The 57671-nt window shown below is 36.2% G+C and carries 47 protein-coding genes (1 of these 47 only partly in view); 14 read left to right on the forward strand and 33 right to left on the reverse strand.

Annotation, left to right across the window (positions count from 1 at the left end; all coding sequences use genetic code 11):
- Positions 1–610: 610 nt before the first annotated feature.
- Positions 611–1159, forward strand: a complete 549-nt coding sequence (locus AZF04_RS12955) for a DUF2529 family protein (protein WP_061949076.1) — start codon at positions 611–613, stop codon at positions 1157–1159.
- A 502-nt stretch (positions 1160–1661) separates the two neighbouring features.
- On the opposite strand, the gene AZF04_RS12965 is transcribed toward AZF04_RS12955, so the two are convergent.
- The 4 genes from AZF04_RS12965 to AZF04_RS12980 form a co-directional block, all read right to left on the reverse strand.
- A complete protein-coding gene (locus AZF04_RS12965) occupies positions 1662–3266 on the reverse strand; it encodes a CTP synthase (RefSeq protein ID WP_061949078.1) in 1605 nt (534 codons plus the stop codon).
- A 254-nt stretch (positions 3267–3520) separates the two neighbouring features.
- Positions 3521–4042, reverse strand: a complete 522-nt coding sequence (rpoE, locus tag AZF04_RS12970) for a DNA-directed RNA polymerase subunit delta (RefSeq protein WP_061949079.1) — start codon at positions 4040–4042, stop codon at positions 3521–3523.
- Positions 4043–4435: 393 nt separating this feature from the next.
- Positions 4436–5065 carry a TetR/AcrR family transcriptional regulator gene (locus tag AZF04_RS12975; protein ID WP_061949080.1) on the reverse strand — a complete coding sequence of 210 codons (630 nt, stop codon included), beginning with the start codon at positions 5063–5065 and terminating at the stop codon, positions 4436–4438.
- An 82-nt stretch (positions 5066–5147) separates the two neighbouring features.
- The gene (locus AZF04_RS12980) at positions 5148–7190 is read right to left on the reverse strand and encodes a (Fe-S)-binding protein (protein ID WP_061949081.1); all 2043 of its coding nucleotides are present in this window, start codon (positions 7188–7190) and stop codon (positions 5148–5150) included.
- 122 nt (positions 7191–7312) lie between these two features.
- Between AZF04_RS12980 and cls the strand changes: the two genes are divergently transcribed.
- On the forward strand, positions 7313–8521 hold the full coding sequence (cls, locus tag AZF04_RS12985; RefSeq protein WP_061949082.1) for a cardiolipin synthase: 1209 nt from the start codon (positions 7313–7315) through the stop codon (positions 8519–8521).
- Here cls and AZF04_RS20725 read toward each other — a convergent pair.
- The 5 genes from AZF04_RS20725 to speB all read right to left on the reverse strand — a co-directional run bounded on the left by AZF04_RS20725 (position 8518) and on the right by speB (position 12472).
- Positions 8518–8673 (reverse strand): XapX domain-containing protein, encoded by a 156-nt coding sequence (locus AZF04_RS20725; RefSeq protein ID WP_081766583.1) that lies wholly within the window; start codon positions 8671–8673, stop codon positions 8518–8520. The two genes, cls and AZF04_RS20725, sit on opposite strands and share 4 nt — an antisense overlap.
- 68 nt (positions 8674–8741) lie before the next feature.
- On the reverse strand, positions 8742–9224 hold the full coding sequence (locus tag AZF04_RS12990) for a DUF456 domain-containing protein (RefSeq protein ID WP_061949083.1): 483 nt from the start codon (positions 9222–9224) through the stop codon (positions 8742–8744).
- Between the two features lie 79 nt (positions 9225–9303).
- Positions 9304–10974: an arginine--tRNA ligase gene (argS, locus tag AZF04_RS12995; RefSeq protein WP_061949084.1), complete on the reverse strand. Its 1671-nt coding sequence runs from the start codon at positions 10972–10974 to the stop codon at positions 9304–9306.
- Complete coding sequence (locus tag AZF04_RS13000) at positions 10974–11414, reverse strand: YwiB family protein (RefSeq protein ID WP_061949085.1); 441 nt, start codon at positions 11412–11414, stop codon at positions 10974–10976. Before AZF04_RS13000 ends, argS begins: the two co-directional genes overlap by 1 nt.
- 185 nt (positions 11415–11599) lie before the next feature.
- Positions 11600–12472, reverse strand: a complete 873-nt coding sequence (speB, locus tag AZF04_RS13005) for an agmatinase (protein ID WP_061949086.1) — start codon at positions 12470–12472, stop codon at positions 11600–11602.
- 574 nt (positions 12473–13046) lie between these two features.
- Here speB and AZF04_RS13010 point away from each other — a divergent pair.
- A complete protein-coding gene (locus AZF04_RS13010; protein WP_061949087.1) occupies positions 13047–15107 on the forward strand; it encodes a transglycosylase domain-containing protein in 2061 nt (686 codons plus the stop codon).
- A gap of 190 nt (positions 15108–15297) precedes the next feature.
- Here the strand turns inward: AZF04_RS13010 and AZF04_RS13015 are convergent, their stop codons facing one another.
- Positions 15298–15822: a YwhD family protein gene (locus AZF04_RS13015; RefSeq protein WP_061949088.1), complete on the reverse strand. Its 525-nt coding sequence runs from the start codon at positions 15820–15822 to the stop codon at positions 15298–15300.
- A 280-nt stretch (positions 15823–16102) separates the two neighbouring features.
- On the opposite strand from AZF04_RS13015, the gene AZF04_RS13020 reads away from it, so the two are divergent.
- Both AZF04_RS13020 and AZF04_RS13025 read left to right on the forward strand, forming a co-directional pair.
- Positions 16103–17776, forward strand: a complete 1674-nt coding sequence (locus AZF04_RS13020; protein ID WP_061949089.1) for a processed acidic surface protein — start codon at positions 16103–16105, stop codon at positions 17774–17776.
- A gap of 65 nt (positions 17777–17841) precedes the next feature.
- On the forward strand, positions 17842–18027 hold the full coding sequence (locus AZF04_RS13025; RefSeq protein ID WP_045481281.1) for a 2-hydroxymuconate tautomerase: 186 nt from the start codon (positions 17842–17844) through the stop codon (positions 18025–18027).
- Positions 18028–18086: 59 nt separating this feature from the next.
- On the opposite strand, the gene AZF04_RS13030 is transcribed toward AZF04_RS13025, so the two are convergent.
- From AZF04_RS13030 to AZF04_RS13055, 6 genes are all read right to left on the reverse strand, one after another.
- Positions 18087–18593: a YwgA family protein gene (locus AZF04_RS13030; protein ID WP_061949090.1), complete on the reverse strand. Its 507-nt coding sequence runs from the start codon at positions 18591–18593 to the stop codon at positions 18087–18089.
- A 15-nt stretch (positions 18594–18608) separates the two neighbouring features.
- Positions 18609–19907: an HD domain-containing protein gene (locus AZF04_RS13035; RefSeq protein WP_061949091.1), complete on the reverse strand. Its 1299-nt coding sequence runs from the start codon at positions 19905–19907 to the stop codon at positions 18609–18611.
- Positions 19908–19975: 68 nt separating this feature from the next.
- On the reverse strand, positions 19976–21220 hold the full coding sequence (locus AZF04_RS13040) for an MFS transporter (RefSeq protein WP_061949092.1): 1245 nt from the start codon (positions 21218–21220) through the stop codon (positions 19976–19978).
- 168 nt (positions 21221–21388) lie between these two features.
- Entirely contained in the window at positions 21389–23308 is a 1920-nt protein-coding gene (asnB, locus tag AZF04_RS13045) for an asparagine synthase (glutamine-hydrolyzing) (RefSeq protein WP_061949093.1), read from the reverse strand.
- 391 nt (positions 23309–23699) lie between these two features.
- Positions 23700–24947 carry a dicarboxylate/amino acid:cation symporter gene (locus AZF04_RS13050; RefSeq protein ID WP_061949094.1) on the reverse strand — a complete coding sequence of 416 codons (1248 nt, stop codon included), beginning with the start codon at positions 24945–24947 and terminating at the stop codon, positions 23700–23702.
- A gap of 210 nt (positions 24948–25157) precedes the next feature.
- Positions 25158–25397 carry a YuzB family protein gene (locus tag AZF04_RS13055; protein ID WP_061949095.1) on the reverse strand — a complete coding sequence of 80 codons (240 nt, stop codon included), beginning with the start codon at positions 25395–25397 and terminating at the stop codon, positions 25158–25160.
- A 192-nt stretch (positions 25398–25589) separates the two neighbouring features.
- Here AZF04_RS13055 and AZF04_RS13060 point away from each other — a divergent pair, with 192 nt between their 5' ends.
- The gene (locus AZF04_RS13060; RefSeq protein ID WP_061949459.1) at positions 25590–26420 is read left to right on the forward strand and encodes a lipoate--protein ligase family protein; all 831 of its coding nucleotides are present in this window, start codon (positions 25590–25592) and stop codon (positions 26418–26420) included.
- A 518-nt stretch (positions 26421–26938) separates the two neighbouring features.
- Here the strand turns inward: AZF04_RS13060 and pta are convergent.
- Positions 26939–27928, reverse strand: coding sequence for a phosphate acetyltransferase (pta, locus tag AZF04_RS13065; protein ID WP_061949096.1), 990 nt, complete (start codon positions 27926–27928; stop codon positions 26939–26941).
- Positions 27929–28389: 461 nt separating this feature from the next.
- Here pta and hemQ point away from each other — a divergent pair, with 461 nt between their 5' ends.
- The 4 genes from hemQ to gerQ all read left to right on the forward strand — a co-directional run bounded on the left by hemQ (position 28390) and on the right by gerQ (position 31032).
- Entirely contained in the window at positions 28390–29139 is a 750-nt protein-coding gene (hemQ, locus tag AZF04_RS13070) for a hydrogen peroxide-dependent heme synthase (RefSeq protein ID WP_061949097.1), read from the forward strand.
- A 127-nt stretch (positions 29140–29266) separates the two neighbouring features.
- Positions 29267–29899 carry a hypothetical protein gene (locus tag AZF04_RS13075; protein WP_064504139.1) on the forward strand — a complete coding sequence of 211 codons (633 nt, stop codon included), beginning with the start codon at positions 29267–29269 and terminating at the stop codon, positions 29897–29899.
- Positions 29900–30081: 182 nt separating this feature from the next.
- Positions 30082–30513, forward strand: a complete 432-nt coding sequence (locus AZF04_RS13080) for a cell wall hydrolase (RefSeq protein ID WP_061949099.1) — start codon at positions 30082–30084, stop codon at positions 30511–30513.
- A gap of 39 nt (positions 30514–30552) precedes the next feature.
- Positions 30553–31032: a spore coat protein GerQ gene (gene gerQ, locus AZF04_RS13085; protein WP_045481308.1), complete on the forward strand. Its 480-nt coding sequence runs from the start codon at positions 30553–30555 to the stop codon at positions 31030–31032.
- A gap of 211 nt (positions 31033–31243) precedes the next feature.
- Here gerQ and AZF04_RS13090 read toward each other — a convergent pair whose 3' ends face one another.
- Both AZF04_RS13090 and AZF04_RS13095 read right to left on the reverse strand, forming a co-directional pair.
- Complete coding sequence (locus AZF04_RS13090) at positions 31244–33586, reverse strand: beta-galactosidase (RefSeq protein ID WP_061949100.1); 2343 nt, start codon at positions 33584–33586, stop codon at positions 31244–31246.
- 13 nt (positions 33587–33599) lie between these two features.
- On the reverse strand, positions 33600–36953 hold the full coding sequence (locus AZF04_RS13095; RefSeq protein ID WP_235599987.1) for a tetratricopeptide repeat protein: 3354 nt from the start codon (positions 36951–36953) through the stop codon (positions 33600–33602).
- A gap of 147 nt (positions 36954–37100) precedes the next feature.
- Between AZF04_RS13095 and AZF04_RS13100 the strand changes: the two genes are divergently transcribed.
- On the forward strand, positions 37101–37994 hold the full coding sequence (locus AZF04_RS13100) for an AraC family transcriptional regulator (RefSeq protein WP_061949102.1): 894 nt from the start codon (positions 37101–37103) through the stop codon (positions 37992–37994).
- A gap of 198 nt (positions 37995–38192) precedes the next feature.
- Here the strand turns inward: AZF04_RS13100 and AZF04_RS13105 are convergent, their stop codons facing one another.
- Positions 38193–40991, reverse strand: a complete 2799-nt coding sequence (locus tag AZF04_RS13105; RefSeq protein WP_061949103.1) for a glycoside hydrolase family 2 protein — start codon at positions 40989–40991, stop codon at positions 38193–38195.
- A 559-nt stretch (positions 40992–41550) separates the two neighbouring features.
- The gene (locus AZF04_RS13110; protein WP_061949104.1) at positions 41551–41925 is read right to left on the reverse strand and encodes a DUF423 domain-containing protein; all 375 of its coding nucleotides are present in this window, start codon (positions 41923–41925) and stop codon (positions 41551–41553) included.
- A 574-nt stretch (positions 41926–42499) separates the two neighbouring features.
- Here AZF04_RS13110 and AZF04_RS13115 point away from each other — a divergent pair.
- Positions 42500–43129: a GNAT family N-acetyltransferase gene (locus AZF04_RS13115; RefSeq protein ID WP_061949105.1), complete on the forward strand. Its 630-nt coding sequence runs from the start codon at positions 42500–42502 to the stop codon at positions 43127–43129.
- Between the two features lie 108 nt (positions 43130–43237).
- On the opposite strand, the gene AZF04_RS13120 is transcribed toward AZF04_RS13115, so the two are convergent.
- From AZF04_RS13120 to pgmB, 9 genes are all read right to left on the reverse strand, one after another.
- A complete protein-coding gene (locus AZF04_RS13120) occupies positions 43238–43540 on the reverse strand; it encodes a DUF5327 family protein (protein WP_045481327.1) in 303 nt (100 codons plus the stop codon).
- A 379-nt stretch (positions 43541–43919) separates the two neighbouring features.
- A complete protein-coding gene (locus tag AZF04_RS13125) occupies positions 43920–44186 on the reverse strand; it encodes a MerR family transcriptional regulator (RefSeq protein ID WP_061949106.1) in 267 nt (88 codons plus the stop codon).
- A 60-nt stretch (positions 44187–44246) separates the two neighbouring features.
- Positions 44247–44975 carry an exonuclease domain-containing protein gene (locus tag AZF04_RS13130; RefSeq protein ID WP_045481330.1) on the reverse strand — a complete coding sequence of 243 codons (729 nt, stop codon included), beginning with the start codon at positions 44973–44975 and terminating at the stop codon, positions 44247–44249.
- A gap of 6 nt (positions 44976–44981) precedes the next feature.
- Positions 44982–45995 carry a DUF294 nucleotidyltransferase-like domain-containing protein gene (locus tag AZF04_RS13135; protein ID WP_061949107.1) on the reverse strand — a complete coding sequence of 338 codons (1014 nt, stop codon included), beginning with the start codon at positions 45993–45995 and terminating at the stop codon, positions 44982–44984.
- Entirely contained in the window at positions 45995–47260 is a 1266-nt protein-coding gene (locus tag AZF04_RS13140) for an ammonium transporter (RefSeq protein ID WP_045481336.1), read from the reverse strand. Before AZF04_RS13140 ends, AZF04_RS13135 begins: the two co-directional genes overlap by 1 nt.
- Before the next feature lie 567 nt (positions 47261–47827).
- On the reverse strand, positions 47828–48565 hold the full coding sequence (locus AZF04_RS13145; protein ID WP_235599988.1) for a uracil-DNA glycosylase: 738 nt from the start codon (positions 48563–48565) through the stop codon (positions 47828–47830).
- A 96-nt stretch (positions 48566–48661) separates the two neighbouring features.
- Positions 48662–50023 carry a YjiH family protein gene (locus tag AZF04_RS13150; protein ID WP_061949109.1) on the reverse strand — a complete coding sequence of 454 codons (1362 nt, stop codon included), beginning with the start codon at positions 50021–50023 and terminating at the stop codon, positions 48662–48664.
- 260 nt (positions 50024–50283) lie between these two features.
- Positions 50284–51972 (reverse strand): methyl-accepting chemotaxis protein, encoded by a 1689-nt coding sequence (locus AZF04_RS13155; RefSeq protein WP_061949110.1) that lies wholly within the window; start codon positions 51970–51972, stop codon positions 50284–50286.
- A 117-nt stretch (positions 51973–52089) separates the two neighbouring features.
- Positions 52090–52743: a beta-phosphoglucomutase gene (gene pgmB / locus AZF04_RS13160; RefSeq protein WP_061949111.1), complete on the reverse strand. Its 654-nt coding sequence runs from the start codon at positions 52741–52743 to the stop codon at positions 52090–52092.
- Between the two features lie 188 nt (positions 52744–52931).
- Here pgmB and pdxK point away from each other — a divergent pair, with 188 nt between their 5' ends.
- Both pdxK and rarD read left to right on the forward strand, forming a co-directional pair.
- A complete protein-coding gene (pdxK, locus tag AZF04_RS13165) occupies positions 52932–53744 on the forward strand; it encodes a pyridoxine/pyridoxal/pyridoxamine kinase (protein ID WP_061949112.1) in 813 nt (270 codons plus the stop codon).
- A 71-nt stretch (positions 53745–53815) separates the two neighbouring features.
- A complete protein-coding gene (gene rarD, locus AZF04_RS13170; RefSeq protein ID WP_061949113.1) occupies positions 53816–54721 on the forward strand; it encodes an EamA family transporter RarD in 906 nt (301 codons plus the stop codon).
- A gap of 178 nt (positions 54722–54899) precedes the next feature.
- Here the strand turns inward: rarD and AZF04_RS13175 are convergent, their stop codons facing one another.
- The 3 genes in view from AZF04_RS13175 to AZF04_RS13185 are tightly spaced (at most 34 nt apart) and all read right to left on the reverse strand, a layout consistent with a single transcriptional unit that may run on beyond the window.
- Positions 54900–56510, reverse strand: coding sequence for a glycoside hydrolase family 43 protein (locus AZF04_RS13175; RefSeq protein WP_061949114.1), 1611 nt, complete (start codon positions 56508–56510; stop codon positions 54900–54902).
- Between the two features lie 34 nt (positions 56511–56544).
- Positions 56545–57462: a dihydrodipicolinate synthase family protein gene (locus tag AZF04_RS13180; RefSeq protein ID WP_235599989.1), complete on the reverse strand. Its 918-nt coding sequence runs from the start codon at positions 57460–57462 to the stop codon at positions 56545–56547.
- Between the two features lie 2 nt (positions 57463–57464).
- Positions 57465–57671: the 3' end of a YjhG/YagF family D-xylonate dehydratase gene (locus AZF04_RS13185; RefSeq protein ID WP_061949116.1), read on the reverse strand. It continues 1788 nt past the right edge of the window; only the last 207 of its 1995 coding nucleotides appear in the window; its start codon lies off the right edge, out of view — the gene reads right to left on this strand; the stop codon is at positions 57465–57467.

Below are 57671 nucleotides of genomic sequence, written 5' to 3' on the forward strand. Positions count from 1 at the left end.
AAACTCGTTTTATTAATAATTCGATTTGGCTTCAGATAATTCCTCCCTCATCTTACTTAAAATCAAGTAAAATTAAAATAATACTGATTTTTTACAATGTGACTTTTTCCTTTTATACTTATATAGTTGAATTAATTTCATCCTTTCTACCTTTTAATGAAACAAAGGGGAAGGTTTTGATTTTCACTTTAGGTAGATGCTTTCCCAAGGGCTTGTCTTCAGCTAACTCTGACTACGCAGTGCTTCGTCAGAGTGGATCTTCACACTGCGCTGATCCTTTGGGAGTCACTACCTACCGTTTCAATCAACAAGTTTATTCACAAACATTTGTCTTTTATAAAAACCAAGCGGGTTAGGTTATTGATTTTCACTTTAGGTAGATGCTTTCCCAAGAGCTTGTCTTCAGCTAACTCTGATTAGGCAGAGCGTATCAGAGTGGATTTTCAAACGGCACTCATCCTTTGAGAGCCACTACCTATCGTTACAATCAACAGTGAATTCGCAAAGATTCAAGACATTTTGATCGTAGATGTTCGGTTTCGTTCACTTATAAAGCAATGATGAAATGAACTCAGTTAGAAAAATATTGCATATTGGAGCGTTGTTATATATGTTACAAATTTTTACGACTCAACTACAAGGTTTACTTAAAAAATTAAAAGATAGCCAAGAAGAAGCTATTGAAGATGGTGCTAGGTTACTAGCTCAAGCTACAATAAATTCTGCTCATATTTATATTTATGGTGAAAAAGAAATGAAAGCTGTTGTGACAGAGGCACTTTTTGGAGAGGACTCTTTTACAAATACAAAGCCCCTTCATTTCACGGAGCAACATAGAGAAAACGCTCTTGAAGAAATAAGAAGCTTCGACAGAGTAGTCGTTGTCACTCGTTCTTCCAAGGATACCGTAGCAAATGATTTAGCCCAGCAATTAGCAGAAAAACAAATTCCTTATATTGCTATTTGCACAATTAAAGATCAGGATGATGTTCTCGTTAACAACGCCGATGTCACAATCAATTTACAAGTTCATAAAGCTTTAGTTCCGATGGACGATGGCTCAAGAATCGGATACCCTACTTCTCTAATTGCTCTTTACACCTACTTCTGCCTATCCCTGACTTTAAATGAAATCATGTCAGAATTAGAAGAGCAATAACCCTTGTGTAGGGTTAACCTTTTGTTAAAACAGCTATTATTTTCTTCAAATTCCCCTTATTGCTCTAGCGTTATTTATTAAAGGAATTCCACAAAGAAAATCCTATTAAGAAATTTGATATGATTTGTGATGGATACAAAAATAACGATAGAACCCTCCTTTTTTGAAAAAAGGAGGGTTCTTTTGAATGGGAAAATCCCCTATGAAACTCGTAAGGCTAGCGGACACAAGACACGAAGACTCCAGTGGGAGGAAGTGGCCATGACGAAATCCACTTTTAAAAAAAGTTCATTCGGCAGCTCCCAACCAAACGCGAAGTGTCTTGAGGGAGCAGACAGCCCGAGACATAACATGTGTAGAATTATTCATTCATTGAGGTATTGTCCCGGCCATTTGTTTTGTAAATATGGCTTCATGAGCTCGCTTTTGTCCCAACTATGATAAAGTTCTTGCATCTCTATACAATCCGAACATTTTACTCTTACCTTCATTTACCTTTTAATTAAGACTGTTGGCTCAAGGATGCGCCGATAAATTCACGGAATAACGGCTGTGGACGAGTCGGTCTTGAAACAAATTCTGGATGAAATTGTGAAGCAATAAAATAAGGATGATTCTTTAGCTCAACAATTTCAACTAAACGTCCATCTGGACTTGTTCCAGAGAAAATAAATCCAGCCTCAGCCATTTGCTCACGGTACTCATTATTGAATTCATAGCGGTGACGATGTCTTTCATAAACTACTTCTTCCTGATAAGCATCCTTCGCTAATGTTCCTTCTTCAAGTTTACAAGGGTATAAGCCTAAACGTAAGGTCCCCCCTAAATCCTCTACATCCTTTTGCTCTGGAAGTAAATCAATAATTGGATATTTTGTAGTTGGATTTAATTCAGCTGAATTAGCTCCCTCATAGCCTAAAACATTACGTGCAAACTCTACTGAAGCTAGCTGCATCCCTAAACAAATCCCAAGGAATGGCACATTATTCTCACGGGCATATCGAATCGCTGATATTTTACCTTCTATTCCGCGGTCACCGAAACCACCTGGAACAAGAATTCCATCAGCCTCTTTTAAAAGCTCTTCTACATTTTGATCAGACACATTCTCTGCATTGACCCAGTCAATTTCAATATCAGCATCAAAAGCATAACCTGCATGGCGAAGTGCTTCTGCTACGGAAAGATAAGCATCTTGTAAAGCCACATATTTCCCCACTAAAGCAATTCGGATCGTCTTAGATAGGTTTTGAACTTTTTCTACTAAGCCAATCCACTCTGTCATATCAGCTTCTTTGCAATCTAACTTTAAATGCTTACAAACGATATCATCTAAATGCTGCGCTTGTAAGTCTAAAGGTACTTGGTATAACGTATCCGCATCTCTCGCCTCAATAACAGCATCTTTGTTTATATCACAGAAAAGAGCAATTTTTTCCTTCATATCCTGTGGAACAGGCATTTCCGTTCTAACCACAATAACGTTTGGCTGAATTCCTAAGCTTCTTAATTCTTTTACACTATGTTGAGTCGGTTTTGATTTCATCTCTCCCGCTGCTTTTAGATAAGGTATTAACGTACAATGAATGTACATGACATTATCTGACCCAATATCACTTTTGATTTGGCGGATAGCTTCTAAAAAAGGCAAGCTCTCAATATCGCCTACAGTTCCACCAATCTCAGTGATCACAACATCAGCGTTCGTTTCACGGCCAGCACGGTAAACGCGCTCCTTAATTTCATTTGTTACATGAGGAATGACCTGGACCGTTCCACCTAAATAATCTCCACGACGCTCTTTTTTCAAAACGGTAGAGTATATTCTTCCCGTTGTTACATTGCTGTTTTGACTAACATTGATATCAATAAAACGCTCATAATGTCCAAGGTCTAAATCGGTTTCCGCACCATCATCGGTAACAAATACTTCACCATGCTGATAAGGACTCATCGTACCTGGATCAACGTTAATATAAGGATCAAATTTTTGAATCATTACCTTGACACCGCGGTTTTTTAATAATCTCCCTAGTGAGGCAGCTGTAATTCCTTTTCCCAATGAAGAAACGACTCCACCCGTTACAAAAATATACTTCGTTGTCATAAAATCGGCTCCTTTTACTGTAATCCATGATCTATTATTTCTCAATTTTACTTCGTGCTACATATCAATGAGGTAAAACAAATGACTTTAATGCGGTAACTGCTTTATTTCCTTACATAAAAACAAAAAACAAAAGTGACACTACTCCCATTTAACTGGGGGCGCACACTTTTGTTATAAATAATTTCATTTGATTACTATTTCTAAAGCCCAAAAATGATTCTACCTAGAACCGAAACATAAGTCAAGTAAATCTATTTAGAAAATTCTTCTTCTTCTTCTTCGAAATCCTCTTCCTCATCATTATCATCAAATTCCTCTAATTCTTCTTCGGAATCATCAAATAAATCCTCTTCTTCATCTTCATCTTCATCTTCTTCTTGGTTGAGCTCATCTAATTCATCTTCTAAATCCTCAAACTCGTCTTCTTCGTATTCATCAAGAAGCTCGTCATCCTCTAACAAGGCTTTTGATTTCTTTTTAGGTTTCGCAACAGAAGATGTAATTTCTTCTTCTACTTGCTCTAAAGGATACCAGCTTCTCAAGCCCCAATTATTATCACCTAAAGCCAAAAAGCGTCCATCAATATTTAAATCCGTATAAAGGAAGCTTATACGTGTTTTCACTTCTTCATTTGTCATTCCTTTTAATTCTGCTACTTGATCCATTAGTTGGTAGTATTCAAACGGCTTGTTTTTCTCCTTCATTAATAGAAAAGCAATCTCTACCATAGCAAATTCACTTAATTCTTCTTTTTTCATATCAGCTAATTTCAATATGAACCCTTCCTTTCCATTCGTTCAATCTATCTTCTTCCACACTAGTCAAAATCATACTTCCCATTATAAACATATTTCAAGCATTTATGTAACCTTTTCTCTTAAAATATAAACCATTAAAAATATAGGTACGGCTACAGATTTTAATGTATAACTATTCCCCTCAAAAATCAACTTTTAAATGAAAATGAATTGCTTTATGGTCGTTCACATACCTTAAACTAAATGACGATTTCAAAAAGAACAATAGCTTCATACAGTATTGCCCATCTCCTATTATAAATAAACTTCTTTTTATGCTGATTTAATGAAAGAGAGGCTATGCACCATTGCCCTAGCCTCTACCTAATATTTTCAATGCTTTCTATACAAGCCATCAAATTCTATCGGCTATATAGTTGATGTGTGATTGTACAATAATTGTTTAATTTGGATCGATATATATTCATCAAGTGTAAACAATTTTCGAATGGACCACCTTCTAAAGGTCCACATTTGTCCTTGAACGAGAATATTATGAGCTAATAGCTTACTTTCCTGCTCATTCATTGTTAATTCTCCCGATTGAATACATTGCTGTATTAAGTTTTGCATCATCTCAACCATCTCTTTTTCTTTTTCTAATACATATTTTAATGCATCCTTCTGAAGAGATTTGGTTTCTTGATACATGACCAACACTTCATCAGACATATCATCAATAATATGGAAATAAGATGTTATCGCCTGTTTTAAACGCTCTAAGTGCGTCCCATTTTCACTTAATTGTTTCTTTAATCGTTTCGAAACTTCCATGTAAATATCATCACAAACTAAATAGAGAATGTCCTCTTTTGAACCGATGTATTCATATAATGTACCTATGCTAAATCCGGCTTCCTTAGCAATTTCCCTTGTCGTTGTTCGATGGAACCCTTTTTCAATAAACAATTTTACAGCTCCCTTAATCATTTGAGCACGACGTACTTTGATTAATTGTTGGTCTTTTACCATTGAAGGAACTTTTTTATTATTTAACATTCTATGATTCACACCCTATCCTATATTTCTTTGTAATCATCATACTAGAAATGAATATATTTTTAAATTAAAATTAGAAGGATTATGGAAGGGATTTTTCCAAAATTTCAACAATATCATAGGTTTCGACCTGTTGCTCTACATCCAATGATTTTGTTCCATCTGAAATCATCGACATACAATAAGGACAAGCTGTCGATATAACGGTAGGAGAAACAGCCAACGCCTGTTCAGTGCGTTCTACCTGGACACGCTTGCCTACTCGTTCTTCCATCCACATTAAGCCACCACCTGCTCCACAGCACATTGAACGTTCTCGACTTTTATCCATCTCTACTAAAATGACTCCTGGAATCGCTTTGAGGATCTCTCTCGGTGGCTCATAAACTTCATTATACCTTCCCAGGTAACAAGAATCATGGTAAACAATCGTTTCATTTACTTCTTTTATTGGTCTTATTTTTTTATCTTGAATGAGCTTTGCTAGTAATTCTGTATGATGGTACACTTGAACATCTTTTAAGCCAAATTCCGGATATTCATTTTTAAAAGTATTAAAGGCATGTGGATCAATAGTGACTATTTTCTTTACATCCTGCTTTTTGAACTGCTCTATATTTGCCAGTACTAATTGCTGATAAAGAAATTCATTTCCTAATCTTCTTGCAATATCTCCTGAATTACCCTCTTTATTTCCTAATATTGCGACCTTTAGACCTGCTGACTGTAAGACTCTTATGAGTGAGCGAGCAATTTTTTGACTTCTTTTTTCATAAGCTGCCATAGAACCTACAAAAAACAAATAATCATATTCTTCCTGTTCCTTCTTGTAATCTTTAGCTGTTCGGACTTGTAAATCATCCACCCATAATGAACGGTCCTTTTGCTTAAAGCCCCATGGATTTCCATATCTCTCTATTTGAGTAAGTGCTCGTTTAGCCTCTGCTTCCATTTTCCCTTCTGTCATGACTAAATACCTTCTCATATCAATAATCTTATCTACATGTTCATTCATTACAGGACATTCTTCCTCACAATTTCTACAGGTTGTACAAGCCCATATTTCCTCTTCACTAATCACATCTCCTATTAATGAAGCGGAGTGCTCCTTTGAAGAATATTCAGTTGTTTGGGCTAGTAGTGCTTCCTTAGGGAACCAAGCAGTTCTAGAGGTTATAGCTTGCCCTTTTTCCGTTAAATGATCTCTCATCTTAGTGATTAAATCCATGGGAGATAGCTTTTTTCCAGTATAGGAGGCAGGACATACAGCCGTGCATCTTCCACACTCTACACATGCATATAAGTCGAGCAGTTGCTTTTGGTTAAAATCTGTTATTTCATTGTTTCCGAATTTCTCTATGGTTTCATCTTCAAAAGAAATCGTCGATAATTTACCAACTGGCTCTGTTCTTCCTAAAAAAACATTGATTGGTCCAGCGATTAAATGTGCATGCTTTGATTGTGGGATGTACAGTAAAAAACATAATAAGCACAATAAATGAATCCACCAAAATACGTAAAATGCAACGATTGCTATGGTTGTTGGTAAAAATGAAAAGAGATAAGCGATTGAGGATGCGATTGGCTCATAAACTAAAAAGGCCTCTTGATACCAAATTAAATGCATCGCTTTTGCCAATAGCTTTGAAACCATCAGTACCGAAATAAACAATAAAACAAGACCTGCCTTAAACCCCTTTTTCAGTCGAGGAAGCTTTTCGATATAACGTCTATAAAAAGCAGCTGCAACTGCTATTAAAATCATCACAACAATGATTTCTTGTAAAAATACAAAACTAGGATAAAACGGACCAAGAGGTAGATGAGAATGAGGAGATAAGCCTTTCCAGATTAAATCAATTGCACCAAACTGTACGAGTAAAAAACCATAAAACAAAAGAAGATGTATCATGCCGCTTTTTTTATCCTTTAGTAATTTCTTCTGCGCAAATACTTGAAGCCACACCTGAAAAAGCCTTTCTTTTAATGAATGGTTAAAGCTCGGCTTCGATCCAAGTTTTATATACTCTATTCTTGCGTGTACTAGGCGTAAAAATATAAACAAAGCATATCCAGTTATTAATAAAAAAGCAGTCCATTGAATAATCGGTAGTAGCGCATTCATCCTACTTCCTCCTTTTTCTTTTTTTCATATTTCTTTCATGAAAAATGGCTTATAGGACATACTATGCTTACTATATTCAGGACATGTTTATAAATCGTTCTGTTCGATTGGAGTAGGTATAAATGATATGGTTACTCATCGTATTGTTACTTGTTTTATTTGCTGTAATTTTTTTTATTTTTCTTGATTTACACCTAGGTAAAAAAGCCAATTTACATAAAGCATTACCACTAGAAAAAAAGGATAGAGAGAGTCAAGTTACCTTCTTCCCTACCGGAGACACTTTTTTTAATAACCTTATTCAGGATTTAAAAGCAGCAAATGACCACATCCATGTCCTTTTTTATATTTTTAGACAGGATTTTATCGGTAGTAAGCTCTTAGATTTATTAGAATTAAAAGCAAAAGAAGGAGTTACCGTACGGCTTATGGTCGATCAATTTGGATGTAGTATATCTCTTAGGAATAAGCACCGATTAAGGAAGGCTGGTGTCCATTTCACTACTACTCCCCCTCTTGGTTTTCCTTATTTTTTCTTTAAATTGAATCAACGAAATCACCGTAAAATTGTAGTATGCGATGGAAGAGTTGGTTATATAGGGGGCTACAATATTGGTGATGAATATTTGGGTCGTAACCCTCACTTTGGTAGATGGCGTGATTTTCACCTTCGTTTAGTAGGAGATGGTGTGCAGGATTTACAGAGCAGCTTTTTGCAGGATTGGCATCAAAAAAAGAAACAAGTTCCAATCTCTACTAAAAACCAAAGGTATTTTCCAGCACTACAAAAAGGGACGCAATCGATTACTCTCTTTCGGACGAACGGAGCATTTCTCGAAGATGAGTACTATCAAAAAATGGAGCAAGCTAATAAGTCACTAATTATAGCGACTGCCTATTTCATTCCAGGAGAAAAACTTATCAAAGCAATTATAAAAGCAGCTAAACGGGGGGTTGATATAAAAATTATAGTCCCTAAAAAAAGTGACCACTTATTTGTTCGAGAAGCCGCTTTTCCTTATTATCAACGATTATTAATAAATGGGGTTAGAATATATCAATACTACCGAGGGTTTTTCCATACAAAAGCACTTCTTATTGATGACAAAGTCGCTTATATAGGTACAGCCAACTTTGATCAAAGAAGTATGTTTATTAACTTTGAACAGCATGTTTTTGTTCACGATCAAACCATTATTACTGAAGTGAAGAATATTCTTGAACATGATATTTCTATCTCCTCACCTTTAACATGGAAGGAGTATAAAGAGCGTTCCTTCTTTTTTAAACTGAAAGAAAAAGTCGGACAGCTCATTTCAGGATATCTTTAAAATATCCAATGAAAGATTTGATATCCAATAAAAATACCGATAATCCCCATAATCCCTGCTAAGGTTGGTGGAGCAGGGATCGGTAATTTAATCCAAGCAAATACAATTCCAACTATCAATCCTGCTAATAAGGCCAAAAATACTTCAGTCATAAAGAGCTTCCTCCTTCTTTAATTGCTCTTCATACCTTTTGTATTCTTTCTTAATTTATTCTGATGTTTTAAATTACTTCAATAATAAACCAAATAATCATGATAATTTGAATAATTCCCTTTGCGACCGTTCCACTAAGAAAGGCAAAAAGAGAAGCTATTGCCACCTTTAATGCTTGAGAAGTATCGCGGTCGTTAAACAGCTCTGTTATAAAAACGAGGATAAAAGGTATAACAACAATACCAAATGGAGGAATAATAAAAGAACCAACAATGACCCCTATAGCTGCCATCCTTTCTCCCCATTTAGAGCCTCCATATTTTTTAACAAAATATAAACTAGCTATGAGATCGGCCAAAAACAATAATACAGTGAACAAGACCATGGCACTCCAAAACCAAACTGATAAATCACCGGCTGTGCCTACTCCCCAAATATAAATGACAAAACCTAGCCAGATCACTAATACAGATGGGATAATTGGGAATAAAAGTCCGATAAAGCTCGTAATAAATAATGCAATGATGATTATCCACCAAATAACATCCATCACTATCCTACCTCCTTTTAAGAATAATAGTTGCCAAAAAAGCTCCCTCTTATTTTCCTTGGGAGCTTTTCTGTTCTATTTACATTTTTTCTGGCGCATGGACACCAACTAGTGCTAAAGCATTTTTAATCGTTATTTGTGTGGCTCTCATAAGCGCTAATCTTGCTTTTGTCTGCTCTTCGTTCTGCTCATCGATGACTCGCTCAGCATTATAAAAGCTGTGCAATGTGGCTGCTAATTCATGTACATAATTAGTAATACGATGAGGATTTTGTTTTTTAGCTGCTTCTGTAACGGCCTCTGGAAAATCACCAATCACTTTTAATAATTCAAATTCCTTGTCTGTTTTGATAGGAGATAAGTCCGTCTCTTCATTAAAGGTTAATCCCTTTTCATTCCCTTGGCGAAGCATAGCACAAACTCTTGCATGAGCGTATTGAACGTAATATACAGGATTTTCGTTCGAGTTTGAAACAGCTAAGTCCATATCAAAGTCAAGGTGAGTATCTGCACTACGCATTGCAAAGAAATAGCGAGTTGCATCAATTCCTACTTCTTCCATTAAATCTCGTAATGTAACAGCCTTTCCTGTTCTTTTACTCATTTTCACTTTTTCGCCAGCTTGAAATAAACTCACCATTTGAATAATTTCAACATCTAATTGATCCGCTTTATAACCAAGCGCCTGTATAGCTGCTCTCATTCTAGGAATATAGCCATGATGATCAGCGCCCCAAACATTAATTAATTTCTGAAAACCTCGATTCATTTTATCTTGATGATAAGCAATATCTGGTGTTAAATACGTGTAGCTTCCATCATTCTTTATCAATACTCGATCTTTATCGTCTCCATAAGTGGTCGAACGAAACCATGTAGCTCCATCCTGTTCGTAGGTTTCGCCTTTATTCTTTAATATTTCTAAGGTTTCTTCGACTTTATTAGATTCGTATAAAGAGGTTTCAGAAAACCAATGGTCAAACTCTACACGGAATTCTTTTAAATCTATCTTTATTTTATCTAATTCTTTTTCTAATCCATATTTACGGAAAAACTGTAATCTTTCTTCCTCAGGGAGATTTAATAGCTGATCCCCTTTTTCATCTGCTAGATGTTGAGCTATTTCAATAATATCCTGACCTTGATACCCATCCTCTGGAACCGTTTTTTCCATTCCTAACGCTTGATAATAACGAGCTTCCAAAGAAAGTGCGAGGTTATTAATTTGATTTCCGGCATCATTAATATAATATTCTCTTTCAACCTTATAACCCGCTTTGTCTAGAATATTACAAAGTGAATCTCCTACAGCTGCACCCCTAGCATGGCCTAAATGTAGGGTTCCTGTTGGATTAGCTGATACAAATTCGACTTGAACAGGTGTATGCTGTCCAAAATCCGAGGACCCATAGTCATCTTTTGCTGCTAAAACAGTAGTTACTACTTTTCTTAAATAACCATTATCCATGAAAAAATTAATAAACCCAGGTCCAGCAATTTCTACTCGGTCGATAGCAGCCTCTTGTTTATTTAAATGCTCCACTAATTCTTCGGCTATTTTTCTCGGTGCCATTTTAGCCACGCGCGCTAATTGCATCGCCATATTGGTAGCAAAATCACCATGAGTTTTATCTTTTGGCGTTTCTAATAAAACCTCTGGCATCGTCTCTACTGTTGCTAATTCAGCTTTTAAAACAGCCTCTGTAATTTGTTCCTTAAGTTTTTGTTTCATTTGTTCCACACTGTTCATTATTCATTTTCCTCCTCTAGCATCAATCGTACTTCATGTGTACCAGTATCCTGCCCTTGCATTCTAAATCGGTATCGAAGAAAGATTCTTCCTTTACGATTAAGACTTGGCCATTGCACTAACACTTTTTCAGTTTCAGCGGTCGTTTCCCAAGTAACTTCAGAGGTAACATACCTTCCAATAGTGGTTTTGCCACTTTCAAATACTTGTCTCATTAATAAAGAGCCTTGGCGAATGAGTGTAAGCTCTTCACCATTCCACTTCATTGTCGTTTTCACCTTTTGGTTATGACCAAAGGACTCTTCAAAATGTAAATATTGCTGCTGCCCTTTTATATATAAAAATCCCTTTGTTGTAAATTCATAAGAGTCGCGATGATCACCGTTATGAATGAGTGTTTGGAATTTTAACTTAATAGGGCGTTTCACCGTTCTATCCATTATTCGCACATCCTTCTCACTAAACAGTTTAGCGAGTTTATAAAAGTGATGCAAGAGTTCTAGCCATTCCTTCTGCCTACAGAATCTTTGCATATCTTCTTCATGACCATCTATTACTAAAATCTCAACATGAAAAAAAGAGGTGGCATATGACTGCCACTCATTTCTCTCTTTTTAAATGCTCATTATTTTACCCAGCCTAATAACATCTCACGAATCAGCTTACTTGCTGTAATTTGCGTTTGTTCTGACGGGTCATAATTAGGTGCTACCTCCACTAAATCAGAACCTACTACTTTCAAATTAGATTGAGCAATTAACGTTATCGCTTCTAATAACTCTTTTGAAGTAACGCCCCCTGCTTCTGCCGTTCCTGTTCCAGGAGCATGTGCAGGGTCTAAAACATCAATATCGATCGTTACATAGATCGGACGACCCTCTAAGGTTGGTAATACCTTTTTCAATGGCTCGACTATATTAAATTTAAACATATTCATACCAGATTTTTTCGCAAATTCGAATTCTTCACGCATGCCTGAACGAATTCCAAAGGAGTAAATATTTTGGGCCCCCAATAATGAGCAGGCTTTGCGAATAGGAGTAGAATGCGATAGCACCTCTCCCTCATATTCCTCACGTAAATCTGCATGAGCATCAAAGTGAAGAATCGCAACATCCGGGTATTTTTTATGAATCGCTTTAAAGATTGGCCATGATAATAGATGCTCTCCACCAAGACCTAAAGGATATTTCCCATCTTCAAGTAGCTTGTCGACAAAATCCTCAACCATATCTAGGCTTCTTTGGGCATTGCCAAATGGCAATGGAATGTCTCCTGCATCAAAATAGTCGATCTCTTCTAAATGTTTATCCATATAAGGACTGTATTCTTCCAATCCTAAAGAAGCCTCGCGAATTTTCGCTGGACCAAATCGCGAACCCGGTCGAAACGATACCGTCCAATCCATTGGCATTCCGTAAATAACTGCTTTACTTTCTTCATAGGTTGCTCGACTCATAATAAAAACTTTCCCAGAATATGACTCATCAAAGCGCATTAGTTTTTCTCCCTTTTCTCTAACATTCTATTTTCTTATTACTATTTATTTATATAAACGAATTTCATCATTTCTATCTTTTAATGAAAACCTAGCAATTAAGTTTTTGATTTCCACTTTAGGTAGATGCTTTCCCAAGGGCTTGTCTTCAGCTAACTCTGACTACGAAGAGTGGCTTTTCAAACGGCGCTCATCCTTTGGGAGTCATTACCTATCATTACAATCAACGTGTGAACTGGCAAACAGTTAAGACATTTTTATAATGAATGGTCGGTTTCGTTCACTTATAAAGCAATGATGAAATGAACTCATATAAGTGAGGTTAATCAATAGCGAATAGCATTCTCTCTTATCTTAACCTTCTTTTTTTAATCCTATAGCATATCAAAAGAAAGTATATAACAAATAAAACAAAAAGCAAATAAATTTCCGTTCACTTTCAATGGATAGCATGTTTAAAATAATCGGCTTCTACCCATCCTATTAATAGAGAAGTTAAATGCAATATCTTCGTTTTCTAGCAATCATAGCTTCTCATTATATTTGAACAATTTATATTCAGAGGTGACACAAAATGCAAGTTGTATTAAACCGCAAACGAAGACGGCAACGAAATAAATGGCGATTAGCTTTTCGTTTATTACTTGTTTTTCTTCTGCTTGCATCTGGAAGTGCTGTCGCTTTACTATCTTATACAAGAATGCTAGGTCCACCCCCTATTCAGGTTTCACAAACAACGGTTATCTATGGAGATAACAATGAAATCATTGGCGAGACCCATCATGGAGAGAATAGATATTGGGTTTCTTTAAGTGACATATCACAAGATGTGATAGATGCGACCATTTCAGTGGAAGACCGTAAGTTTTTTCAGCACTTAGGGTTTGATCCGAAAAGAATTGCTGGAGCTATCCTAGCAAATATTCGTTCTGGTGAAAAATCTCAGGGCGCAAGTACAATTACTCAGCAATATGCTAGAAATTTATATTTAAATCATGAAAAGACTTGGACTAGAAAATGGAATGAACTTCTATATGCACTCAGATTAGAAATGAATTATGAGAAAGAGGAAATATTGGAAGGTTATTTGAACACGGTCTATTATGGTCATGGTGCCTATGGTATCGAAGCAGCATCTGCTCATTTTTTCGATAAAGATTCTCGTGATTTAACTCTCGCAGAAGCAAGTATGTTGGCGGGAATACCAAAAGGGCCGAGTTATTATTCTCCATTAACCAATGAGGAATTGGCCAAAAAAAGGCAAAAGGTCGTTTTATTCTCCATGGTAGAAAATGAAATGATTACACAACAAGAAGCGGATGCTGCTTTTGAAGAGGAGCTTATATATATAGAAAGGCCTCATCAAACATTAGATAAAGTAGGACCGTATTTCCATGATGTCGTTCATTATCAATTAGTTCATCAATTAGGTATTGAACCCGACTTAATTGAAGCAGGTGGATTACAAGTTTATACGACACTTGATGCAGAAATGCAAAAAAAAGCGGAAAAGATTATTGAGCAGGAAATGCCTACTAATGAATTAGAAATTGGCTTTGTGGCTATGGATCCCAAAACCGGTTATGTAAAAGCTTTGGTAGGTGGAAAACAACATGTGCAGGGCGGCTTTAACCGTGCAGTTCAAGCTCAAAGACAGCCGGGGTCAACAATGAAACCATTTTTATATTATGGAGCACTGGAAAATGGATTTACAGCTACAACCACATTAAAAAGTGAAAAAACCGATTTTCCAATCGATGGCCAATCTGAGCCTTATTCACCTGATAATTTTAATAGTAATTTTGCAGAGGATTATATAACGATGATCCAAGCTTTAGCTTTTTCCGATAATATTTATGCCGTTAAAACCCACTATTTTATAGGTCTTGATACATTAGGTGAGATAACGAGAAGAGTAGGGTTAAAGAGCACGATACAGCCACACCCTTCCTCAGCACTTGGAAGTAGCTCAGTTAATGTGTTAGAAATGGTTAACGGCTATAGTGCTTTTGCAAATGGTGGGTTTAAAACGGAACCTTTATTTATTAAAAAAGTAGAAAATATCAAAGGTGAAATTCTTTTTGAAAATAAGCCCACTTATGAACAAGTGCTAGACCCAGAGCTTACCTTTATCATGACCGACTTGATGACAGCAATGTTTGACCGCCAATTAAATGATTATACTTCAGTAACCGGTGGCTCTGTAGCTCCTTTTATTAAACGACCAGTAGCAGGAAAATCTGGTTCCACCTCCACTGACAGCTGGATGATTGGATTTACACCTCAGCTAGTTACAGGTGTTTGGGTTGGCTATGATGATAGTAGAAGATTACAAACCAAAGGTGATAGTCAAGTATCCAAGCAGGTTTGGGCAAAATTTACAGAGGAAGCTTTAGCGAATGAATTAAAACTTCCTTTTCAGCCTCCACGTAATCTTACTGCTTTAGAGGTCGATCCAAAAACAGGCTTGTTAGCTAATGAAAATTGTACGGGTAGACTTACTTATTTCGTTAAAGGAACAGAGCCTACAGAATCCTGTCCTTCTAGCGAAAAAGAAATGGAAGAAACCGTTCAAGAGGAATCTGAGGAAGAACATAGTATTTTCAAAAGGTTTTTACGTTGGATGAATGAATAATCGAATAACTAAAGTAAAAAAACTAGAGGCAGCTGCCTCTAGTTTTTTTTGTCCTAGTATAATTCTGACATTATACGCTTTCAAGTTTACCTTGATCTACTTAAAACCACAAGGATTGTCATTTATTGTTCAAAAAGGATTCATATTTTTTTATCCTATTTCTTCAACAAGAAACCTAAATACGTTTTCTTTATTTTCCTAATTGCTCCTTAAGCTCTTGGGTGGAATGCTCCCACATGTCATGATTGTAATTTTTTAAAAACTGCCCTAGTAAATGACGAGATTTTTCGTCCATTTGCTTGACGAGAATATGACCCTTTAACGATTTATCCATATGATTAACATGCTCAGGTAAGCTTTTATAGCCCCGTCTAATAGATATATCCACAGTCATTTCACAGCCTGCTACTCCTCCGTAATAAGGCTTTTGTTCCTTAAATAAAATCGTTACCCAAACTAACCAGTAAAGCTTACCATTCGGAACTTGATCTTTTTCCTTAAGAAATTTTATTCTCTTTTCAACTGCTGAACGGGCATGAAGAGCACCCATATCAATAAATACCTCTTCTTCAGTTGGGTCGACAAAAATAGGTGTTACATTATCTAAATTAAGAGTTCCTGCGCCATAACCTCCATGGCCATCTAAAGAATCATTACTTAATATATTAAAGGTCGCTTTTTTCTTTTTAAGATTATCGTTATTTAATAAATCCATTTCTCAGCCCTTCTTTCTTCATACATATTCTTATAACACAGTTTAGCACAGACTTAATTTTGTTACACGTTTAGTCTAACCTTTACCTAAACCTCTTCATTAAATACGAAGTATATACGAGTATTCATTAGTATATCAACCTATTTAGTAGTATATATGAGATATTCAATTTTAATAATCTATTTTCATTAAAAACAAAAAAATATATGGATATTTAGAAATTTATACTATATAATAAATCCAGAATTTTCTATTTTAAAAAAAATACAGGGGGAACACAATGAAATATTTAAAAACATTAATGGTCGCCATAATCATCACTCTATTAATAGGGCCGATTCATACTTATGCCGACTGGAAACCAGCTGAGCTTCAATCTTATTTAACATCTATTAATTGGACTGAGAAGCAGCTAGAAAATTATTTAGCGAATGAATGGGAACTAGAATTTCGTGATTTCGATTCAGTTGATGAGATGATTGATTTCTTAGGTCCAATTATGGACGAGGAGATGCTCGAAGTTATTCTGGATGATTATTTCATTTCAAAGGAACAGCTTATACATTCATTGAATCAACATCAAAAAAAATGGCAAGATTTTAAGTTTTATGATGATTTATTTATGTACTTAGACGAAATTCTCAGCATAAGCGCTCAAGAATTAACTCAATATTTAAACACTATTGGTTTAACAGAGAAGCAATTAAAGGATTACTTAGAGGAGGAATATTCTTTTAATCTATCTTTCTTCTCTACTATTGGTCAATTATCAAACTTCTTAGGTGATGTACTTACAGATGATTCTTTAAATGAATTATTGAATGATTTTGGAATGACCTTTGAAGACCTAAATTCGCTTTTAGAAAAACATCAACGTTCTTTAGACGAGTTTTTATTTTATGACCAGATTTTTGATTTTCTATACTATTCTCAAACGATTGATGAAGCAGAATTAGAGGCGTTTCTAGAGTCAGTTGGATGGACTAGGTCCAAGCTAGATGAGTTTCTCTATAACGTATGGTATTTGGAATTATTCGAAATCCCTACACTCGAAGAATTAATGTTTTATTTAGGCCCACCTATTGATCAAGATGTCATTTCTGAATTATTAGAAGAGTACGAGATTACTCTTGATGAACTACATCAACTCCTAAAAGAAGCCAACCTAAGCTTAGATGATTTTACGTTTTATTATGAGCTAGATGATTTCATTTACTCTTCTCTTTACTACGATGATGAAGATATTGAAATAGATGAAGAGCTAAAAAAACTCTTCGATGAAATTGGTTTAACCGAAGAGGAGTTTGAGAGAATTATTATGCACATTCTTGCTCAAATTGAGGAAGACCCAAGTTTAATAGATGCTTTATTTGAACTTGAGGAGTTCTTATATCTCTTTGAAGACATGGAAGATGGAGAGAAGTTTGATAAAGAGGAGCTCATCGAGCTTGCTTTAATCTCTAAGGAATATATGGATTTATTTAAAATAAAGGCTGAATTCCTTTTAGTAAAAGATGGCGTAGAAACTCCTTTATCATTCTTTAACCTTCTTAATTTAACATCATTAGGTGAGCACGATTTGCTTATTAAGCTTTACGATTTTGATGGTCAATTATTGGCTGATTTTATCTTTACTACTGAATTACTGAATAGATGGTTCTTTGGTGAGGTTATTGATCACATTACTCCTCCAGTAGTAAAAGATCCAAGACCTGTTCCACCACCTAAAGGTGGAACCAACATAGAGACTCCAAAGCCTAAACCGGCTGTGGAAAAACCAAGCTTGGATAAAGAAAAAATGGCATCAGATAAGCAAGAATCTACTCAGGGGCAAGTAAAACAAAAATTACCTAATACAGCTACTGAATCTTATAACCTGTTAGTTATTGGTTTCGTTTTACTATTTGCCGCAGGTGGTCTTTTCCTACTTCAAAAAAGACGCTTGAATTCGTAAAATAACATGTGCAGTTTTTTGTTTCTTGATATACTAAGGATACTTACAATCAAGGAGGAAATGAGATGCCGATTATAACTGTACAAATGCTAGAGGGTCGTAGCGACGAACAAAAGAAAGAGCTAGTAGAAAAAGTAACAAAGGCTGTATCTGAATCAGTCGACGCTCCCCCTGAAAAAATATCTATTATTATAGAAGAAATGAAAAAAACGAACTATGCTGTCGCTGGAAAAAGAGCAAGCGATCAATAAAGCTAAGAAAAAAGGGTTGTCTCATTTAATCAATGATGACAACCCTTTTTATGTGAAAATTATAATGATACGTTTTTTCTTAGCTGTTTAATAAATTGGTGTGCTTTTTCAATATCTTCCTCACTATAGTTTTGCTTTCTTTTTAATGTGAATACCTTTTCCTTTACTTCCTCCTTGGATAGCTCAGAAAAATAGAGCAAGGTCGAAACTAGCTCTAAAAATTTAGCAGACTGGTCATTTAATGAATGAAAGAGCTCTCTTTGGTCCGGCCATTGTTGCGGATTCAACTCTAAAAAATGCAATCCTTGCTCTGATAAAGAATAACGATATTGTTGATAATTACCTTTATCCTCCATCCTTTCCATAACAAATCCTAAATTACACAGCTCTTCCATTCGTAACGATAATTCTTCCGAATAGGGACCAAACATATGAAATTTGAATCGTTCCGAAAAAGGGATGTCCATTTTTTTAGAAATATAGATCATCTTTTGTAGCTTTTTTCTTCCAACAACTTCCCCCGCTTGTAAAAGAAACAGCATTACTTTAGCATGGTCCTTCAGCAACCTAGTAACCTCCCTTTAAGAATGTAATATATGTAAAATCTCTTTTTTTGCTTCCTGATGCTCTGAATCATCTTCAAGTAAATCTAATGGGTAATATAATTTGTGATCGGTCCGCTTTTTACCAGATATCGCTTCTACTACATCAGACTCTCTTGAAAGTTCTTTCATCTTTCCGTTAGGTAGCAATAAATGAATAGGGAGTCTTTCTTCTTCTTCACCAGGTCGATAAAAATCATATGGTAAATCAGAAGATGAATCGACAATTAAATAATAGTCCGGATCGAGACCAATCTCACGAAATCTTCTTTCTAGCGTTGCCCAATCCTTCATCCATTGATTGGGGTGGAACTCGACATATTTAAAGAGCTTCCTATTTAAGAATCTTACACAAAGATCTCTTAAAATGCGATCATCTTCTTCTTGCCATACTTGGAAATAATAGAGGGTTATCGACTCATCTAAGCGTAAATAATCCTCTAAGCTCACTTTTTCATCAAAAAACGAAAAAAAGTGTCGAGGCTCTTGTTTAAAGGCATAGCCCTGTTTAAATAATGCTTTCACCCTTTTAAGAATTTGATTAATAATGACTTCAGCACTTCTTGAGACTGGGTGAAAATAGACCTGCCAATACATTTGGTATCGGCTCATAATATAATCCTCAACCGCATGCATACCACTTTGCTTAATTACAACCTGCTCCTCCATAGGTCGCATCACTCTTAAAATTCTTTCAATATCGAACTGTCCGTAACTGACGCCTGTATAATAAGCATCTCTTAATAAGTAATCCATTCGATCAGCATCTATTTGACTTGAAATAATACTAGTAATTAATTTATTCGGGTGAGTTTTCTCTATCACTTCACTGACCTCTTGAGGAAAGGCAGGATGGACCCTTTTTAAGATGCTGTTTACTTCTGTATCACCTAAAATAATTTTCCTTGTCCATTCCTCATGGTCCGTTCCATAAATTTTTTCAAATGCATGTGAAAATGGTCCGTGACCAATGTCATGTAATAAAGCGGCTGCTAATGTTAACAGACGGTCCTGATCATCCCATTGAGGTCTGCCCTTGAACACATCCAAAATCCTTCTTGTTATTTCATAAACTCCAAGAGAATGATTGAAACGAGAATGCTCTGCGCCATGAAACGTTATATACGTCGTACCAAGCTGCCTAATTCTTCTTAATCGTTGGAACTCTCTCGTTCCGATTAATTCCCAAATAAGCTCGTCTCTTACATGAATATAACGGTGAACCGGATCCTTAAATACTTTTTCTTCGTCTAATTTACCTGTTATAGATGAATTCAATGCCTTCCCTCCTTTAATAAACCGATCAAGCTACTACCATTTATTATAGCTGAATTGAAATAGATTTGTCATGATTCACTGAGCTCTTTATTCATCCACTGATCAGAAGGCAACCAAAAGGTTAAACATCCTAATAGTGGTAAAAACACAGCTATTAGCATCGTAGAGTATAAGCCAATCCAATCTGCAAGCAACCCAAAAATAACCGCACCAATTGCCCCCATCCCAAATGCTAATCCTACTATCATTCCAGACACAACCCCAATTTTACCCGGGATCAACTCTTGTCCGTAGACGACCGCAACAGAAAAACTAGACAAAATAATAAACCCTATAATGGCCATTAAAGGATAAGCAAAGAACGGCCCTACATGCGGTAATAAAAGCGCAAACGGAGCTGATCCTAGCATAGAAAGAATTAGTATATTTCTTTTACCGAAACGATCAGCTAAAGGTCCTCCAGCAAAAGTACCTACAGCACCGGCTCCTAAGAAAATAAATAAGTAAATTTGAGCCTGTGAAATGGTCATTCCATATTCATTAATCACAAAAAATTGATAATAATTTGCGATTCCAGCGTGAAACCAAGAACGCACAAATACTAAAAATAATAGTAAAGCAAAAGCCATTCTAATTTTGTTTCGATGCTGCTGTAGTATTACTGTTCCAGTTCCATGATTTTTCCTTTTATTTGCCACTCTTCTATGCATTTCCTCTTTATACCATTTTGCTATATAAAATAATAAAACGACAGCTAAGCCTGCCACAAGAGTAAACCAAATCGAGCCAAATTGCCCTAATGGAACTAATATAAAAGCCGTTATTAAAGGAGCTAAGGCTTGACCTGCATTTCCTCCTACTTGGTAAATAGATTGAGCTAATCCTCTTTTTTTACCTGCAGCCATAAAGGCAACTCTAGAGCCTTCAGGATGAAAGGTTGCCGATCCAATTCCAATAAAGGTTACAGCTAAAACCACCGTATAAAATCCTGGAGCATACGCTAATAGCAATACCCCTAAAAAAGTAAAACATAAACCAATTGGTAAAGCATACGGTGATGGCTTTTTGTCCGTATAAAGCCCTACAACTGGTTGAATAACAGAAGCGGTCATATTTAAAGCAAAGGCAATAATCCCAATTTGTGTATAGGATAACGACATTGCTTCTTCTAGAATAGGGAACATCGCCGGTACTAGCGCTTGAATAGAATCATTTAATAAATGAACAAAGCTCAAAAGAAATAAAATGCTGTATACTGTTTTATTCTGTGATGCTTTTGTTGTTGACTGAATTGTTTTTTCTTGAGATGTCATTATATCTCTCCTTCTCCTCACATCTATCCTATTATAACTGAAACCAAAAATCAGGGAATACAAAAAGAGCATCTCTTTAGAAAAATTGATTTTCTAAGAAATGCTCTTTCACTCTTTATTAATTTATACCTCATTTATAACTACTTATGCTATTATGCTGGCCTAGCTCTATATAAAGGTATGAGAGCCTTTGCTAACGATAAAGGGGGCAAAATCCTGTGGTTTATCGATTCTTTGATAGATGCTTGTAGTGTGATCAATATAAAGAGAATACCAAATCATAAAGTGTAGAACCGTCCACAATTTTCTACTATGATCAAACTTTCCTAAAGCATGCTCCTCTAATAACTTTCTTACATAGTTTTTATCGATCCATTGATCAGTCTGACTTGTATAAATAAGCTCAAGCGCCCAGTCATACCATTCATCTTTTAACCATAATCGAATAGGTACTGGAAATCCTAACTTTTTTCGATTTACGACACTGTCAGGAACTAAACCTTCTATCGCCTTACGCAAAACATATTTAGTCGTAGAATGACTCAGCTTGTATTTACTTGGAATTTGCTGAGCTACCTCTAGAACCATACTATCTAAAAACGGTACACGTAATTCAATAGAATGGGCCATTGTCATTCTATCTGCTTTTACTAAAATATCGCCTGGCAGCCACGTATGAACATCTATGTACTGCATAATTGTAGAATGATCATAATGAGTAGAGTCTTGATAAAAAGGAGCAACAATATTAGAGGTTGGTTGAGAAGCCTCATACTTGCATAATAACCTCTCTTTTTCCTTTTCATTAAATATAAAAGCATTTCCAATATACCTTTGAGATAAAGGAGTTGTTCCTCTTAACAAATAATTTTTCCCCTTTAATCCTTCTGGCAAAATAGAAGCAATCTGATAAAGCCATTTATTCATCCGATTAGGCAAATGATGAAACCATTTAACAGCTTGCGCTTCACGGTAAATATTATAACCACCAAACAGTTCATCCGCTCCTTCTCCTGACAATACGACCTTTACTTCTTTTTTCGCTTCTTTTGCTACAAAATAGAGAGGAATAGCAGCCGGATCACTTACAGGCTCATCTAAATGCCAGATGATTCGTGGTAGCTCTCTTAAAAATTCCTCAGGAGTTATAAATTTATGGATATTTTCTACACCAAGCTCAGCAGCTGTTTTTTTAGCCACATCGATTTCTGTGTAGCCCTCTTGCTCAAATCCTACCGTAAACGTTTTTAAATCAGGTTTAATTTGGCTGGCAAGTGCCACAACGACACTTGAATCGATTCCACCAGAAAGGAATGCACCGACTGGAACATCGCTTCTCATATGTTTTTCAACCGAATCAGCTAAGGCATTTTGCACATTTTTAATATGCTGTGAGAATGAATCTTGCGTCGCTTGAAAAGTAATTTGATGATAAGCCTGTACCTTTAATGGCTTATTTTTTTCTTTGGACAAAAAATGGCCGGGAGGAAGCTTCTCTATCTCCTCATACATACTCATTTCATCTGGTACATATTGAAAGCTCATATAATGTTGAATAGCCGTATCATTCAGTGTACCTTTTGGTGACATACAATAAGTTAGTGATTTTAATTCTGATGCGAACAAAATACTTGTTGAGGATTGGTAATAAAAAAAAGGTTTTATGCCAAATCGGTCTCTTGCCGCAAACAGCTTACCTTCTAGCTCATCATAAATAATAAATGAAAACATCCCTCTTAAGCTTTCAACACATCTCTCTTTTTGCTGAGCATAGAGAGCGAGAATGACTTCCGTATCCGTTTCGGTTTGAAAGTGGTAGCCTTTTAACATAAGCTCTTGACGAAGCTCAATAAAATTATAAATCTCTCCATTAAAAATAATATGGTATCTTTTACTTTCATCCGAGAGAGGCTGACTGCCATTCTCTAAGTCAATAATGCTTAGCCTTTTAAAACCAAATCTGATTTCTTCATTTTCCAGAAGTCCGGTTGAATCTGGGCCTCGGTGATTGATAAGCTCCAAACCTTCCTTAAATACTTGTTTATCTATGAATTGTGTTAATTTTATTTCCCCCAAAAATCCACACATAACTGCACCTTCTCACGTCATAAATTGAAAGGGATCATTCCTTCATTAACAGTTGTAACTATTATTGGCATAATCTATACATGATTTATGAAATGATTCCTTCAATATGATTGGACGAATTGTCATACAAATAGATGCGCATTAATTGAATTTTTTTGAAAAAGAGTCCATTTCATCCTTTCTAACTTTTATTGAAAACGAAACGATTAGGTTTTTGATTTCCACTTTAGGTAGTTGCTTTCCCAAGGGCTTGTCTTCAGCTAACTCAACGCTGAAAAAGCTATTCAAGAGATGTAAGGGTGCTCCGTCTCATCTCTCATTACATAAAAAAGTAGGTAGGTTCATCGAATGATGATCCTACCTACTTTTTTATGTTTAATATGTTTCCCGTTTATGATTCGGTTGGTTCAGCTGCAACCTCTTTTTCTAGCCTTTTTCTTTCATAACGATCAATGATAACGGCGCACGCTGAATCTCCTGTGACATTAACAGCTGTACGCATCATGTCTAGAATTCGGTCAACGGCAAGCACTAATGTGATACCTTCCACCGGTAAGCCTACTGAGGATAGTACCATCGCAAGCATAATCATACCAACACCTGGAACTCCAGCTGTCCCAATACTAGCTAATGTGGCAGTCAAAATAATCGTAAGTAAATCCATAAAACTCAATGATACGGCAAAAACCTGTGCGATAAAAACCGTTGCGACAGCCTGCATAATCGCTGTTCCATCCATATTAATGGTAGCTCCTAATGGAACAACGAATGAAGTAACGGGCTTTGATACTTTTAAATCCTGTTCAGTTACTTTCATCGCTGTTGGCAAGGTCGCATTCGAGCTAGATGTACTAAATGCTACTGCCATTACCGGTATATAGGCTTTGAAATGCTCGATTGGATTCCGTTTCGCAAAGATAGCAACAGCTCCACCATACGTAATAATTGTATGAAGAATCAATGCAATAATAATCGTAAACATATAAGCTAGCATAGATTGCAGTACAGAAAGCCCTAATTTACCAATTGCGGAGGCAATTAATCCAAAAGCCCCGTAAGGAGCAAGCTTCATGGCAATTCCAACTAAGAACATCATGACTTCATTACCTTGTTCAACTAGCTTTACTATCCCTTTTGTTTTTTCACCTAATCTCCCTAAAGCGAGACCGACCAAAATAGCAAAAGCAATAATTTGCAGCATTTCTCCTGACGCCATTGCTTCGATAGGATTTTGAGGAATAATGTTTAATAGAGTTTCCATTACAGGAGGCGCTTCATCTGCTTGATAGGTTTCGTCTAAGTCTCCCATCAGCCCTGGCTCTCCAGGCTGTATTAAATACGCCAAAGAAATCGCTAAAGATAAAGCAATAACGGAGGTCGCCATAAAGTAAATTAAAGCCTTTCCACCAATACGTCCTAAGGCCTTAGGATCACCAAGACCAGCCGCACCCAAAATAATCGAAAACAACACTAATGGTACAACGACCATCATAATTAAATTAAGGAATATTTGTCCTAAAGGTGTAAATAAATATTCGTCGAAACCATTAAAAACGGCCTCAGGTACAAAAATATTAAATCCTAAACCGACCAATGCTCCAGCAACTAGTGCTATTAATATCTTTTTTGTTAAATTCATCTCACTTTCTCCTCTCAACAGCAAACATTGCTTCATTTTTACTTTTAAACAACATGAGATTCGTTTCGTTTTGTAAGGATAATTGACAAAATATTCCTATAAAATTGAATAAAAGTAAAATTAAGGTAAACATTTCCAAAAGCAAGAACCTCTGAACTAACAATTCCCTTAGTTCATCGATTCTAATCCTTTTTGTTATTTATTTGTTTTTTATTTTTTAGTTAGGCTTTTTCCAAGCTTCATACACACTTTTTCGATTACTTGATCCTCATTTGGCGCTGCTACTGGTCGATTGTTTACAAAAACAAAAGATTTCTTTCTACCAGGTCCGCAATAGGACTGACAGCGAATATCAATTGTAGCTTCTGAATCGACTTGATTTAATCGTGGAATCAATGTTTTAATGTTTGTTGCTTGACATTCATCACAGATTCGAAATTCATTCGCCATCCCATCTTCTACCTTTCTTTCTCAGCATAAAAAACAAAACGATTTTCCCAATATACCACATTTTTTTCTTTTTGTAACCTTAGCAAAGTTGATTTAACAGTATTTAACTAATCATGCTATAATAAGCGAGTTATAATGTAATACTAATCGTGATTATAACGTATCAAAACATTAGAGGTGTAATTGAACGTGATGGACAAAGATTTCAATAAATATTTCAATAATAAGTGGAGATTTATCGATCATACAAAGCTTGGTTTAGATTGGTCCGCCTTACATTCCTTTGCTTATGACGATACGATCTGCCATTCAGTCGGTAAAGAAGCCATGCCATCAACATTACGAGCTTGGGTTCATTCAAAGACTATTGTGCTCGGAACTCAGGATAGTCGACTACCTAAAATTGAGGACGGACTTTCTTATTTAAATCATCAAGAATATGATGTAATCGTAAGGAATTCTGGAGGTCTTGCTGTTGTATTAGATGACCAAATTTTGAATATATCTCTTATTCTCAAAGAGGATAAAGGGTTTAGTATTAACAGAGGCTACGACTTAATGCTACAGCTGATTACGGAAATGTTTCCTCATGTAGAGATAAAGGCCGGTGAAATTGTAGGCTCCTATTGCCCTGGAAGCTATGATTTAAGTATCGGTGGAAAGAAATTTGCAGGAATTTCACAAAGAAGAATCCGTAACGGAATTGCCATCCAAATTTACTTATGCATTTCTGGTAGTGGTTCAAATAGAGCTCGTCTTATTCAATCTTTCTATTCGAAAGCTGTACAAGGTTTAAAAGCAAATTTTGATTATCCGATTATAGAGCCTTCTACGATGGCCTCTTTAGAGGAGCTTTTAAACGACTCCTCACTGACCGTACAAAATGTATTACATAGAGCCTATCAAGTCTTGGAAAGACTAGGTGCAGAATTTGTTAATACCGGACTTTCAGAGGATGAAAAGGTTGCCTTCTCGAACCATTTAGAGAAAGTTTCGATTCGTAATGAAAAATGCTTGCCTTAGATAAGGAGACATTCTCACCCTCTCGGTCAAATCCCTTTCCCGATAATCGTTCTAATCACTAAACATACCTGACATAAATAACCACTAAAATACGAGTATTATCAACATAAACGATAACGACAGGTTTCATCCTAATAAAAGGAATAAAGAGGTTGAACCACCTCTATATAGCAATAAAAAAAGAGACTGTGACAATACTCACGAATGAATGATTCCACACCTGATAGGTGCCCAGCTGTTCGCTCCCCCAAGACACTTCGCGTCCGGTGGGTGGCGCCGAACTAACTTTTTTTAAAAGTGGATTTCGGCATGGCCATTTTCCTCCCACTGGAGTCTCTCCGTGCCTTGTGTCTGCTAGCTTGCGTCTTCCATAGGGAATCTACCCATTCAAAAAAACCTCCTTTTTTCTAGAAGGAGGTTTCATTGTTCGTTATTGATGTTTGCATCCATTACACACATCACTTCAAGTTTCTCTAATGTAATGATTTTAAAACAGGTTTTGTCCCATCCTCATTTACTTAATTAGGGACTTTTTGTGTAATAGCCTGCATCGCAGTAATGAGCGATAGCTTATACACATCAGATACATTACATCCTCTAGATAAATCATTTACTGGTTTGTTTAATCCTTGTAAAATAGGTCCAATTGCATCGTAACCGCCGAGACGTTGAGCAATTTTATAACCTAAATTTCCTGACTCAAGACTTGGGAAAATGAAAACATTCGCTTGTCCTTGTAATGGAGAATCTGGTGCTTTCTTTTGGGCAACTGCTGGAACAAAAGCGGCATCGAATTGGAATTCACCATCAATCACTAAATCTGGTCGTGCTGTTTGTGCAAGCTTAGTCGCTTCAGACACTTTTTGAGTTTCAATTGATGAGGCGGATCCTTTCGTTGAAAAGCTAAGCATCGCTACCTTCGGATCAATATCAAATACCTTTGCTGTTTCTGCTGTCGCAATTGCAATCTCAGATAGCTCCTCACTATTTGGTGCAATGTTAATCGCACAATCTCCAAACACGAATTTTTGATCCTCTTTCACCATAATAAAGACACCAGATGTTCTTTTAATACCTGGCTGAGTTTTTATAATTTGAAGTGCCGGACGCACCGTATCTCCTGTAGAATGAGCCGCGCCACTTACTAAGCCATCGGCAATTTCCATATAAACAAGCATTGTACCAAAGTAGTTAACGTCTTTTAATTTCTCAGAGGCGGATTCTTCCGTTTCCTTTCCTTTTCGACGCTCTACAAAAGCAGCTACCATCTCGTCAAATCTTTCGTAATGGTTAGGATCTAATACTTGGATCCCTTCAATGCTTAAATTTAATTGATTGGCTAGCTCGTTTACTTCTTTTTGTGAACCAATCAAGATGGGCTTTACTACTTTATCTTTCTCTAATAAAACCGCTGCTTCCAAAACACGTTCATCTGTCGCTTCTGGTAGCACAATAGTCGGTTGATGTTTTTCAACTTGTTCCTTTATAACTTTAAAAAGGTCGCTCATGACCATGCCTCCTCATAAACTACATATACAATCACTATATATGCTTATATTTACAGCATACCCCTCTTTTTTCGAAATGAAAACAGTCTAAGCCAATGTTTCCTTAAAGTAAAAATTTTTCAAAAATAGAAAGCGTTCTATTTAACTTTTTCATCCATTTAATGGATGAATTTAGCCTAATTTTAAAAAAGAACCCTATCATTCAGCCTATATATTTATTGTAACATTGTGATTGCTTTCTCAAGGATTTCAATTATTAAGATTTTGTGAAATGTTGAACATAATCTAAACTTCAGCTCTTGAAATCATTTTTTAATAGGAATTATTCACAATAAAACCAACAACATGATTACATATTAAGCTTCACTAAATCGTCTTTCTTCATTTTATTCTCTCCAGCTATTTATGGTATGATACAAATGTCTAGATTTGATGAAGATGAATAAAAGGAGTCGGTTCAAATGATTGAGGCAGCAAAAACCTTAGATGGATGGTATTGTTTACATGATTTTCGTACGATTAATTGGTCATCATGGAAAACATTAGATACAGATAAACAGCAACAAATCATAGCAGAATTTGAAGAAGCTCTTGCTAGTTGGGAAAATGTTGAAGCTGAAGGCCAAGGCAGTCATGCTTTATATTCTATAGTTGGGCAAAAAGCCGACATTATGATTGTACTTCTTCGACCTACAATGAAAGAGCTGAATGAATTAGAGTTAGCTTTTAATAAAACCGAACTTGCTGAATATACAATTCCTAACTATTCTTATGTATCAGTCGTTGAGTTGAGTAATTACATGGCAGGCGATAGTAATGAGGACCCTTATCAAAACCCTCATGTTCGCTCAAGACTCTATCCAACGCTTCCAAAAACAGAGCATGTTTGTTTTTATCCTATGGATAAAAGAAGAGAGTATGATGCCAATTGGTACATGCTTCCTATGGATGAACGACGCGAGTTAATGCGTAGTCATGGACTTATCGGTCGAAGTTATGCAGGTAAAGTCAAACAAATGATTACAGGTTCTGTCGGCTTTGATGATTGGGAATGGGGAGTTACATTGTTCGCTGAAGATGTTCTTCAATTTAAGAAGCTAATTTATGAAATGCGTTTTGATGAAGTTTCAGCTCGTTATGCTGAATTTGGTTCTTTCTTTGTTGGAAACTTACTGAAAAAAGAAGAGCTATTAACGTATTTTAAAATATAAATACATGACTACTATCTAAATGTTGAGAGTGAAATCGCAGAGATTTCACTCTTTTTGATCCATTATTATGCTATTTTACCTTATAATGAAACGACTAGATTAATGAAATGATATTGGAGGAATTCCTTTGTTTTACTACTCAAAAAAGCAAAAAATTAGAGGCTGGAAAAGACAAAAGAGGAAGATTGAACGATGGAAGCAAGCAGCGATAGATTTAGATATTGATTATATTAGAGAGTATCAACGAACAAACACGAAGTTATCGATCCCTCCTTTTTATAGATTAATTCGAAGAAATCCACCTTCTTGGTATAATACGCTTTTATTAGAAGCCATGCTCGAGGTTTATATGGAATGGCACCAGAAAATGAAAAAGGAAAACGAAGATTTTTATTTAAAAATCTGGTTATACCATCCACACTTTATCGAATCTCAAATCGTGGTTGCCTATAAAGATTACTTACATGCTTATGATGATACTTTTATAAAAAGAACGAATTCTAAACCATTCCCCTATCACATTTTTCAATCCTTACAAAACCAATTAAAACAATTCGAGTGGGAATTATGTATGAATACTCTTTATTATGATGAATCTGAATTTACTGAATGGATAATGGACGGACAAATTTCCGAAAAAGAAGTACAAGCTATTAAACAAAAAGCGTATGATGTTTCAAGTATTCATTTAGAAAATGACACACAATATTTAATCGATAAAGGCGATGTTTGGGTAGGAACCTTATCATACCAAGATTAAATCCTCCCCTACTTATTTAGCTTGCTCTTTATCAGCTTCACTCCACCTTTTCGAAAAAAAGAATAGTTTTTTAACAAGGAACATATAGATGAATTAAATTGGCTTGTGGTCGGTAAGCGGCAGGAAGCTTGCCAAAAAAGACCTCGATTCAACAAGAACCATCATCATGGGAGGTGAAGATTTTGGCCGTCATCAAGGCTACTTCAAGTGATATCGATATGCTTGCACGCCTTATGCGTGCAGAAGCTGAAGGAGAAGGCGAAATTGGCATGTTAAATGCCGGAAATGTGATGGTCAACCGAGTACGTGTTCGATGTCTTGATTTTGGAAATGTTAATACCATTCCACAAATGGCCTTTCAGTCGCCAGGAGGCTTTGAAGCCGTACAAAAAAGTTATTTTTACCAGCAAGCAAGAGAGCGGGACAGACGATTAGCCAGAAGGTTGATTAACGGCGAAAGAGTTAATCCTGCAGAGTTTGCACTTTGGTTCTTTCGACCAGATGGTCCTTGTCCAGAACAATGGTGGGGACAATGGAACTCTGGACGTTACAAAAACCACTGTTTCTATACTCCGTTAGCATCTGAATGTGAAGAAGTTTATAATACCTTCTAGCTTAGAAAATGAATCTAATTTTTAAGGGAGCGATGACTTGTGTATCAATATTGGCCAGGAGCATATAATCAGCAAGGGACACAAGTAGAGCAACAATATGGTAACCAGTCACAGCCAACACCTCAATCTTCTTACTCACAGCCACAGCAAAGGCAAAGTCAAAATTTTTCTGCAGCTAATTATCAAGTACCTGGGTTTGCCCTACAGCAACAAGGTGGGGGTAATCAAACCTCACTTCCACTTGAACAATCCTTTATTGAGAATATATTACGTTTAAATAAAGGAAAAATAGCCTCTTTTTATATGACCTTTGAAAACAATTCAGAATGGAACGCACGAGTTTTTAGAGGCCGTTTAGAGGAAGCTGGACGCGACCACATCATCGTTAGTAATCCAGAAAATGGAGAATACTATTTACTACTGATGGTAACGCTTGATTATGTAGTATTTGATGAACCGATTGAATATGAATATCCATTTGGTTCAGGAGCTCAATTAACTCAATATGCTCCACGATAAATAACAAAAAACGAGTCCATTTTTATATTGGACTCGTTTTTATTATGTTCAATAGTGAATTCTCTATTTTTGAAATCATTGAGGTTTAATTACCAAGGAAGGTAACGAATGTTTTAACCTAGTTAATTCGAATTGAACGATTAGTATAACAACTACTACTATTATTCCTAGATGTATGGCTCAGATTAAAGGAAACATTTATACATGACTATTACATGTCAATAAGACATTCCGTAACGATAGAATACGTTACTTTATCCAATGTAGCGATTTTCTTTTCTGACATTTCCGTTCTTGCTGCCATTGGTGAGTCACTTTTTACATAGCTTCCTTCTCGATATGGTGAAACATAGAGATAGATTTCTTTCGTTTTTAGCTTTTCCTCATGCTTCTTTAAACCAATTTCCCAAGTACCACCATTATAGAAGTGATCATGAATGAGTTCACCATCTATATATGCATAGCCAATATCGCCTACATAATTTACCTTTATCAACAGTTCCTTAACATCTGAAAAAGCTGATGGCAAGATTTCTAGCTTTAGTTGAGAATCACTTACCTGATCCGTCCTCAATATTTTCTCTTGTTTACGCTTAAACGATAAATCATAGGTTTCAAATAGACCGGGTTGCTGCTTTTCTTTTTTTACCTTACAGCCTTTAAATGAAGCTTCTTCTTTTAATGGAGGAAATACCTTTAGTTCAACGGTTGCCGGGTCCTCTATTTCTAAGCGAACATCTTCTTCACTAACGAGTACAGTCGCTTCTGTAACAAATACATAATCTTGACCCTTCCTAGAAAATTTCCAGAAATTTTGTGAGTCTTTATCAGATAACGTGCAAATGTGAAGAGTTTTTCCATTCTGCAAATGAATATCCATTCTGTTATTACTTTCATTGATTACTTTAACAAGTGCGTGATTTTCTTGCTCTTCTGTTTCAATGCCAGTCCCAGTAATAGTTGCAACTGGAGAATTCTTAATCATATATTCAGACGTTAAGCCATTTGGTGTATAAAAGAAATAGTAAGATTCATTCTCTACCTCTATACTAGTCATAAATTGGGCAGTTGCATATTGAAGGGTACAACCATTTAAATCCAAGTTAAATGGTAATATACACGATTCGTCCTTCTCTAATGCCAAGCCTCCTTGACTAGGTAGTTGAATGCTTTCTTTTTCTAAATCAATGAAAAGAGAAAAGTCTTCTTGTTTTTGTGTCTTTACGTGATCTTGATAATTATTAATAAATAAATAACCAGATTCTCCATTAGAACGAATGGCAAAACGAGGAGTTTCGACATCCTTAGGCTCTATATCTTCAGCTCCATTTGGCAATGTTGTTTTCATTTCACAGAAGCTATTTTCGACTTCTTTATAAAAATAATGTTGCCTTTTTAGACGTCGATAAGAAGCTCTAATCTGCCCAAATTCACCAATTGGGGCTTGATAATCATAGGAGATTTTTGGTGTCGCAGACTCGTTTAAAAAAGGCGTTTTCTTTCCTGTTGGATTTTGACCTCCATGAAACACATAATAGCCGACGAAATTACAACCACCTGCAACCTTAATATTAGCCATTGCATCGACGCTTTCGTAAGGGAGCTTAAAGCGATATTGATAAAAGTTGGTCATTCCTCCACCCATTTCACAGCAAGCATAAGGTAGGTTTTCTGCCGGATAATTTGGGGTGAAGCCATAATTATCTTTATCATTATTATGAAAATCTCGATAGATATACTCTGGAGTAGCCGGATGCTCTGTTGCATCTCCATAAAAAATCCAGGGCCAAAAGGCGTAGCCTCCCCATAAAGGCAAAACCTCATCACTTGGTGCCGATGCCCCTCCCCAAGCTGTACAAGTATACATCGGAGTCACAATCCCTACATCTTGGGCTAGCTGTTTCAACACTTTTATATGCTCATCTCCGTCACCACCAGCATGTACCCATTCATTGGAAGAACCGGTTGTCATTTCCCACGGTGCACCTGCATGTTGATGCTCATTCTCTATTTGGGTACCTATTATCGGACCTCCATCTTCAAATAATAATCCTTGAATTTGGTTACTAATTTCTTGATATAATTTCTTAACAAACTCAAGGTATTGTGAGTCATTTGAACGTAGCTGGAACGGACGCCCGTATAACCAGTCGGGCATTCCTCCGTTCCTTACTTCTCCATGACAGAAGGGACCAATTCGAATAATGACATAAAGTCCGTGCTTATCACAAAGCTCAATGAATTTTCGAACATTTTTATTACCCTTCCAATCAAATTCTCCTTGAACTTCCTCGTGATGATTCCAAAAAATATAAGTTGGGACAATATTAATGCCGGCCATTTTCATTTTAATGAGTTCATCTTCCCAATTTTGATTTTCATATCGGCTAAAATGAAATTCTCCACAAATACCATAAAAAGGCTGACCGTTTTTCTTGAAATAGTAGTTCGTTAATTGAAATTGATCACCATTTACGTTCTGATCTCCCATATCGATAGAAGCTGGAAAAATTTCTTTTTTCGTTGGACTAATATTCACTGAAAACTCTTTCATTCTTTGCCCTCCTTTAAATCAATGATTTGTTCATTTTTTGATGCAGAATGACACTTTGATGATTTTGATCCAAATTAAGTGCACTTTCGAAATTTGTCGAAGCTAACTCTTCATTTCCTAAGCCTAGTAAACCTAAGCCACGCATAAATTGACAATGAATCCTATTTCTCTTTTGTAAATCCTCATCAAATACTAAGAAATCAGGTAAAGAGACAGCAAAATAATCTATTTCTACCTCTTTCGTTTCATGCCTGTCTGCATAATCAATTAATCTATTAAATCGCTCTAGCGCTTTCTGTTCGTTACCTAATTGTTTCCACGCGAGTCCTTGATAAAAAATCATTTCTGGTGGCTGATCATTATAGTATAGCGCACCTGCAGGTTCATCAATTCCTTCTGTAGCCATCACATAACACTCTTTTGCTTTCTCAGGCTGTCCAAGCCTTTCATAAGCGCATCCTAGATAATAGTAGATATTATTTTCATTTGCACCATATAACTTTCCTTCACCAAGATTTAAAGGGTATTCTGTTGCTTTTAAAAGAGCATCGATTGCTTTTTCGTACTGAGAACCTTGTAGCAACTGTTTACCAAGTTCGACTAATGCAACAACATATTGTCCAGTTACTTTCCCCTCTCCACCTTCCCAAGGGTGGAAATTTCTAGATAGCAGATGTTCTAAAGCCAATTGATGCTTTCCTTCTATATTTAATAAACTAATCCATTCTATATACAAATCATCTCTTACTTCTACAAGACTTTTGTATTTTTCTAGATTTTTTAATCGTTTATTTGGATGTTCTCCAAGCTTTTTATATAATTGATCCAGTTCGTATAGAACTCTGGCATCTTTTTGATTACACTCAAAGGCCTTCTCTAATGCTTGAAGCGCTAACTCTGAATTTTCAAGCTTATTATAATACGCTAAAGCAAGATTTCGATGGACGGTAGGAAAAGTTGCATCGAGTGCTTTTGACTCTTCCCAATGTTTGATTGCTTCATCATAACGTTTTTTATCATATAAGAAATTCCCTAAATAATAATGGGCTTTTGCATCATTTTTATTTTCGTGTAAAGCACTTTGTAAAACCATCATTTCAAACAACGTATTTGGAAAACAATAATCGCTAACTGCCTTTTCTGCCTCTTTCAAATGAAAGTGATGCTCCTCGATTTGATTCAATCGTTTTGAAAGATAAGCTAACGCATAATGAACAATAGGATAATTTTTTCCCGTTGCTTTACTTGCGGTCACCCTTTTTAAGAGATTAAAAGCTTCTATTAATAACCCACATTCCACATAATCTGTTGCTAAAGCTATATAATTGTATACATCTTCACGCATTCTAATACTAAAATCATTTCGTATATTCTCGGCTTCCTCTGAACTCCCTACTTCTTCTTCAATTAAAAGACTTTCATTGAGTGCCCCAAAATTTAACGGGTTTTCTTTTAAGGATTGCTCACATAAAAGTCTAGCCTCCTCATAGCTTCCTCTTCTCCTAAGTAGAGCACTTTTGAGTAATTTCGCTTTTAAGCTCTGCGTATTTCTAGTCAGTGAATGATTCACATGAGCTAATGCTTGTTCTTCATTACCTAACTCTAAATCGATTTGTGCAAGAGTTAAATAACCGACATCCTGCCAACCGGCTGCCCAAACTGACTTATAGATAGCCGAGTAGGCTTCCGTAAGTTTTCCTTGATATTTTAAAACCTTACCTAGCTGAAAAAAAGCTTCACTATCATATGGATTGGTATTGCGCACCGTTAATGCTTCACAAGCCTTTCTAAAGTACGGCTCACTCTCTTGGAATTGCCCTCTTCTCATTAAGAGCAGTCCGTAGGCCGTATTGATTCGCAAATCAGAATCATCACGTCTTAGTCCTTCTAAATAGTAATGCTCCGGTTCAAAAGTTGCATGTCGATATTGTTCAAGGTGTAGACCTGCAAAATATAACTTTTCATTCGTCTCTATTTCTGAAGGCTTTGGCATTGGCTTAGCCGGCTCTGGTATCTCTTTATTTGAATCGGTTAAATTTTGAGGACGATAGGCAACTAATATTTTATTTTTTTGATCCACTACTCTTATTTCAAGATCATGAGCCTTCTCCCCTTCTTTTAATAGCACTTCCTTTTCAAAAACTTGCTTTGGAGAGATCATGACTTGCTCTTCTAAATAGGTTGTATCTCTTCCTATTAATAGAATAGATGCGTTTTCAAATAAAGCTGTTGCATAAACCTTCACAGTTGCTTTTTGTTCATTAATCTCTAAATTTACAGCTGCATCAATGGACGCATTTTTAACCATTCCTAATTTTTTATAGGGCATAAAATATTGGGTAAAAGATTTTTCTTCATTAGGATGAAGCCAAGTGAAATCAGGCTGATTATCCGTATAAACACCTGTCATTAATTCAATATAAGGACCATCTTCGTCCGTTAAATTTCGATCCCAAGCTTGACCAAACTCACCATTTCCCCATGTCCATTGCTTCTTCCCTGGCGAAATATGATGATTGGCCACATGAAGTAAACCACCCTCTGCTTGATTATCATACCCACCAACAAAATTATAATCAGATTTATAGGCCATGTAAGAAGTAGGTACAGGTATATTTTTATATTTTGAGATGTCTACACCCGCAGAATAATCCATTTTATAATACGTTCCCGTTGCAATAGGAAAAGAGGAAACATCTCGTTTACCGTGGTCAAATACAGCATGAACATCTGGTGGAAAAACAGACTGTGTATGGTCATTGACCGCAACAGCCGGATTGGCCCACCACAAAAAGGTTTGAGGCTCAGACGTACGATTATAAAGCTGAACATCTATTTTTAAATAGGCTTTATCTTTTTTTAATGTAAAACCGCCCGTCATGACCGTTCCATACATTCTGTCCACTTCGTTAATCCAAACCGTCGCGCTCCCATCGTCGTTATGCGTAATATCATAGTTAACAGGACCGAAGGTATTTGGGCGATGATGTTGTGGCCAATTAAATTCTATTCCTCCTGATATCCATGGTCCTGCCAAACCAACAAGTGCAGGCTTAATGACTCGATTATAATAAACGAAATCATAGTTATTTGTTTTATCTAAAGCCCGATAGACTCTTCCACCGATTTCTGGCATTATTTCTATTCGAACATATTCATTTTCTAACACGACTATTTGATAGGTTTTCATCTCTTTTTCATCATAAATCTTATCAATAACCGGATGAGGATAAACCTTCCCCGAACTCCCCTGATAGACTCGCTTTTCTAAAAACATAGGATTTTTTTCAGGTTCTCCCACTGAATAGGTTGGTATCTCTCTTTTTTCTTCCCAAACTTGCACATCGCTTAATTCACAATGCTTCAATTTGCTCATCTCCTTAAATACTTCTTATAAGGTTAGATTACAACGTCTGAAAGAAAGCTCCAATTCATCATAAACGGATTATGATGGATTATATTCTGTTTTAGATGTATGATAAAAAACATAGTAAGAAAACATAGGAGGATAACCATGGTTTATAAAAGGAAGAAGGCAAGTGGTTTTGATTCTGAAATGATTTATATCTTACCTGAATATTTAGAAGAAGAAATGATGGATCAGCCCTTTCTTAAGGAGTTTTATTTAACCGATATCGGTTATTATCCCGATGCTAGCTTTCATTATAGGGAAAGAAAAAAAGGATGTGAGTCATCCATTTTAATTTATTGTGACAAAGGAGAGGGTTGGATTGACTTATTCAGCGGTAACCTTATCCACATTCAACCACAAACCTTTTTCTTTATCCCGGCTCATACACCACACGTATATTACGCTGACCATGACCAGCCATGGAGCATATATTGGTTTCATATTAAGGGAGAAAAGTCTTTACCTTTAATAAGCTCTTTACTTTCCTCCAGACTCTCTATTCCGGTTTCATTAAAAGAAGCTTCCTTATTAAAGCAATTATTTAAAAAATGTTTTGACTATATTAAAACAAAGCCGTATTCCATGCCTCACCATTTAAATATTTCCCAAACCCTTCAATATTTAATTAGTGTACTTGGAATCCAATCACAGGAAAACGATAAAAAGGAAAGAAAAGAGACTTATATAGAGGAAGCTATTCACTATATGGAGGACCAAATCCAAAGCTCTCTTAGCCTAGATGATATTGCTAATCAAGTAAAGCTATCGAAACAGCACCTGATTCAAATTTTTAAGGAAGCAACAGGCTTCCCTCCAATCGATTACTTTTTGAGACTTAAAATTCAATATGCCTGCCATCAATTAGATTTAACCAACCTTGCTATCAAAGAAATTGCTTTAATGGTTGGGTTTAGTGATCCTTACTATTTTTCAAGAATGTTCAAAAAAATTATCGGACAATCCCCTACCGAATACCGGACGACGCAAAAAGGGTAATAGTACTCCATAAAGACATAACCCTCCTTCTTTTTTTTAGAAGGAGGGTTATGTTTGTTATTTGTGTATTCATTTATTACACACCAAATCAAGTTTCGCTCGTTACATGAACTCGTGTAAAAATAGCTTTTGTATCAGCCTCTTATGAACGTTCTATCTACTTTTTGTCTAGGATTTTTTCCTTTTATAGAAACTTTATTATGTTACTGATTGACCTGTGACTTTAAATAGTCGAACCAAATCAGATACTGTTAGTTGTGTTTGTGGAACAAATTGACCACTTAACAGATAATGAAGAGTCGATTCAAAAAGATAGCTATTTTCAGGTCGCTTCAAATCTTTGACATCAGAAGTTTTAAAGGCTGATACAAATAAACGACCTTTACCTACTTTTGCTTCAAAAGCATAGGTTAGTTTTTTCATTCGATGAAAATTATCCACCACTTCAACAATAGGCTCAACTTGAGGATAACTATCTAAACCAATACTTGTTGCTCCCTCTACTAAATGATACCATTGCCAATTCGAGTATCCATCATGTGGAAAGGCATTAAATAACGGATGCTGATTTACTTTCATTCCCATGGTTGTACTCTCTTGTGTTGGGAACCAAAGGAAATTCCAAAATACAGGTAAGTATCTCGTTTCGATTTCGTCATATTGATTACCTGGCTTGGCCATTAACCAGACATCCCCACCATCTAATAAAAATTGCAAAACATCACGTGACATTAAATCCGTAACAGCTAGCTTTGCATCCTCTTTTTTATAGCTAAGTCCATCAATTCCGATTAATTGACCGAACTTTGCTCCGTATAGGTAGGATTTTAGCGAATTTATATTACTCCAAATATCACGAACGTTATTTGGCAGACCTTTGTGATGAAACGACCAAAACTCCCAACTATTCTCAATCTTTTCATGTTGAATTTCAAGCTTCACTTTTAACTGATAATGAGCAGACTCATCTTCTACTGCCTTAAGAGCAATTTGTCCAACTTCTATAACGGATGCTGTTTCGACTGCTTCAATAAGCTCTTCTCCGTTTTTCCACAGGACACCATCTTTATCAATTTGCCAGCTAAGTTTAGCCCGTTCGAATTTGGCTCCGTAATTAGATACATCTATTTTAACTAAAAGCTCTTCTCCACTAAATAATGTCCGCCGATCCGATTTCATTAAAAGAACTCTATCTCCGTTAAACTGCTTAAACTCGTTTGGAGAGATGACATTTTTACTATCCCAAAACACATCTAGTATTCCTGTAGTCGCATGTCCTTGTCCTGGGAAGTCACGAATATCGAGAAGCTGAACACCGGATAATCCCTTCGTCCGCCTTGCTCTCTCCATAATTTCCTTATAAGAGCGAACCATATGCTTTCCTGTAGTCTCTTGGAATTCCTCGACACGATGACTCCATCCTTTTCCTTCTAAAGATTCGTTCAAGGTGTTGAGCCAATTCGGCTTCAAATTACCTGTAAACTTTTCTGAAGCACCGGGATCTGCATACATCGTAAATTGCCCATGCTCATGCCCAATTAATGGTTTGTCATCTAATCTTGTTAATTCAGAATAATCTTCATAGGTGTTAGGTGAGCCTGCAAACCCCAGTTCATAAGGTGGATGCCAATTTAAGGACTGAATATAATAGTCACCTTGTCGATGGTGAGCAGGTAATTGTCCAAAGCCTGTATTATCGGTATATAACCTTGTTGGATCGATCTCTTTAGCAATATCGATTAGCTCATTTAAAGAAGGATGTCCACTCGGGCCTATCAATTCATTTCCAAGGGCAAGCATGACAAAGGATGGATGCTCATTTAAATCTTCAACGATTCTTTTGATTTCGCGTTTAAAAAATTGATGAACATCTTCAGGTGGTTGTTTTTCACAATCCATATAATGCCCAGACCAATGAGGTAATTCTGTTTGCACGAGCATCCCCTCTTCATCCGCTGCCTCCCAAAAAGGCTTTGGTGCTGACCAACCATGTAATCGCACATGATTAAACCCATGACTTTTAACTATTTGAAATTGTTTTTTATAATGTGCCTTATCCCAAACTGGATAACCTGTTAATGGAAATATACAGCAATCAACATACCCTCTTAAAAAAGTAGGTTGGTCATTTAATAAAAACTCTTTTCCTTTTGCTTGAAAATGACGGAGTCCCAATCGATGACTCTGAATATCTAGCTTATCATCGCCATCATAGAGTGAGGTTGTCACCTCATATAAAAATGGGTTAGTATCTGACCAAAGCTGACTCTCTCTACCTAAATCTAGTACTAAAGAACAAATTCCGTTTTCAATGTCAATTGGTCTTTTATCTTTGATAATCGTTTCGCCCTGATCCTTTATTTCTATTTGAATATAAGGTTGATTTTGGATTTCCTGATTATTAGTTAAATGAACGTTTACAGAAACCGACTGAGGTGTATCTCCAGGGTGAAAATCGATTTTTGCGATTCTTTCCTTAGGTAGAGCATCTATACGTGCACCACCCGTAATTCCCCCCCAGCTCGTTGCAGTATGATAGGAATGAATATGACTTTCTATCAAAGGAATTCTCATTGAATTATCGATCATTATGATGAGCTTTTGGCTTTTGTTTGGTTGTAAGTCATGACTCAAATCAAAAACCTGATCCGTTACTAGTCCTTCTCCAGTACCTACCAATTGGGTATCTAAATAGACCTCAGTAAACCAGCGTACCCCAGATAATACTAATTGATAATCTTGATTCAAAGGTAGAGAGCTAGCTTCTAAATCCAACGTGTACCATGCTCGACCTGTGTACTCTCTCTCCTTCTTCCAAGTCCCTAATGGCTCATGTTCACTTGGTTCACCATAGCCTTGCTCTTCCCATGAGCCGGGAATTTGAATGCTATTCAGAGAGGTATCATTGATTACATCCTGAACGGTCCACTTTTCCTCAGGATCTAACTTAAATCCCCATGTTCCATTTAAAGACAGCGTCTGTCTAACCTCATTCATCCATTTATCCTCCTTTAGCTTCTTATGTTCATTCATTTTAGCGCTTACAGTTAGACAAGACAATTGATTATTTCTTGTTATTGATGGATAATATTCGGATTTTACCAGATAGCTTACTATACAGTCATTCGAGAGATTTATAAATGTGAAGTGGTAGTCAAAAATAATGAAAAAGAGGGTCTAATTTTGTTGAATGTAAAAAAAAAAAAGCATAAAAAATACTGAAACCATACTCATGAATGAATGATTTCACACATGTTAGGTGACCGGCTGTTCACTTCCCCAAGAAACTTTGCGCCCGGTAGGGTGCTGTCGAACTACCTTTTTTAAAAGTAGATTTCGGCAGCCACTTCCTCCAACTGGAGTCTCCGTCCCTTGTGTTCGCTAGCCTACGTCTTTCACAGCGAATTTACCACTTCAAAAAAAACCTCCTTTTTTTCACAGTAAGGAGGGTTCATTGTACGTTATTAATATTTGCATCCATTACACATCATTTTCAATTTTCTCTCATGGGGTGATTGAAAAACAGTTTTTCTCCTTCCCCTCTTTTCATTATAATTTATAGAGCTCTTACGGCAGCAATAGCTATAAGCACCCACCCGACAATAAATGCTAATCCTCCTAAAGGAGTAATAGCCCCAAGCTTCGTAATACCTGTAAGCGCCATAATATAAAGACTTCCAGAAAAAAGTACAATACCAATTAAAAAACTCCAACCAGCACCATTTAATAATGAGGAGGAAGTAAGTTTAAGTGCTAATAAGCCTACAATTAAAATTCCTACCCCATGTATCATATGATACTGAACACCAGTTTGGTAATTTTTCAGCATACGTTCAGAAATTTTCCCTTCTAATCCATGAGCACCAAACGCTCCAATTCCTACAGCTAATGCCATTACTAAACTTCCTATTATTAAAAATATTTTTGCCATGATCATTCTCCTTTTTTGATTTGCTATAATCGATTATACTTGAATCAAATTCATAATTCATATCTTATAAATGAAAACCTAGCGATTAAGTTTTTGATTTCCACTTTAGTTAGATGCTTTCCCAGGGGCTTGTCTTCAGCTAACTCTGACTACGCTGGGCTTCGTCAGAGTGGATCTTCAAACGGTGCTGATCCTTTTGGGAGTCTATACCTACCGTTTCAATCAACAAGTGATTCTACAAACATTCAAGACATTTTTTATAACGATTCGTTCACTTAAACCCATTTCATCTTTCCTATCTTAAAATGAAAACGAAACGATTAGGTGTTTGATTTTCACTTTAGGTAGATGCTTTCCCAAGGGCTTGTCTTCAGCTAACTCCGACTACGCTGGGCTTCGTCAGAGTGGATCTTCAAACGGCGCTGATCCTTTGGGAGTCTCTACCTACCGTTTCAATCAACGTGTGAATTCACAAGCATTCAAGACATATTTTTTAATAAACGGTCGGTTTTATTCACTTATAGAGCCATTATGAAATGCACTCACTTAAAAACGGCGAACGGAGGTTTTCTAAATGAATCATTTATCAGTTAGACCCTATACAATCACTGATTATCCCGGATTACTCGCTTTGCAAAAGGAAGCCTTTCCTCCTCCATTTCCAGAGGAGCTTTGGTGGAAAAAGACCCAAATTCAAGCCCATATTGACAGCTTTCCCGAAGGGGCTCTTGCTGCCGAGTTAAATGGAATAATCGTCGGTTCCGCCACTTCCTTACTCACAACCTATACCGGTCAACCTCACACTTGGGATGAAATTAGTGACAACGGCTATATAAAAGCGAGTCATGAAATACAAGGAGATAGTTTATATGGAATTGATGTATGTGTACATCCGCGTTATAGAGGTCTAGGTATTGCTCAGGCACTATATGATGCTAGAAAAAGACTCGTTACACAACAAAAATTAAAACGATTCATCGCAGGCTGCCGTATCCCTAATTATCATATCTATCAAAAGCAAATGACCGTTGAACAATATATAGAAAGAGTAGTCCATTTTGAAATAAAGGACGATGTTTTAAGCTTTATGTTAAAGCAAGGACTTCAACCACTTCAAATTTTACCAAATTATTTAGAAGATGAGGAATCTTGTCATTATGGCATTTTGGTCGAATGGAAGCCCGAATTTGAAAGCCATTTTTAAAATAAACGAACGAACTAGCGAGCACATATGTAAATGGATATAAAAAAGGACGAGCATCCCTAACATAGGAACCTTCGTCCTTTATTTTTTTAGAAAAAGCCATGCTAATTAAAAATCTAATAAATTATCACCCTTATGCTTATCAATCGGTTCTCCGCTTTGTTCAATATGATTAGAAAAGGAAGAAACAGGTTGTATTTGTGTCCATTTTTTATCTGCTACTGAAGGATTTATACTATTAACCTGATTCGTTGATTGAGAAGCTTGTGATGTTTTGAAAAGTCGACAGTATGCTTCAAGCGCTGTGACCGTTTCCTTGATGATTTCTTCTTGATTATTTATATGAGCTTGTTCTAAACGTTGAATTTGTTCTTTCATGGTTTGTATAACGGATTGTGTTGAAATATTCATTATGACCCTCCTCGCACTTCCATCTTACCATATTGAGCTTACAATATGAAAAGTTGAAAAGACCAAAAACAAAAGAGGACGGACAATACCTCACGAATCAATGATTCCACCACTTTAGGTGCCCGCCTGTACGCTTCGCCAAGACACTTTGTGTCCGGTCTGGTGCTGCCGAACTAACTTTTTTAAAAGTGGATTTCAGCATGACCACTTCCTCACACTGGAGTCTCCGTTCCTTGTGTCCTCAAGCTTACGCCTTTCATAGGGAATCTACCCTTTTAAAAAAGAACCCTCCTTTTTCACAGTAAGGAGGGTTCATGGTTCGTTCCTGATGTTTGTATCCATTACACATCATTTCAAATTCTCAAAATCAACTTCTATCTCAGTCTCTTTTTGTCTCTTCAGATTCACTTGTTGCTAGTATTGCTTTTATCCCTGCAATATTTACTCCTTTTTCTATATAGGACCTTATTAGATGAAACCTCTCCACATCCTCTAAAGAAAACATTCTTTGATTGCCTTCATTTCGCTTTGGCTTTATCAACCCTTGTTCTTCATAGTAACGAATTTGTCTTGCAGTCAGATTCGTCATCTCCATCACTACACGGATCGGAAAACATGCTTGCTTCTTTGGGACATTTTGTGACATGCCCTCTCCTCCTTACTATCAGTAACCAAATATTTACACATGACAATAAAAGACATTGTATTATCCTTTTGCTAAAAAAGTGTACACATCTCTTAAAGAATGGAACCCTAATTGAGTGGCTAATATAAGATTTTGCCTCCACAATTTAGCGGTCATTACCGCATCCTCTAGAGCGTGATGTCGATTTTCCACAGGGATTTGATGATATTCACAGCATTCATCAAGAGTTACTAATGATTTGTGTGGAACGACAACCTTAGTTAAAAAAGAGGTATCTACAATTCGATGCTGAAAAGTCGTTCTCAGCATTTGCCAAGTTGCGTGTGACATAAACTTTTTTTCATGACTAGCATGGTGAGCCACTAGGGTGGTTCCTCCAATGAATTGGTAAAAGTTGGTCAGCACTTCTGCTAAAGGAGGAGAATCATTTAATTCATCCTTTTTTAATCCCGTTAAAGCTAACACTTCATCTGATACTTCTTTTTTTGTTTGGATGGTTGAGTAAAAGGTGTCAGTTTCTATGATATCTGTCCCAATCATCTTAACAGCACCTATTGATAAAATACTATCCCCTCGGTCAGGATTAAAGCCGCTAGTTTCTAAATCAAAAACGACAAATGGTAAATGCTTCAATGGTTTATCTAGGACATCACCTTGTTTGAGCTCTCTTTGGATTTGACGTAGATGAGACATGCTCTGTGCAGTTGAGCGTTGCTGTGATGATGTATAAATACTGGGACTTAGCTTGGATGATAATTGCTTCATCATCTGAATCATATGATTCATCATGGTCGTCTAGTCCTCCTCCACAAGAGATTCAATTTCCGCATATAGCTTACGCCCTTTTTTAATCCAGTTTTTTAATTGCGCCTTCTCTTCTTTTGTTAATTTTTCTAATTGAAGATAATGAATAGCATCATAGCTTTCAATTCCTTGCTGCCAAGCTAGTTGGTACTCTAATACCTTTTGATATGTTTTTTGATATCTTTTAATGAAATGATATTGAGACGGAAGCTCCTCAAATCTTTTTAATGTGGAGGGTTGGAATATCGATTCTTTCAGAGCTAATAATCGTAAACCGTTAACATAAGGAAAATTAACAATTTGCTTCAAATCTAACTTCCCCTGCTGCCTTCCTTTTGTTTCAGTAAGAAGCTGATTAAATAAACCAACCCCCGTCTTCAAACGTCCAGTATTTTCCGCAAAGCGTGTCATAAGCTGAGGTTGATTCTTTAGAGTAGAAAAAATCGTCTCCTTTAGCTTTTTCAAAAGAGTATCCTCACCCATGAATGTCCTACTATCGAAAAAAGTTAAAGCATACCGTAAATGTTCCCAAGTATCTTCTCTCAACCAAAGCTTTAATTGCTCTTGCCATGCTGTTAAAGATTTACACCACCTTGGATAGGAAGCCATCACTTTTCCACTACATTTCTCGTATCCAACAGCTTCTAATGCACGGACTATTTCCTTACCAAGATGTAAAAAATACTCCTGTAATTCTTCCTGAGCGTCTTCGTCCTCTGCATCTTCATACACAATACCGTGATCCTGATCACTCCAATATAGCTGTTCGCCACGACCACCACTTCCTAGAAGAAAGAAAGCAAAGTGAGCAGGAGGTGATCCCCACTCACTTTCTACTTTTTTTTGAGCGACTTCAATCGCTTCAAACATCAACTGTTCATGAAATTTAAAAACTGATTCAATAGATGGTGTAAGATTTTTCATAGCTGAAATTCTTTCATGATACAATTCCTTCAATCTACTATGAAACAGCTCATCTCCTGAACTATTTAAATGCTTTTGCATTATTTTGCTTCTTTAGCTGGCATATTTTCAGGATAACCATAACTACCATGCTCACTTAAATCAAGACCAGCAATTTCTTCCTCTTCACTAACTCGTAAACCACCAACGATAGCAGCTGTAATTTTTAATAAGATGAAAGAAGCTACAAATGCGAACAATCCACACACAACTACTGACAATACTTGAACTCCTAATTGCTCAAAGCCACCACCGTAGAATAATCCAGCTCTACCACCATTCATCTCTGCTAATTCTGGTGTAGCAAAAAATCCTGTAGAAATGGTTCCCCAAATACCAGCGATACCATGAACCGAAATAGCGAAGATTGGGTCATCAATTCTGTTTCTATCAAGCATTTTCATACTAAATACGACAATAATTCCACCAATAATACCGATAATGACCGCTGCCCAAGGTGCCACAAATGCACACGAAGCTGTAATAGCAACAAGACCTGCTAAAGCACCATTTAACATAGTTGGTATATCTGATTTTCCATTTAAGGCCCATATCATGAACAACGCAGCAACCGCACCAGCTGCAGCAGCTAACTGAGTATTTAACGCTACAAACCCAAAGAATCCGTCAGCAAGTGATACTGTACTACCTGCATTAAATCCAAACCAACCTACCCAAAGAATAAGAACGCCAAGCGCTGTATAAACTTGGTTATGTCCAGCAATCTCATTTAAAGATCCATCTTTATTGTATTTACCAAGACGCGGCTTCAAGATAATCGTTGCCGCCAAAGCTGCCATTGCACCTGTTAAGTGAACAACTGTCGATCCGGCAAAGTCTTGTTTTCCCATTTCAGCAATCCATCCACCATCATTCCATACCCAGTGTGAAACGATTGGATAAACAAACAAGGAGAATAATACGGCAAATATAACATATGCAGATAATTTCGCTCTCTCCGCAAATCCTCCAAACGCAATCGTCAATGCTATTGCTGCAAACATTACTTGGAAGTAGAAATCAACGGAGGGTGCAAGACCTCCATCTGCTGGAGCCGAAGCGTCTCCGTAGAAAAACTGTGTCGTTCCAAATAATCCAAATACACTATCTCCATAAGCAATCGCCCAACCAGCTGCCCAATAAACAAGTGTAGCAATTCCGACTGTAAATACTGTCTTTCCTGCAATATGACCAGCATTCTTCATCCTAGTGGAACCGGCCTCTAAAAGAATAAATCCTCCTTGCATTAAAAGAACCAATACCCCTGCTATGACCACCCAAAGATTATCAACTAAAACTAAATCCATTTTGCAACCTCTCCCCTCAATAGTTCAGCGTTAAGTAAGTTAACATCGCTTGTTATCCCTTATTATACGGTCAAAATTTTCTGAATCTACTGTTATGTCAGATATACTAACATGTTTTTTCATAAGCGAATTTATTGTAAACGCTTTACTTATAATGGTTTATGATGGTCATTCTCGATAATGCTTATAATGAGAAGCTAATAATGACTTCATCAGCAAATGGATGTTAGATATTATCACAACCATGTCTATCCTTTGACTTTTTCCTCTATTAAAACCTGTTACATCCTGTATTGAAATGTGGAATTTTGTGTAATGAGTGCATACAAAGATAAGGCCCTTCCTTCTTTTTCTAAGAAGGAAGAGCCCATTAAATTTGAAGTCCGCTATAGTAACAACACAAGTCACTGAGGCTCAAGTGGGATGGGGAGCCATGATGAAATCTACTTTTTTTAAAAAAATTAGTTTGGTAACAAGGACTCAGAATGTCTTAGGGGAGCGAACAACTTGCCACCTAACATATGTGGGATTCTTATTGATGCATATAGTCACAGCAGTTTCTACACATTACTTATCTGATTGTATTCCGAGCCAATTTACTAGATGACCGGTGTCCTTAAAACCATTAAACTTCAAAAAGTCATTTTCATATTTTTCACTACATAACATCGGGTGTCTACTTTCATAAAATTGCCCCTCTTGAATGAACACTTTTTTATTAATCGCTTCTTTTCCCCAAAGGAACCAGATTAAATCTGGTCTTCTACTCGATACAAACTGAAGCACTTTATTTGAAAAAGATTCCCATATTTTTTTATGACTATTTGCTTTTCCAATTTTACAAGTGAATGAGCAATTCAAGAATAAAACCCCTTGATTTTCTAAAGATTGAAACCATTGCTTTGGTTGAAGAATCGGAAATTGACCACTTTCTATTTCCTTACGAATTTGCGTATAAGGTTTAATTTGTTTATACTCTTCTATTTCAAAATAATTTTTGTGAATAACACGGATAATGTTTTGGATAGAGTTCTGATTAAATTTCTCTGTCCAAGAATGAAGAGTACCTACTTCAAAGGCACGACCAGTCGCAACACCCTCTGCAGGGTAAACATCCTGTCCTAGCCATATGATATTCATATGATTCAAATCAGTAGACAAAAAACGTAAAGCTTGCCGAGGATTGGTTGGATTAAATTCCTGATCACTTATCTCAGTCTCAATTTTCATTACATCATTCATCACTTCATCTGATAATAAATCTTTCCATGAAGGGTGAATTTCATGAGGGATTAAACTAGACAATTCTATCATTCCTTTACTCTTCAATGATTGTCTGTTTATTTTATAATGAAGCGCAGAATTGGTAAATAAGCTACGATATCTTTTTATATTTTAACGCTAAAAAACAATCCACGCAATTAGTACAATAATCGGTAAAGTAATCAATGTTCTTTGAAAAAATATGACGATTAAATCCAAAAATGTAACGGGGATTTTAGAACCTAATAATAATCCCCCGATTTCAGACATGTATATAAGCTGCGTTACAGAAACAGCAGCAATTATAAATCTCGTCATCTCACTTTCAATACTTGCACCTAATATGGCTGGTAAAAACATATCAGCAAAACCTACGACCATTGTTTGAGCTGCAGCCCCTGCTTCCGGTACTTGTAAAAAAGTAAGAATATACTCGAATGGTTTACCTACTATTTGAAAAAGCGGTGTATAAGTAGCAATGATTAAAGAAAAGGTTCCAATTACGATTACAATTGGAATAATAGCCAACCACATATCTAAAACATTCTTTATACCATTCGTTAAAAATCCAGTAAATCCATCTCCATTTCTTACTCGTTCTAGCGCTAATAAATAACCATCCCTCCACCTTACCTCTCTAGTTTCTTCTTTTTCTCTATTGAATTGTTCATTATTGATAAAACGGTCTTCTTTTCTAGATAAAGGAGGAATTCTTGGCATAATAACAGCAGCAATAAACCCTGAAATAAGGATAGACAAATAATACGGGAAAAACATCTCTCCTAAATTCATATATTCTAAAATAACAATACTAAAGGTAATCGAAACAACTGAAAAGGTTGTGCCAATTACAATCGCTTCTCTTTTTGTATAATATCCTTCTTCATATTGTTTGTTCGTTAGTAGTACCCCAACGGTCCCATCGCCTACCCAAGATGCTAAACAATCAATAGCAGAGCGTCCAGGTAACTTAAATACAGGACGCATGATTTGATTCATCCTTGAGCCTATAAATTCAAGTAGTCCAAAATCCATTAGTAAAGGTAAAAATAGGCCCGCAAACAAAAATACAGTCACTAGTATCGGGACTAATTCATAAATTAAGGTGCCTCCCGTATCTTCTGACCAAATGATTTCTGGCCCCCACTGCCATAAAGTAGCACCGACAATCATTAAACTAAGAAACCGTACCAATAATGACCATGGTGATACCACAAACACTTTTAGAAGCTTCGGATATTTTGACAAGTCTTTTTTCAGAAATGTAAGGAAACAGGAAATCACAAAGCCACCTAACAATAAATAAAAGACAATATAGGGTAGATTTGTATTCAATAGTTGTTGTAATTGTCCCGCTAAGTAGGCAATGGGTATCGTAAATTGGCCATTCATATAAACAGGTGTCATAAATAAAAATACACCTATTATGGAAGGAAGAATAAATCCTATTATGGTCTTTCGTTGCTTTTTGTCATGGATTTTATTACCATCAGCATTCATTTACGAGCTCCTACTTTCTTGTTTGATAGTTCTTAGTCATATCCGACCTTTTTTGTTATACCCTTTTTATTGTTGAAACAGTCATGATTATTAAAGAACCAAACTAATTGATATTGCTAAACCACAAATCACATGATTATCTAATACCTTCTTGTTCTTTATGAGAATCATTTCTCATCAACTAAATCACTGTTTATCTATCAAAAAAAGTGGAGAAAATCATTTAAAAATGACTTTCTCCACTTAAATTCATCGGTATTTTATATTTTAAACATCGAAACTTCTTCTCGTAATTTTGTAGCCAAGTCATTCAAAGCTTCAGCGGAGCTAGCAACTTCTTGCATAGCAGCAAGCTGCTCTTCTGCACTCGCGGCTACTCCTTCGGCATCTTCCGCATTCTTAATAGAAAATTTCTCTACCTCTTGTATAGAATCATTTAATTGGAATGTACTGCTTGCAATTTTTTGAGTTGCGGTAGAAACCTCAAGCATTCCATTAGACACTTGGTCGATAGAATTTGTAATCCTACCAAAAACACTGCCTACCTCTTTAATAACTGTTGTTCCCTTATCAACCTCTTCTGTTCCTTTATTCATTTCATTAACGACTTGAACAATATCACTTTGAATTAATTTAATCATTTCTGCTATTTTTTGAACGGATTGATTTGAGTTCTCTGCTAACCCTCTCACTTCGTCAGCGACGACAGCAAAGCCTCTTCCATGCTCACCAGCTCTTGCCGCTTCAATCGCAGCATTAAGGGCTAATAAGTTGGTTTGTTCCGAAATAGATGTGATGATACTTAGAATCTCACTAATTTCTTTTGAACGAACCCCTAATTGTCCTATTAATTCTGCTGAATCCTTAACCGAATAAGAAATAGAGTTCATTTGCTCAATGGCCGTTTGAATAGAATGCTCTCCACTTCGAGCCTCATCAGTCGCTAAATCAGCTACTTCGCTTGCTTCTGCTGTTTTCACGATAATTGTCTCTACTCCACTACCAACATTTACAGCTGCCTCAGCACTAGATTTAGACTGATTCAATGTCATATCCGAAGCTTTCGCAACCTCTTCAATCGTAATCGCGATTTCGTTTGTAGCTGCAGAAGTTTGTTCTGAGCTTGCTGATAACTGTTCAGCTGTTTGTGCTACTTGATCTGACATTTCTACGGTTCTGCTAATTAACTGCCTCAATCCATTTTTCATTTGATTAAATGCAATCGTTAATTGACCAATTTCATCCTTAGAATCTAAAGAAATATCCTTCTGTGATAAATCACCAGCGGCGACTTGATTGGCTTGCTTTACTAACTTATTAACAGGGCGGGTAATCATAATAGATAAAATAAGCCCAATGATTACACTTACGACCACCATAGTTATTCCAATTATTATAATTCCGTAGAATAAACTTTGTTGAGCTTCTTCAAGCGCTTGCGTATGTTCACTTAATTGAAGCCTTGACGATTCAGAAAGGTCTATATAACCAAAGATTAACTCTCCAGCTAGTCTCGAAGCTTGTCGAGACATAATCGCTTCTGCCATCGCTATTTCACCTCGTTCGAACAATGGAAAGACTTCCCCTTCCATAATGGCTTGCCATTGATCGCTTCTTGCGAAAAGCGCCTCTACTTCTGGTGAGTTGAGCTTTTGTAATACTTCACCCTCAAGAACTTCTATTTCTTCTTTATATTCATGAAAGGATTGTAGATGCTCCTCATTTTCTTCAAGTAAATAAGCCCTAGAGAGCGATAGCATTTGGGATGTATTAAAAGCTAATTGCTCTATTCGATTTAGTGTTGGCAATGCTTCTTCTCTTAAGTTCTTTATTTCAGTTTGAGTTTTATCAATGTTAATAATATTATAGATAGAAAAACCTATAAATAAAGAAATAACAATGAAAAAACCGATTAATATTTTGGTTCTAATACTCTTGATTTTCACCATATACCTCTCCCTCTTTTATGATACATAAGAACTAACAAATCTATCATAATCCATTTTTTAACTTTTGAATAGAGGGATTTATTAGGTTTTTAGGTACTATTATTTAGTCCTTTAATCCTATAATTTATTAATTAAACGCTTATAAGTCAATTCGCTTGTATTGGGAATAGTCCAGTTCGCTTTTTGTAAAATCTCACTGTTGCCAATTCCTACTGAAAACATTTCGGTTTTTAAAATTCCTAACATACCAGCATCGCCATCTTCCACAGCTACACAGTCTCTTGGTTCAATTTGAATAGCTTTTGCCGCCGTAAGAAAAATTTCTGGGTCTGGTTTCCCTTTTTTTAACGTTTTAACGTCGACTATGTAGCTGATATATGACTCTAATTGAAGGGAATGAATCACCTTCTTTGCATTTTGACTAGCAGATGCTACCGCGATCGGTATATTTCTTTGATACAGCTCTTTAATAAAGCTTTCCATACCCGGCATTATATCTTCTTTAGTTAAATTTTGAATTAATTTTTGGTAACGATCATTCTTTAATGTGGACAATTCTTCTATTAAATTATGGTCCATTTCCAGATCCGACCTTTTAATCATACTTTTAACGGTTTCTCTTCTGCTTAATCCTTGTAGAAGTTGATTATCCTCCCTAGTAAAATCAATATTCAATTTTTTAGCTAACTCAAGATTGACTTCAAACTGTAATTCTAAAGTATTGGCAATGACACCATCCATATCTAAGATAACGCCTTTTATTAATGACACAAGCAAAACTCCTTTTTTCAATATTAATTTATAGGTTAACTTGCTTTTATTACATGTCCCTCACATAATTAGCAAGAGAAAATTTAAGATGGAGTAAACAGGAAAAATAAATTAGCCCGAAAACATTGTCTCTTTGTATGAATTTAGTATAATAGATAAAAGCAAGATTGATAAGGAGTGAAACGAGAATGACAATGCCAAAAGCATTAACAATAGCTGGTTCAGACACAAGTGGCGGAGCAGGTTTGCAAGCTGACATCAAAACATTCCAGGAGCTAGGAGTTTATGGAATGAATGCATTAACCGTAATTGTTGCACAAGACCCAACGAGAAATTGGTTTCATGAAGTCATCCCTCAAAGCGTTGAAGCTTTGGATAAACAAATAGAAACCGTATTAGCTGGTATTGGGGTAGATGCTGCAAAAACAGGTATGCTAGGTTCTATTGAAATTATTGAGCTTGTCGCTCAAAAAATAGATAAATATAAAATGAATCAATTAGTTGTTGATCCTGTAATGGTTTGTAAAGGAGCAGACGAAGCCTTAAACCCAGAAACGGATGCTTGTTTACGTGACGTACTTATCCCTAGAGCTTTTGTCGTCACACCAAACCTTTTTGAAGCATCACAGTTAAGTGGACACGGTCCGATAACAACGGTAGCAGATATGAAAACGGCTGCTGAAAAAATCCATCAATTGGGAGCAAAGCATGTAATTGTGAAGGGCGGTAGTAAATTAGGGACTGCACAAGCAATCGATGTATGGTTTGACGGAGACACTCATCACGAATTAAAATCAGATGTAATCCAAACTACCTTCACTCACGGAGCGGGCTGTACGTATTCAGCTGCTATCGCAGCAGAACTGGCAAAGGGTAACACGGTAGAGGAAGCGATTTATGTAGCGAAGGATTTTATTACAGAAGCGATCAAGCATTCCTTCCAATTAAATGAATATGTAGGGCCGACCAATCACTCCGCTTATCGTTTTCGTAACGCGTAATGATTGTCAAACCACGTGTGAAAATCACACGTGGTTTATTATTTCGTTCATATAAAGGAGATGTTAGAGCCATGAATTCGAATCAGTCATTTAAAATCGGAATCATTAGTGGATTAGGCTCATATTTATTATGGGGAGTTTTCCCAATATACTGGAAGCTATTAGAGCACATTGACCCTCTTGTTGTACTTGCACACCGCGTGATTTGGTCTCTTTGTTTTGTTTTAATTATTATTCTTGTAAGCAATCAATTTAAAAAAGCTATTTTAGAAGGGAAATCTATTTTTAAGAATGTAAAAAGGTTCATTGGGATTATTAGCGCTTCTATACTGATCTCTATAAATTGGTATGTCTTTATATGGGCGGTTTCAAATGAATATGTCCTCCAAGCTAGCTTAGGCTATTATATTAACCCGTTAATTAATGTGATATTAGCTTTTTTCTTTTTTAAAGAGCGCTTCAATCGTAAGCAAATCATAGCCTTTCTATTAGCATTTATCGGTGTTATGTTTATCACGATTGATTATGGAGAGTTTCCCTATGTATCGATGCTTCTTGCACTAACCTTTGGTTTATATGGGTTACTAAAAAAAATGGTGAATGTTTCTTCTTTAGTCGGTTTATTTGTCGAAACACTATTAATAAGTCCATTAGCTTTTTTATTTCTATTTCAATCAAACTTAACCCCCCAGTTAGCTATTGCGGACCAAACTACTTGGCTATTAATTGGAGGAGGCATTGCTACAGCGATACCTTTACTCCTATTTGCTAGCGCCGCTAAAAGGATTCCTTTCTCCCTTATTGGTTTTTTACAATATTTAGCTCCTACGATTATGCTTATCTTAGGTGTGTTTATATATAAAGAACCATTTTCATGGATTCAAGCTATTGCCTTTCTATTCATATGGTCAGGTTTGATTTTTTTCACATTAGCGAGTTCCAAGAGATCGATAGAAAGAAAAGTTACGGCAACTTAACACTGTGATTTTAAAAGAATTAACTAAAAGAAGCATAAAAACTGAAAAAACGAGTTCTGATGCTAGGAATCGTTTTGGGTATTAATCTGCTATTGAAGTTATCTCTGACTAAAAGTGGGCAAAATCCTCCAAAGGAAGATTTTACCCACTTAACATTTACATCATTAAGAATTCGACTTTATCTTGATTCTTCTTCTTCATATATAAAATAATCAAAATCAGCATAACGCTTCTGGCCACTTAAATCCTGAACAGCCATACCAAGAAAACCACCTGTAAAGCCTTGATCTAAATTTGCACCATCTGCTACAATATCAGCATTTTCATCGGAAACATAACTAGCATCTAACGTAGGCCCCACTTTTAACCAATGCTCTCCATCCTTTGAATAATAAAATTGAACTTCTTCATACTGAATGGTGATTTTCAGATAGCAACGCTGCCAATCCTCTATAGAAATCATGCCATCAATCGGTTCATCATAGTACCCTTTTGAATTGGACATAATCCCAATACACTTTCCTAGGTCTTCATCATGACTAACGTGTAAGTAATGATAATTTTTTGTATTATAATAATAAACTAAACCTGCCATTTGTTGAAAAGTAGTCGGTTCAAACTCAACAACCGTTTCAGCCATTACTTGAAAAGATTGTTGTCTTCTAGCTATTAAGCTTTGTTGAAAATTCGAATGGAATGACTCTCTTCCGTATATTCGTAAAAAGCCCTCTCGTTCCTTTAACGACGCCCACTCCTCTGTAACCGGTGTACGCAAAGAATTAAAATGGATATTCAACGTTTCATCAGTAAAATCATCCTTTGTTTTTGCTGGCTCAAATTGAAATTCTGGTACATCAATCGATTCAACCTCTACCTGCGGGTCGTTTCCACCCGCTGAAATTCTTAGCCAGCCATCCTCTGACCATTCACATTTTTGAATAGCTGTTTCTCTACCTAAATTACATTTTTTGATGTTAGGAAGTGGACGTCCAACTAGATGAGTCATATACCACTCGCCACCTTGGGTTTCTACTAAACTTCCATGACCTGCTTTTTGCAGAGTAAGATGATCCTTGCCTTTCGATGTTAGCATAGGGTTTTGTGGATCGACTTCATAAGGACCATCAATTGAAGTCGCTCTTGCCATCGTAACAGCATGATCATACCTCGTCCCACCTTCTGCGGTCATTAAATAGTAGTATGATCCTTTTTTATATAAATGGGGGGCTTCTGTTAGACCTAATTCAGTACCCTTAAATATATTTTTTATAGGACCTACTAGCTTTTGCTTTTGAACATCGTATTCTTGTAATAAAATCCCTCCAAAGGAATTCTTATTTTTCCGATGATCCCACACCATATTTACGAGCCACTTCCTCCCATCCTCATCATGAAACAAGGAAGGGTCGAACCCACTACTATTTAAATAAATAGGCTCTGACCATGGTCCCTGTATATCACTAGCTGTGACCAAATAATTGTGCGTATCTTTAAAAGCACCATAATGATTTTTTACATCTGTAAAAATCAAATAAAACGTTCCATCGCTGTAGCTAAGACAAGGAGCCCAAACACCCCCTGAATCAACATTTCCCAACATATTAAGATGCTTTATCGAGGATAACGGATGAGTAATTAAATTCCAATGAATCAAATCCTTTGAATGGTGTATTTGTACGCCAGGAAACCATTCAAACGTAGAAGTAGCAACATAATAATCATCCTCAACTCTTATAATAGAAGGATCTGGATTAAAACCTTTTAAAATTGGATTTTTTATTGTATTCATTTTTTCAAATCTCCTTTTTATTGCTTTTTCAAAGCTACGAATTCTTTACTAGCTGCACTTCCTTTAATATCGAAATAAGAGCTTCTGTTTTTTCCTCTGATAAATCATGAGCTGGTGCTAATACTTTTTCAGAAACTTCTAAACCACATAGAGTAATCGCTTTTTTTATAACATTAATAAATGGAGTATCTAATTTATAGATCTCTGGAATATAAACTAAATGTCGCTGAAGGCTCATTACTTTCTCATAATCACCTTCATGATAAGAATGAATAAGACCAGTCGACCACTCTGGTGCAAAGTTACCACTAGCAGAAATAATCCCATCCCCACCTAAACTTAAGCTATTCAGTAATAAATCCTCAAACCCACACAGTACAGAAAAATGCGGATTGATTTTCTTCGTTTTTATAATCATTTCACGAACATGACCAATATCACTCACTGTCTCTTTAATCCCTACAATGTTCTGATGCTCTGCCACTAATGAAGAAACTAAATCTGGTGAAAGGTCTTGGCCTGTTAGTGCAGGAAAATTGTAAAGCAAAATAGGAAGCTTAGATTTCTTGGCAATTAAATGATAATGCTCTAATAATTTTTCTTCTGATAGCTTTAAATAATAGGGATTAATAACTACTACTGCATCCGCTCCAATCGAATAAGCATGTTCATTTAATGAAATAACATCATCTGTACTAGTCGCACCTGTCCCTATTAATACAGGAACGCGTTTATCTACTTTCTTTACAGCAAATTCCGCTATCTCTTTTCTCTGACTCAAAGATAATTGGCTAAATTCTCCACCTGTTCCTAAGAAGAATAGACCATCTACGTGACGAGATATTAAATTCTCAATTAACCGACTCATTCCTACTTCATCAAAAGTTCCATCCTCCAAAAAGATCGTTGATATAGGTGGGATAACTCCTTTGATTGGATTACATTCTTTCAATGTCATTCCTCCCTCACTTTATTTTTTTCTTTTTCCGCCAGTGACTTCATTCCTTCTTGTAAAACGTTTACAATTTTATCTACATCATAAATACTTCCACTCCAAGTTCCCCCACTCACAGCTTGTAAAGCTGCCCAAAGCTTAGTATCATCTGGTAATTCTGAATGACTACTTAATTCCGGATGAAGAGGTCTCTTATTTAACATTTC

Origin of the sequence: Alkalihalobacillus trypoxylicola (assembly GCF_001590785.1) — a bacterium.
Lineage (GTDB): Bacteria > Bacillota > Bacilli > Bacillales > Bacillaceae_D > Alkalihalobacillus > Alkalihalobacillus trypoxylicola.

What these genes read in the sequence shown, in the direction of transcription:
- AZF04_RS12955 (WP_061949076.1), top strand. Translation starts at nt 611, where the DNA reads ATGTTACAAATTTTTACGACTCAACTACAAGGTTTACTTAAAAAATTA.
- AZF04_RS12965 (WP_061949078.1), bottom strand. Translation starts at nt 3,266, where the DNA reads ATGACAACGAAGTATATTTTTGTAACGGGTGGAGTCGTTTCTTCATTG.
- AZF04_RS12975 (WP_061949080.1), bottom strand. Translation starts at nt 5,065, where the DNA reads ATGTTAAATAATAAAAAAGTTCCTTCAATGGTAAAAGACCAACAATTA.
- AZF04_RS12980 (WP_061949081.1), bottom strand. Translation starts at nt 7,190, where the DNA reads ATGAATGCGCTACTACCGATTATTCAATGGACTGCTTTTTTATTAATA.
- cls (WP_061949082.1), top strand. Translation starts at nt 7,313, where the DNA reads ATGATATGGTTACTCATCGTATTGTTACTTGTTTTATTTGCTGTAATT.
- AZF04_RS20725 (WP_081766583.1), bottom strand. Translation starts at nt 8,673, where the DNA reads ATGACTGAAGTATTTTTGGCCTTATTAGCAGGATTGATAGTTGGAATT.
- AZF04_RS12990 (WP_061949083.1), bottom strand. Translation starts at nt 9,224, where the DNA reads ATGGATGTTATTTGGTGGATAATCATCATTGCATTATTTATTACGAGC.
- argS (WP_061949084.1), bottom strand. Translation starts at nt 10,974, where the DNA reads ATGAACAGTGTGGAACAAATGAAACAAAAACTTAAGGAACAAATTACA.
- AZF04_RS13000 (WP_061949085.1), bottom strand. Translation starts at nt 11,414, where the DNA reads ATGGATAGAACGGTGAAACGCCCTATTAAGTTAAAATTCCAAACACTC.
- speB (WP_061949086.1), bottom strand. Translation starts at nt 12,472, where the DNA reads ATGCGCTTTGATGAGTCATATTCTGGGAAAGTTTTTATTATGAGTCGA.
- AZF04_RS13010 (WP_061949087.1), top strand. Translation starts at nt 13,047, where the DNA reads ATGCAAGTTGTATTAAACCGCAAACGAAGACGGCAACGAAATAAATGG.
- AZF04_RS13015 (WP_061949088.1), bottom strand. Translation starts at nt 15,822, where the DNA reads ATGGATTTATTAAATAACGATAATCTTAAAAAGAAAAAAGCGACCTTT.
- AZF04_RS13020 (WP_061949089.1), top strand. Translation starts at nt 16,103, where the DNA reads ATGAAATATTTAAAAACATTAATGGTCGCCATAATCATCACTCTATTA.
- AZF04_RS13025 (WP_045481281.1), top strand. Translation starts at nt 17,842, where the DNA reads ATGCCGATTATAACTGTACAAATGCTAGAGGGTCGTAGCGACGAACAA.
- AZF04_RS13040 (WP_061949092.1), bottom strand. Translation starts at nt 21,220, where the DNA reads ATGACATCTCAAGAAAAAACAATTCAGTCAACAACAAAAGCATCACAG.
- asnB (WP_061949093.1), bottom strand. Translation starts at nt 23,308, where the DNA reads ATGTGTGGATTTTTGGGGGAAATAAAATTAACACAATTCATAGATAAA.
- AZF04_RS13050 (WP_061949094.1), bottom strand. Translation starts at nt 24,947, where the DNA reads ATGAATTTAACAAAAAAGATATTAATAGCACTAGTTGCTGGAGCATTG.
- AZF04_RS13055 (WP_061949095.1), bottom strand. Translation starts at nt 25,397, where the DNA reads ATGGCGAATGAATTTCGAATCTGTGATGAATGTCAAGCAACAAACATT.
- AZF04_RS13060 (WP_061949459.1), top strand. Translation starts at nt 25,590, where the DNA reads ATGGACAAAGATTTCAATAAATATTTCAATAATAAGTGGAGATTTATC.
- pta (WP_061949096.1), bottom strand. Translation starts at nt 27,928, where the DNA reads ATGAGCGACCTTTTTAAAGTTATAAAGGAACAAGTTGAAAAACATCAA.
- hemQ (WP_061949097.1), top strand. Translation starts at nt 28,390, where the DNA reads ATGATTGAGGCAGCAAAAACCTTAGATGGATGGTATTGTTTACATGAT.
- AZF04_RS13090 (WP_061949100.1), bottom strand. Translation starts at nt 33,586, where the DNA reads ATGAAAGAGTTTTCAGTGAATATTAGTCCAACGAAAAAAGAAATTTTT.
- AZF04_RS13100 (WP_061949102.1), top strand. Translation starts at nt 37,101, where the DNA reads ATGGTTTATAAAAGGAAGAAGGCAAGTGGTTTTGATTCTGAAATGATT.
- AZF04_RS13105 (WP_061949103.1), bottom strand. Translation starts at nt 40,991, where the DNA reads ATGAATGAGGTTAGACAGACGCTGTCTTTAAATGGAACATGGGGATTT.
- AZF04_RS13110 (WP_061949104.1), bottom strand. Translation starts at nt 41,925, where the DNA reads ATGGCAAAAATATTTTTAATAATAGGAAGTTTAGTAATGGCATTAGCT.
- AZF04_RS13115 (WP_061949105.1), top strand. Translation starts at nt 42,500, where the DNA reads ATGAATCATTTATCAGTTAGACCCTATACAATCACTGATTATCCCGGA.
- AZF04_RS13120 (WP_045481327.1), bottom strand. Translation starts at nt 43,540, where the DNA reads ATGAATATTTCAACACAATCCGTTATACAAACCATGAAAGAACAAATT.
- AZF04_RS13125 (WP_061949106.1), bottom strand. Translation starts at nt 44,186, where the DNA reads ATGTCACAAAATGTCCCAAAGAAGCAAGCATGTTTTCCGATCCGTGTA.
- AZF04_RS13130 (WP_045481330.1), bottom strand. Translation starts at nt 44,975, where the DNA reads ATGATGAATCATATGATTCAGATGATGAAGCAATTATCATCCAAGCTA.
- AZF04_RS13135 (WP_061949107.1), bottom strand. Translation starts at nt 45,995, where the DNA reads ATGCAAAAGCATTTAAATAGTTCAGGAGATGAGCTGTTTCATAGTAGA.
- AZF04_RS13140 (WP_045481336.1), bottom strand. Translation starts at nt 47,260, where the DNA reads ATGGATTTAGTTTTAGTTGATAATCTTTGGGTGGTCATAGCAGGGGTA.
- AZF04_RS13150 (WP_061949109.1), bottom strand. Translation starts at nt 50,023, where the DNA reads ATGAATGCTGATGGTAATAAAATCCATGACAAAAAGCAACGAAAGACC.
- AZF04_RS13155 (WP_061949110.1), bottom strand. Translation starts at nt 51,972, where the DNA reads ATGGTGAAAATCAAGAGTATTAGAACCAAAATATTAATCGGTTTTTTC.
- pdxK (WP_061949112.1), top strand. Translation starts at nt 52,932, where the DNA reads ATGACAATGCCAAAAGCATTAACAATAGCTGGTTCAGACACAAGTGGC.
- rarD (WP_061949113.1), top strand. Translation starts at nt 53,816, where the DNA reads ATGAATTCGAATCAGTCATTTAAAATCGGAATCATTAGTGGATTAGGC.
- AZF04_RS13175 (WP_061949114.1), bottom strand. Translation starts at nt 56,510, where the DNA reads ATGAATACAATAAAAAATCCAATTTTAAAAGGTTTTAATCCAGATCCT.